54 protein-coding genes and 1 pseudogene (2 of these 55 only partly in view) are annotated in these 56,929 nt (G+C 72.7%); 22 read left to right on the forward strand and 33 right to left on the reverse strand.

Going from position 1 to position 56,929, the window contains the following annotated elements; genetic code table 11:
• The 3 genes from ABZS42_RS00505 to ABZS42_RS00515 form a co-directional block, all read right to left on the reverse strand.
• Positions 1-690: the 5' portion of a zinc-binding dehydrogenase gene (locus ABZS42_RS00505; protein ID WP_355141019.1), read on the reverse strand. The gene continues 273 nt to the left of window position 1, outside the view; the window shows 690 of its 963 coding nt (coding positions 1-690); its start codon is at positions 688-690; its stop codon lies off the left edge, out of view.
• Between the two features lie 97 nt (positions 691-787).
• Complete coding sequence (locus ABZS42_RS00510) at positions 788-1,966, reverse strand: NADP-dependent malic enzyme (RefSeq protein WP_355141021.1); 1,179 nt, start codon at positions 1,964-1,966, stop codon at positions 788-790.
• A gap of 143 nt (positions 1,967-2,109) precedes the next feature.
• A complete protein-coding gene (locus ABZS42_RS00515; protein WP_355141023.1) occupies positions 2,110-2,460 on the reverse strand; it encodes a S24/S26 family peptidase in 351 nt (116 codons plus the stop codon).
• 82 nt (positions 2,461-2,542) lie between these two features.
• Here ABZS42_RS00515 and sodN point away from each other — a divergent pair, with 82 nt between their 5' ends.
• From sodN to ABZS42_RS00530, 3 genes are all read left to right on the forward strand, one after another.
• Positions 2,543-2,947, forward strand: coding sequence for a superoxide dismutase, Ni (gene sodN, locus ABZS42_RS00520; protein ID WP_355141025.1), 405 nt, complete (start codon positions 2,543-2,545; stop codon positions 2,945-2,947).
• Positions 2,948-3,012: 65 nt separating this feature from the next.
• The gene (locus ABZS42_RS00525; protein ID WP_355141341.1) at positions 3,013-3,468 is read left to right on the forward strand and encodes a GNAT family N-acetyltransferase; all 456 of its coding nucleotides are present in this window, start codon (positions 3,013-3,015) and stop codon (positions 3,466-3,468) included.
• Positions 3,469-3,500: 32 nt separating this feature from the next.
• Positions 3,501-3,908 (forward strand): ATP-binding protein, encoded by a 408-nt coding sequence (locus ABZS42_RS00530; protein ID WP_350786371.1) that lies wholly within the window; start codon positions 3,501-3,503, stop codon positions 3,906-3,908.
• A 16-nt stretch (positions 3,909-3,924) separates the two neighbouring features.
• Here ABZS42_RS00530 and ABZS42_RS00535 read toward each other — a convergent pair whose 3' ends face one another.
• Entirely contained in the window at positions 3,925-4,317 is a 393-nt protein-coding gene (locus ABZS42_RS00535) for a hypothetical protein (protein ID WP_355141027.1), read from the reverse strand.
• A 43-nt stretch (positions 4,318-4,360) separates the two neighbouring features.
• Here ABZS42_RS00535 and ABZS42_RS00540 point away from each other — a divergent pair, with 43 nt between their 5' ends.
• Positions 4,361-5,311: a diacylglycerol kinase family protein gene (locus ABZS42_RS00540; RefSeq protein WP_355141029.1), complete on the forward strand. Its 951-nt coding sequence runs from the start codon at positions 4,361-4,363 to the stop codon at positions 5,309-5,311.
• A 444-nt stretch (positions 5,312-5,755) separates the two neighbouring features.
• Entirely contained in the window at positions 5,756-6,013 is a 258-nt protein-coding gene (locus ABZS42_RS00545) for a WhiB family transcriptional regulator (protein ID WP_076472094.1), read from the forward strand.
• Positions 6,014-6,147: 134 nt separating this feature from the next.
• Here the strand turns inward: ABZS42_RS00545 and ABZS42_RS00550 are convergent, their stop codons facing one another.
• From ABZS42_RS00550 to ABZS42_RS00565, 4 genes are read right to left on the reverse strand one after another with little or no spacing between them, the layout of a single operon-like run.
• On the reverse strand, positions 6,148-6,990 hold the full coding sequence (locus ABZS42_RS00550; RefSeq protein WP_355141032.1) for a CbiX/SirB N-terminal domain-containing protein: 843 nt from the start codon (positions 6,988-6,990) through the stop codon (positions 6,148-6,150).
• Complete coding sequence (locus ABZS42_RS00555; protein WP_355141343.1) at positions 6,972-7,715, reverse strand: phosphoadenylyl-sulfate reductase; 744 nt, start codon at positions 7,713-7,715, stop codon at positions 6,972-6,974. The genes ABZS42_RS00550 and ABZS42_RS00555 overlap by 19 nt, the downstream gene beginning before the upstream one ends.
• Positions 7,716-7,756: 41 nt before the next feature.
• Positions 7,757-7,918: a hypothetical protein gene (locus ABZS42_RS00560; protein ID WP_355141034.1), complete on the reverse strand. Its 162-nt coding sequence runs from the start codon at positions 7,916-7,918 to the stop codon at positions 7,757-7,759.
• On the reverse strand, positions 7,915-9,627 hold the full coding sequence (locus ABZS42_RS00565) for a nitrite/sulfite reductase (RefSeq protein ID WP_355141036.1): 1,713 nt from the start codon (positions 9,625-9,627) through the stop codon (positions 7,915-7,917). The genes ABZS42_RS00560 and ABZS42_RS00565 overlap by 4 nt, the downstream gene beginning before the upstream one ends.
• Before the next feature lie 389 nt (positions 9,628-10,016).
• On the opposite strand from ABZS42_RS00565, the gene ABZS42_RS00570 reads away from it, so the two are divergent.
• Positions 10,017-11,447: a glycosyltransferase family 39 protein gene (locus ABZS42_RS00570; protein WP_355141345.1), complete on the forward strand. Its 1,431-nt coding sequence runs from the start codon at positions 10,017-10,019 to the stop codon at positions 11,445-11,447.
• 111 nt (positions 11,448-11,558) lie between these two features.
• Here ABZS42_RS00570 and ABZS42_RS00575 read toward each other — a convergent pair whose 3' ends face one another.
• Together ABZS42_RS00575 and ABZS42_RS00580 are read right to left on the reverse strand one after the other, a co-directional pair.
• Complete coding sequence (locus tag ABZS42_RS00575) at positions 11,559-13,145, reverse strand: histidine kinase N-terminal domain-containing protein (RefSeq protein ID WP_355141038.1); 1,587 nt, start codon at positions 13,143-13,145, stop codon at positions 11,559-11,561.
• A 25-nt stretch (positions 13,146-13,170) separates the two neighbouring features.
• Positions 13,171-14,202 (reverse strand): SIS domain-containing protein, encoded by a 1,032-nt coding sequence (locus ABZS42_RS00580; protein ID WP_355141347.1) that lies wholly within the window; start codon positions 14,200-14,202, stop codon positions 13,171-13,173.
• Positions 14,203-14,391: 189 nt separating this feature from the next.
• On the opposite strand from ABZS42_RS00580, the gene ABZS42_RS00585 reads away from it, so the two are divergent.
• Positions 14,392-16,215 carry a tetratricopeptide repeat protein gene (locus ABZS42_RS00585; RefSeq protein ID WP_355141040.1) on the forward strand — a complete coding sequence of 608 codons (1,824 nt, stop codon included), beginning with the start codon at positions 14,392-14,394 and terminating at the stop codon, positions 16,213-16,215.
• Positions 16,216-16,305: 90 nt separating this feature from the next.
• Here the strand turns inward: ABZS42_RS00585 and ABZS42_RS00590 are convergent.
• The 8 genes and pseudogenes from ABZS42_RS00590 to ABZS42_RS00625 form a co-directional block, all read right to left on the reverse strand.
• Positions 16,306-16,665 (reverse strand): annotated as a pseudogene (locus ABZS42_RS00590) (MFS transporter); the annotation flags it as partial.
• Between the two features lie 28 nt (positions 16,666-16,693).
• A complete protein-coding gene (locus tag ABZS42_RS00595) occupies positions 16,694-17,200 on the reverse strand; it encodes a GNAT family N-acetyltransferase (protein WP_355141042.1) in 507 nt (168 codons plus the stop codon).
• The gene (locus ABZS42_RS00600) at positions 17,197-17,418 is read right to left on the reverse strand and encodes a biotin/lipoyl-binding carrier protein (RefSeq protein WP_355141349.1); all 222 of its coding nucleotides are present in this window, start codon (positions 17,416-17,418) and stop codon (positions 17,197-17,199) included. The genes ABZS42_RS00595 and ABZS42_RS00600 overlap by 4 nt, the downstream gene beginning before the upstream one ends.
• 432 nt (positions 17,419-17,850) lie before the next feature.
• Positions 17,851-18,138, reverse strand: coding sequence for a mycothiol system anti-sigma-R factor (gene rsrA, locus ABZS42_RS00605; RefSeq protein WP_355141044.1), 288 nt, complete (start codon positions 18,136-18,138; stop codon positions 17,851-17,853).
• Position 18,139: 1 nt separating this feature from the next.
• The gene (locus ABZS42_RS00610) at positions 18,140-18,952 is read right to left on the reverse strand and encodes a sigma-70 family RNA polymerase sigma factor (RefSeq protein ID WP_355141046.1); all 813 of its coding nucleotides are present in this window, start codon (positions 18,950-18,952) and stop codon (positions 18,140-18,142) included.
• A gap of 416 nt (positions 18,953-19,368) precedes the next feature.
• Positions 19,369-19,983 carry an alpha/beta family hydrolase gene (locus tag ABZS42_RS00615; RefSeq protein WP_355141048.1) on the reverse strand — a complete coding sequence of 205 codons (615 nt, stop codon included), beginning with the start codon at positions 19,981-19,983 and terminating at the stop codon, positions 19,369-19,371.
• A gap of 151 nt (positions 19,984-20,134) precedes the next feature.
• Positions 20,135-20,527: a WhiB family transcriptional regulator gene (locus ABZS42_RS00620; RefSeq protein ID WP_355141050.1), complete on the reverse strand. Its 393-nt coding sequence runs from the start codon at positions 20,525-20,527 to the stop codon at positions 20,135-20,137.
• A gap of 198 nt (positions 20,528-20,725) precedes the next feature.
• Positions 20,726-21,433 (reverse strand): SOS response-associated peptidase, encoded by a 708-nt coding sequence (locus ABZS42_RS00625; protein WP_355141052.1) that lies wholly within the window; start codon positions 21,431-21,433, stop codon positions 20,726-20,728.
• Between the two features lie 93 nt (positions 21,434-21,526).
• Here ABZS42_RS00625 and aroA point away from each other — a divergent pair, with 93 nt between their 5' ends.
• From aroA to ABZS42_RS00645, 4 genes are all read left to right on the forward strand, one after another.
• Positions 21,527-22,828 (forward strand): 3-phosphoshikimate 1-carboxyvinyltransferase, encoded by a 1,302-nt coding sequence (aroA, locus tag ABZS42_RS00630; RefSeq protein ID WP_355141054.1) that lies wholly within the window; start codon positions 21,527-21,529, stop codon positions 22,826-22,828.
• 120 nt (positions 22,829-22,948) lie between these two features.
• Positions 22,949-23,926, forward strand: coding sequence for a ribosome small subunit-dependent GTPase A (rsgA, locus tag ABZS42_RS00635; RefSeq protein ID WP_355141056.1), 978 nt, complete (start codon positions 22,949-22,951; stop codon positions 23,924-23,926).
• Positions 23,927-23,954: 28 nt separating this feature from the next.
• The gene (hisN, locus tag ABZS42_RS00640) at positions 23,955-24,773 is read left to right on the forward strand and encodes a histidinol-phosphatase (RefSeq protein ID WP_355141058.1); all 819 of its coding nucleotides are present in this window, start codon (positions 23,955-23,957) and stop codon (positions 24,771-24,773) included.
• 59 nt (positions 24,774-24,832) lie between these two features.
• Entirely contained in the window at positions 24,833-25,687 is an 855-nt protein-coding gene (locus ABZS42_RS00645) for a hypothetical protein (RefSeq protein WP_355141351.1), read from the forward strand.
• Positions 25,688-25,751: 64 nt separating this feature from the next.
• Here the strand turns inward: ABZS42_RS00645 and ABZS42_RS00650 are convergent, their stop codons facing one another.
• On the reverse strand, positions 25,752-26,951 hold the full coding sequence (locus ABZS42_RS00650; protein WP_355141060.1) for a glycosyltransferase: 1,200 nt from the start codon (positions 26,949-26,951) through the stop codon (positions 25,752-25,754).
• Between the two features lie 230 nt (positions 26,952-27,181).
• On the opposite strand from ABZS42_RS00650, the gene ABZS42_RS00655 reads away from it, so the two are divergent.
• The 4 genes from ABZS42_RS00655 (at position 27,182) to ABZS42_RS00670 (ending at position 30,333) form a co-directional block, all read left to right on the forward strand.
• Entirely contained in the window at positions 27,182-28,183 is a 1,002-nt protein-coding gene (locus ABZS42_RS00655; RefSeq protein ID WP_355141062.1) for an SDR family oxidoreductase, read from the forward strand.
• Positions 28,180-28,947 (forward strand): ATP-binding protein, encoded by a 768-nt coding sequence (locus tag ABZS42_RS00660; protein ID WP_355141064.1) that lies wholly within the window; start codon positions 28,180-28,182, stop codon positions 28,945-28,947. The genes ABZS42_RS00655 and ABZS42_RS00660 overlap by 4 nt, the downstream gene beginning before the upstream one ends.
• Before the next feature lie 103 nt (positions 28,948-29,050).
• The gene (locus ABZS42_RS00665; protein WP_355141066.1) at positions 29,051-29,623 is read left to right on the forward strand and encodes a DUF5709 domain-containing protein; all 573 of its coding nucleotides are present in this window, start codon (positions 29,051-29,053) and stop codon (positions 29,621-29,623) included.
• Positions 29,624-29,871: 248 nt separating this feature from the next.
• Complete coding sequence (locus tag ABZS42_RS00670) at positions 29,872-30,333, forward strand: ATP-binding protein (RefSeq protein ID WP_355141068.1); 462 nt, start codon at positions 29,872-29,874, stop codon at positions 30,331-30,333.
• Between the two features lie 14 nt (positions 30,334-30,347).
• On the opposite strand, the gene ABZS42_RS00675 is transcribed toward ABZS42_RS00670, so the two are convergent.
• Entirely contained in the window at positions 30,348-31,286 is a 939-nt protein-coding gene (locus ABZS42_RS00675) for a ribose-phosphate pyrophosphokinase (RefSeq protein WP_355141070.1), read from the reverse strand.
• Between the two features lie 124 nt (positions 31,287-31,410).
• Between ABZS42_RS00675 and glpK the strand changes: the two genes are divergently transcribed.
• The 4 genes from glpK to ABZS42_RS00695 all read left to right on the forward strand — a co-directional run bounded on the left by glpK (position 31,411) and on the right by ABZS42_RS00695 (position 37,024).
• Positions 31,411-32,895 (forward strand): glycerol kinase GlpK, encoded by a 1,485-nt coding sequence (gene glpK, locus ABZS42_RS00680; protein ID WP_355141072.1) that lies wholly within the window; start codon positions 31,411-31,413, stop codon positions 32,893-32,895.
• Between the two features lie 67 nt (positions 32,896-32,962).
• Positions 32,963-34,639, forward strand: coding sequence for a right-handed parallel beta-helix repeat-containing protein (locus tag ABZS42_RS00685; protein ID WP_355141353.1), 1,677 nt, complete (start codon positions 32,963-32,965; stop codon positions 34,637-34,639).
• 118 nt (positions 34,640-34,757) lie between these two features.
• The gene (locus ABZS42_RS00690; protein ID WP_355141074.1) at positions 34,758-35,993 is read left to right on the forward strand and encodes a type VII secretion protein EccE; all 1,236 of its coding nucleotides are present in this window, start codon (positions 34,758-34,760) and stop codon (positions 35,991-35,993) included.
• Complete coding sequence (locus ABZS42_RS00695) at positions 35,990-37,024, forward strand: hypothetical protein (RefSeq protein WP_355141076.1); 1,035 nt, start codon at positions 35,990-35,992, stop codon at positions 37,022-37,024. The genes ABZS42_RS00690 and ABZS42_RS00695 overlap by 4 nt, the downstream gene beginning before the upstream one ends.
• A 48-nt stretch (positions 37,025-37,072) precedes the next feature.
• Here ABZS42_RS00695 and eccCa read toward each other — a convergent pair whose 3' ends face one another.
• On the reverse strand, positions 37,073-41,023 hold the full coding sequence (eccCa, locus tag ABZS42_RS00700) for a type VII secretion protein EccCa (protein ID WP_355141078.1): 3,951 nt from the start codon (positions 41,021-41,023) through the stop codon (positions 37,073-37,075).
• 213 nt (positions 41,024-41,236) lie between these two features.
• On the opposite strand from eccCa, the gene eccD reads away from it, so the two are divergent.
• Together eccD and eccB are read left to right on the forward strand one after the other, a co-directional pair.
• Positions 41,237-42,613 carry a type VII secretion integral membrane protein EccD gene (gene eccD, locus ABZS42_RS00705; protein ID WP_355141080.1) on the forward strand — a complete coding sequence of 459 codons (1,377 nt, stop codon included), beginning with the start codon at positions 41,237-41,239 and terminating at the stop codon, positions 42,611-42,613.
• A gap of 7 nt (positions 42,614-42,620) precedes the next feature.
• The gene (gene eccB / locus ABZS42_RS00710) at positions 42,621-44,024 is read left to right on the forward strand and encodes a type VII secretion protein EccB (RefSeq protein ID WP_355141082.1); all 1,404 of its coding nucleotides are present in this window, start codon (positions 42,621-42,623) and stop codon (positions 44,022-44,024) included.
• 195 nt (positions 44,025-44,219) lie between these two features.
• Here the strand turns inward: eccB and ABZS42_RS00715 are convergent, their stop codons facing one another.
• From ABZS42_RS00715 to ABZS42_RS00725, 3 genes are read right to left on the reverse strand one after another with little or no spacing between them, the layout of a single operon-like run.
• A complete protein-coding gene (locus ABZS42_RS00715) occupies positions 44,220-45,494 on the reverse strand; it encodes a S8 family serine peptidase (RefSeq protein WP_355141084.1) in 1,275 nt (424 codons plus the stop codon).
• Positions 45,495-45,511: 17 nt separating this feature from the next.
• A complete protein-coding gene (locus ABZS42_RS00720) occupies positions 45,512-46,486 on the reverse strand; it encodes an SMI1/KNR4 family protein (protein ID WP_355141086.1) in 975 nt (324 codons plus the stop codon).
• The gene (locus ABZS42_RS00725) at positions 46,483-47,454 is read right to left on the reverse strand and encodes an SseB family protein (protein WP_355141088.1); all 972 of its coding nucleotides are present in this window, start codon (positions 47,452-47,454) and stop codon (positions 46,483-46,485) included. The genes ABZS42_RS00720 and ABZS42_RS00725 overlap by 4 nt, the downstream gene beginning before the upstream one ends.
• 148 nt (positions 47,455-47,602) lie before the next feature.
• Between ABZS42_RS00725 and ABZS42_RS00730 the strand changes: the two genes are divergently transcribed.
• The gene (locus ABZS42_RS00730; protein WP_355141090.1) at positions 47,603-48,046 is read left to right on the forward strand and encodes a hypothetical protein; all 444 of its coding nucleotides are present in this window, start codon (positions 47,603-47,605) and stop codon (positions 48,044-48,046) included.
• A 15-nt stretch (positions 48,047-48,061) separates the two neighbouring features.
• On the opposite strand, the gene ABZS42_RS00735 is transcribed toward ABZS42_RS00730, so the two are convergent.
• The 9 genes from ABZS42_RS00735 to ABZS42_RS00775 all read right to left on the reverse strand — a co-directional run.
• Positions 48,062-48,610, reverse strand: coding sequence for a hypothetical protein (locus tag ABZS42_RS00735; RefSeq protein ID WP_355141092.1), 549 nt, complete (start codon positions 48,608-48,610; stop codon positions 48,062-48,064).
• Positions 48,607-49,167 carry a hypothetical protein gene (locus ABZS42_RS00740; RefSeq protein WP_355141094.1) on the reverse strand — a complete coding sequence of 187 codons (561 nt, stop codon included), beginning with the start codon at positions 49,165-49,167 and terminating at the stop codon, positions 48,607-48,609. Before ABZS42_RS00740 ends, ABZS42_RS00735 begins: the two co-directional genes overlap by 4 nt.
• The gene (locus ABZS42_RS00745) at positions 49,167-49,388 is read right to left on the reverse strand and encodes a hypothetical protein (RefSeq protein ID WP_076472163.1); all 222 of its coding nucleotides are present in this window, start codon (positions 49,386-49,388) and stop codon (positions 49,167-49,169) included. The genes ABZS42_RS00740 and ABZS42_RS00745 overlap by 1 nt, the downstream gene beginning before the upstream one ends.
• Before the next feature lie 88 nt (positions 49,389-49,476).
• Entirely contained in the window at positions 49,477-50,139 is a 663-nt protein-coding gene (locus ABZS42_RS00750; protein ID WP_355141096.1) for a hypothetical protein, read from the reverse strand.
• A gap of 156 nt (positions 50,140-50,295) precedes the next feature.
• Positions 50,296-50,826 (reverse strand): hypothetical protein, encoded by a 531-nt coding sequence (locus tag ABZS42_RS00755; protein WP_355141098.1) that lies wholly within the window; start codon positions 50,824-50,826, stop codon positions 50,296-50,298.
• A 31-nt stretch (positions 50,827-50,857) separates the two neighbouring features.
• Positions 50,858-51,523 (reverse strand): hypothetical protein, encoded by a 666-nt coding sequence (locus ABZS42_RS00760; RefSeq protein WP_355141100.1) that lies wholly within the window; start codon positions 51,521-51,523, stop codon positions 50,858-50,860.
• A 300-nt stretch (positions 51,524-51,823) separates the two neighbouring features.
• A complete protein-coding gene (locus tag ABZS42_RS00765) occupies positions 51,824-52,486 on the reverse strand; it encodes a hypothetical protein (protein WP_355141101.1) in 663 nt (220 codons plus the stop codon).
• A gap of 104 nt (positions 52,487-52,590) precedes the next feature.
• A complete protein-coding gene (locus tag ABZS42_RS00770) occupies positions 52,591-53,697 on the reverse strand; it encodes a hypothetical protein (protein WP_355141102.1) in 1,107 nt (368 codons plus the stop codon).
• 2 nt (positions 53,698-53,699) lie between these two features.
• On the reverse strand, positions 53,700-56,929 hold the 3' portion of the coding sequence (locus ABZS42_RS00775; RefSeq protein WP_355141104.1) for a hypothetical protein. Its footprint extends 8,188 nt past the window's final position; 3,230 of the gene's 11,418 nt are visible here — the last part of the coding sequence; the start codon falls outside the window, past its right edge — the gene reads right to left on this strand; it ends in the stop codon at positions 53,700-53,702.

Consider the following 56,929-nt stretch of genomic DNA (forward strand, 5'->3'; position numbering starts at 1 on the left):
CGACTTCAGCGAGTGGTCGAAGGTGGCCGCGCCGACGGTCTCGATCACCACGTTCACCCGCTCCGGCAGCCTGGCTCCCGGCTCGATCCCGGTCGCGCCCAGCGCCGCGATCCGCTCGCGCTTGCCGGCGTCCCGGCTGGTCGCGTACACCCGCTTGCCCATCGCCACGGCGAGCACGACGGCCGCCGTCGACACCCCGCCGCCGGCGCCCTGCACGAGCACCGAGTCGGCCTCGTCCAACCGGCCCTTGGTGGTCAGCATCCGCCACGCGGTGAGCCAGGCCGTGGGCAGGCAGGCCGCATCGGCCAGCGACAGCCCGTCGGGCAGTGGCACCAGGTTCGCCCGCGGTACGGCCACCCGCTCGGCGAGGGTGCCCGGGAAGTACTCGGAGAGGATGGAGGATCCGCGCGGGTCGCCCGGGGTGGGCACGACCGGGTAGACGGCCACCTCCCTACCCTCCGGGTCCACGCCCGCCGCGTCGCAGCCGAGCACCATCGGCAGCTGCGACTCGGTGAGGCCGACACCGCGCAGCGACCAGAGGTCGTGGTGGTTGAGCGAGCTGGCCCGCACCTCGACGGTCACCCAGTCGTCGGCCGGGTGGGTCGGCTCCGGCCGCTCCCCGACGGCGAGCGCGGTGAGCGGGTCGGTGTCATCGAAACGGGTGGCGAAGGCGGCACGCATGGTCGGCACCGTAACAAGCTGAGCGGCCGTTAAGAAGGCCCCTTCCTGTGCCGAACGCGACAGATTGGGCCTCCGCCGCACCGCGCGACGGCGAGTTCAGGCGAGTTCAGGCACGGGCGACGCCGTCCCGGCGGGCCGCCTCGGCGACCGCTTCCGCCACCGCGGGCGCGACCCGCGGGTCCAGCGGTGACGGCACGATCGCGTCGGCGGTGAGCGTCTCGGCGACCACTCCGGCGATGGCGTCGGCGGCGGCCACCTTCATCCCGTCGGTGATCCGGGTCGCCCGGGCGTCGAGCGCCCCACGGAACACGCCGGGGAAGGCGAGCACGTTGTTGATCTGGTTCGGGTAGTCGCTGCGTCCGGTAGCGACCACGGCGACGTGCCGGGCAGCCACCTCCGGGTGCACCTCGGGGGTGGGGTTGGCCAGGGCGAAGACGATGCCGTCCGCCGCCATGCCGGCCACCGCCGCCTCCGGGATCTGCCCGCCCGAGACGCCGATCAGGACGTCCGCGTCACGCAGCGCCTCGGTGATGTCGCCGGTACGACCGTCGGCGTTGGTCGTCGCGGCCAACTCGGCCTTCGCACCGGTCAGCTCGGTGCGGTGCCGGCCGATGATCCCCTTGGAGTCGCAGACCACCACCTGGTCGGAGTTCACCCCGCCCGCGATCAGCATCCTCGTCACGGCGACACCGGCCGCGCCGGCGCCGCTGACGGCCACCCGTAGGTCGCCGAGCTTGCGGGTGAGCAGCGTCGCCGCGTTGCGCAGCGCGGCCAGCACCACGATGGCGGTGCCGTGCTGGTCGTCGTGGAAGACCGGGATGTCCAGCGCCTCGTCGAGCCGGCGCTCCACCTCGAAGCAACGCGGCGCGCTGATGTCCTCCAGGTTGATTCCGCCGAACGAGGGCGCGAGCGCCCGCACGGTCGCCACGATCTCATCCACGTCCTGGGTGTCCAGGCAGACGGGGACGGCGTCCACACCTGCGAACTGCTTGAACAGCACCGCCTTGCCCTCCATCACGGGCAGCGCCGCTCGTGGGCCGATGTTGCCGAGCCCGAGCACCGCCGAGCCGTCGGTGACCACCGCGACGGTGTGCGCGGTCCAGGTGTAGTCGGCGGCCAGGCCCGGGTCGGCGGCGATCGCCTCGCACACCCGGGCGACCCCCGGGGTGTACGCGCGGGAGAGGTCCTCCCGGCTGGTGAGCGGCACCGTCGAGGCGATGGCCATCTTGCCGCCGCGATGCAGCTGGAAGACGGGGTCAGCGGGGTCCACGGAGGACGAATGCATTGGTGACTCCAGAACTCTGTCGAGCAGACGGGGCGGCCCGCTCGGTGCGCGAGGTGGGCGGCGAGCGGCGGCGCGCGGTGCGGGGGGTCACCCGGGCACTTTCCGAGCATAGTGTCGGAGATGCCCTCCGGACGGGCGCAGGGTCATAACGGTCGCGCGCCGACCCGGCCGGGCCGGGGCCAGTAGCGAACCAGCACCCGGCCCCGCACGTCGGCCACGCCGTACGCGCGGGAGTCGTCGGTGACCAGGTCGTTGTCGCCCCGCAGCCACCAGCCGCCGTCCTGTGGCCGTACCGCGCGTTTGACCACCAGGAGGTCAGGGCGGCTGCGGAAGACCGCGACCACCACGTCGCCGGGGCGTACCGGTCGACCGCCCCGGCGCACCAGCAGCGCGTCGCCGTGGCGCAGGGTGGGCGCCATGGAGGGGCCGGTCACCAGGACCGCGGTGAGCGGCCAGCGGAGCCGGTGCGGCTCCGCTGGGTGACTGGGCGGCATGGTTTCACCTCCACCGGGTCGGGGAGCCGGTCCAGGAGTAATGTCGTCTTGGATCATCGCAAACTTCCCATGGAGGATCCCGATGCGACTTCCACGCATCCTTACGCCCCGCGTCGCCGCGAGCGCCCACTGCGACCTGCCCTGTGGCGTCTACGACCCGGCTCAGGCCCGCATCGAGGCCGAGTCGGTGAAAATGATCTGCGAGAAGTACCAGGCGAACACCGACCCGGAGTACCGGACTCGCGCGATCATCATCAAGGAGCAGCGCGCCGAGCTGGTCAAGCACCACCTCTGGGTGCTCTGGACGGACTACTTCAAGCCCGCCCACTTCGAGAAGTACCCGCAGCTGCACCAGCTCTTCAACGAGGCCACCAAGCTCGCCGGCTCCGGCGGCGTCAAGGGCAGCCTCGACCCGGCCACCGCCGACCAGCTGCTGCAGAAGATCGACGAGATCGCCAAGATCTTCTGGGAGACCAAGAAGGCGTGACCCTCGGGGCTCAGGCACCGACGATCCGGCCGGTACGTCCCGCGGACGTACCGGCCGTCGTCGCGATGGTGCACGAACTAGCGGCGTACGAACGCGCTCCCGACCAGTGCCACCTCACCGACGAGCAGCTGACCACCGCGCTGTTCGGTCCGGCGCCCGCGCTCTTCGGCCACGTCGCCGTGGACGCGCAGGACGAGCCGTTCGGGTTCGCGCTCTGGTTCCTCAACTTCTCCACCTGGGCCGGCGTGCACGGCATCTACCTGGAGGATCTCTACGTCCGTCCGGCGGCGCGGGGCAGCGGTGCGGGTCGGCTCCTGCTGGCCACCCTCGCATCGATCTGCGTCGAGCGGGGCTACCGCCGGCTCGAGTGGTGGATGATCAACTGGAACCCGGCGGCCGGCTTCTACGCGGCGATCGGCGCGGAGAAGATGGACGAGTGGGTTCCGTACCGGCTCAGCGGCGAGGCTCTGCACGGACTGGCCGCCCAGGCGGTGACGGCCCCCACGCGCACGACCGTCTGAGCGGGTAGAGTCCCCGACCGGGGGGATGAGTGGTGACTCAACTGACCGGCCAGGCGGCCACCGGCGACGATGTCGTGCACCTCACCGTGCCCGCTGACGGCGGTTACCTGGGTGTGCTCCGCACCGCCACCGCCGGCCTTGCGGCCCGGCTGCAGTTCGCCCTCGACGAGATCGAGGATCTGCGGATCGCCGTCGACGAGGCCTGCGCGATGCTGTTGGCCGTCGCCACGTCCGACGCCGAGTTGGAGTGCCGCTTCTCGGTGACCGAGGACGCCCTGACCGTCGAGGTGACCGTCCCGACCGTCCGCGGCGCGGCACTGCCCGCCGAGTCGTCCTTCGCCTGGAAGGTGCTCACCGCGCTGACCACGTCGGCCAGCGCCACCGCCGGCGACGGGCGGGCCACCATCTCGCTGCTCACCCGCCGGTCCACCGGTTACTGAGCCGCCGCGGGCCGGCTCAGGAGAAGCCCAGGGCCCGGTTGCTGGCGGGCGCGACCAGCAGCACGCTCACCCCGACCCCGAGCGCCATCAGCGGTACGCCCAGCCAGCCCATCCCGCCCTGGATCATGTACCAGCCGACCGGCAGGAGCAGCAGCTGGAGCACGATCGCCGGGGCGCGCGCGCCGGCGCGGCGGCGGTGCAGGGCCCCGCCGAGCGCCCAGAGGGCGACAGCTCCGGCGACCGCGAACGCCGTCACCAGCAGCGCCGAGGTCAGGCCGACGGTGGTGTCCGCGGTCAGGTCGGCCCACACCAGCCAGAGGGCGATCAGTCCCACGGCGACCGCCTCGCCGCGCAGTAGCCACACGGCCCAGCGGAGGGTGACGGGAATCGGGTCGGAGTCGGTGGTCACGGGCGCCACGATACCCGGGCTACCGGGAGGTACAGTGCCGCCCATGCGGGCCGTCCTGGTGGTCAATCCGAAGGCCACCACCACCAGCGAACGCAGCCGGGACGTCCTGGTCCGGGCACTGCGCAGCGAGGTCGACCTCACCGTGCGCTACACCCGCCGGCGGGGACACGCGACCACGTTGGCCCGGGAGGCGGCCGAGGAGGGCGTCGATGTCGTTGTCACGCTGGGTGGCGACGGCACGGTGAACGAGGTGGTCAACGGCCTCATGACGGCGCAGCCGCCGACCATGCCCGGCGCGGCCTCGTCGGCCGAGCGACTGCCCGCGTTGGCCACCGTGCCGGGCGGATCGACGAACGTCTTCGCGCGAGCACTGGGTCTGCCCCGGGAGTGGCCGGAGGGCGCCAGCATGATCCTCGAAGGGCTGCGCCTCGGTCGCTACCGGACCATCGGTCTGGGCCGGGCCGACGACCGCTACTTCACCTTCTGCGCTGGTTTCGGACTGGACGCCGCGGTCATCCACCGGGTGGAACAGGCGCGTCGCCGGGGACGGGTCTCGAGCCCGAGCCTCTACCTGCGCGCGATCCTGAGCCAGTACTTCTTCGCCTCGGACCGGCGTCGGCCGGCCATCCGGCTGGAGCGGCCGGGCGAGCTGGTGGAGGGTGGCCTGTCGACGGCGATCATCCAGAACACGGCTCCGTGGACGTACCTGGGCGACCGGGAGGTCAACCCCAATCCGAAGGCGTCCTTCGACCTCGACCTCGACGTGCTCGCGCTGCGCCAACTTCGGGTGCCGAGTACGACACGGACGGTCACCCAGTTCTTCTCCTCGCGGCCCGATCCGTCCGGACGGCAGGTGCTGCGCCTGCACGACGTGGCGGAGTTCACGCTGCTCTCCGGCCGCCCGCAGGCCTTCCAACTCGATGGCGACTATCTGGGCGAGCGGGAGAAAGTCAGATTCACATCCGTTCCTGCCGCACTGAGAGTAATCTGCTAGGTCTCGGGTACCACCGCAGGTTGACGCGGCGCTCGCACCGAGGTGAGCCGCCGCCACGCCGACGGAAAGGGTGCCGGAAATGTCAGCGTTGACACAAGATTCGTACTAAATTGATCCTCGACTGTGGCACTCCGGGTAACCAGAGGGCTTAAGAATCCGGACAAATGGGTTGTGGGCTTGCTCACCGCGCGGAGTTTTTCCGAGCGTCACCCTTGACATTGCGTGAGTTCGTGAAAGTATTCACAAGCGAACTTGAGTTACCGGGACATCGCCTGGACACGCTCACCGCATTGAGCCGTTCCAGCAGGTCCGCGGGGCCAGCAGCCTGCTCACGCAGTGCCGAATAGTCGAACGCGAACCGTTACGACCGGCAGTGCGGACGCATATAGGAAAAGCACCAAAAGCGTTATCTGCCACCCATCCAGAATGAGGAGTGTTGCCGCCATGGACTGGCGTCACCATGCTGTCTGCCGCGACGAGGACCCGGAGCTGTTCTTCCCGATCGGGACGTCTGGCCCGGCTCTCCTGCAGGTCGAGCAGGCCAAGGCCGTCTGCCGGCGCTGCTCCGTGACCGACCAGTGCCTGCAGTGGGCACTCGAGTCCGGTCAGGACGCCGGCGTCTGGGGCGGGATGAGCGAGGAGGAGCGGCGCGCTCTCAAGCGTCGCGGTGGCCTCCGGGTGCTGCGCGCCCACTCCGCCTGACCAACGACACAGCAGAACGCCCCGCGGGTCACCCTGCGGGGCGTTCTGCCGTCCCGGCCCGAGCGCCCGGGTGTCGTCACGCAACGGCGTCGTCCGGCCACACCGACCCTGTCGGAGAGTGACGGCGAGCGCCGTCACGCAGCGTCAACTCGCGGCCCCGGGCCGGCCGGCACGGCCGGCCCGCCGTTCAGGCGCCGGGTCGAACCGGCGCACGCGGCATCGACCCGGCGCAACACCAGACCCGCCAGCTCCGGCGCGTCGGTGAGCGGGGCCGAGACCGCCGCCGCCCCCGCGTCACGCGCGGCCGCCGTGACCGCGTCATGGAAGAGCCCCGGTGCCAGGAAGTACGCCGACACCGCGACCCGGCGAGCCCCCTCCGCGCGCAGCCGGGCCACCGCCACGCCGACCGACGGCGGGGCCGCCGAGGCGTACGACACTCGGACCGGCACACCCAGTTCACGGCCGAGCGCGGCCGCCACGCGACCCACCGAACCGCGGGCCCGGGCGTCACGGGTGCCCGCCGCCGCCAGCACCAGCGCGTCGAGCCGCCCCGGATCCGCCTCCGCCAGCCGGCGCAGCAGGGCGGCCAGCAGCGCCCCGTCCACCTCCGCACCGGTCGGCCCCAGCACGTCTGTCACCCGTACCGCGAGTTCCGACGCGGCGGCCCGGGCCGCGGCCACCGCCGCCGGGATATCGACCCGACGGTGGTACGCGGCGGTGAGCAGCAGCGGTACCAGCACCGCCCGGTGCTCCCCGGCGCCGGCCAGCGCCCGCAACGCCTCGGTCGGGCCCGGCTCCGTGTGGTCCAGCCAACTCGCCGAGACGGGAACGCCGGGCCGGGCGGCACGCACCGCCCGGGCCAGTGCCCGGGTCGCCGCACCGGCTCGCGGGTCACGGCTGCCGTGCGCGACCAGGACCACGGGGTCGGGCCGCGCCGCTACCGACCGGCCCGGCCGGGTCAGGTGTGCAGCCCGCATTCGGTCTTCTCGAACATCGCCCACCGGCCGGCGCGCGGGTCCTCCCCCGCCCTCGTCCGCCGGGTGCACGGCCAGCAGCCGATCGAGCCGTACCCCTGCTTGAACAGTTCGTTGACCGGCACGTTCCAGCGGGCGATGTAGTTGTCCACATCCGCCTGGGTCCAGGTGGCGATCGGGTTCACCTTCACCTTGCCGCGACGGGCGTCGTACGCGACCACCGGCGTGTTCGCCCGGGTCCGCGACTCGTCCCGGCGCAGCCCCGCGGCCCACGCGTCGTACCCGCCGAGCGCGCGTTCCAACGGCTCGACCTTGCGCAGCCCGCAGCAGTCGTCCGGGGACCGGTTGAACAGCCGCGGACCGTACTGGCCGTCCTGCTGGCCCACGGTCAGTCGAGGCCGGACGGAGCGGACGTTCACCGGCAGCGTCCGGGCCACCTCGTCGCGTACGCGCAACGTCTCCGGGAAGTGCAGGCCGGTGTCGAGGAAGAGCACGTCCACCCCCGGCGCTGCCCGGGACACCAGGTGGGCCAGCACCGCGTCGGCCATCGAGCTGGTGACACAGAACCGGTCGCCGAAGGTCTCCGACGCCCAGCGGGCGATCTCCAGCGCCGGGGCGCCCTCCAGTTCCCGGCCGGCCGCCTCGGCGAGCGCACGCAACTCCGCCGGGTCGCGCCGGGCGGGGTCCGCCGGCGCGGACGCGCCGACACCCACCAGGGCGAGGTTCACCGCGGACCGGAGTGACGTCGCGGCCGGCGCGACCTCGGCGCTCACCGGGTCACCGCCCGGCCGAGCAGGCCGGTGAACCTGACCGTGAAGACCCGCGCGCAGGCGTGGCACTCCCAGGCGCCGTGGCTCGCCTCGTTCGGCCGCAGGTCCTCCTCCCCGCAGTACGGGCAGTACAGGGGCGCCGCTCGGTTCGCGCTGCTCATCGCAGTTCCTCCTCGTCGACTCGGATCACCCACTGGGCGAACGCCTCGCCCTCGCGCCGGCCGGCCAGGTAGCGGCGCGCCAGCCGTTCCACGTACGCCGGAAGTTCCTCGGCGGTGGTCTTCAGGCCGCGTAGCTTGCGGCCGAAGCCGGCGGTCCGCCCCGCCGCCATGCCGAGGCCACCGCCGAGGTGGACCTGGAAACCCTCCACCTGGCGGCCGTCCGGGCCGACCACGAGCTGGCCCTTGAGTCCGATGTCGGCCACCTGGGTGCGGGCGCAGGCGTTCGGGCAGCCGTTGAGGTGGATGGAGATGTCCGCGTCGAAGTCGCGCAGCCGCTGTTCGAGCCGGGTCACCAGTTCCTCGCCGCGGGCCTTGGTCTCGACGATGGCGAGCTTGCAGTACTCGATGCCGGTACAGGCCATCGTGCCGCGCCGCCAGGCCGAGGGCCGGGCCTCCAGCCCGATCCAGCGCAAGGCGGCGACCAGGGACTCCACCCGTTCCGGCGCCACATCCAGCACCAGCAGCTTCTGGTACGGGGTGAGCCGTACCCGGTCGCTGCCGTGCGACTCGACCACGTCGGCGAGGCGGGCGAGTTGTCCGCCGGAGACCCGGCCGACGATCGGGGCGGCGCCCACGTAGCTGAGCCCGTCCCGCTGGCGGTGTACGCCGATGTGGTCGATCGGCTTCGCCGGCAGTTCCGGGGCGGGGCCGTCGAGCAGCGTCCGGCCCAGGTACTCCTTCTCCAGCACTTCCCGGAAGCGCGCCACGCCCCAGTCGGCGACGAGGAACTTCAGCCGGGCCCGGTTGCGCAGCCGGCGGTAGCCGTAGTCGCGGAAGATCCCGACCACGCCGGCCCAGACGTCGGGCACCTCGGCCAGCGGCACCCAGACGCCCAGCCGCTGCGCCAGCATCGGATTGGTGGAGAGGCCGCCACCGACCCAGACGTCGAAGCCGGGGCCGTGCTCGGGGTGCTCCACACCGAGGAACGCCACGTCGTTGGCCTCGTACGGGGTGTCCACCAGCCAGGAGATCGAGGTCTTGAACTTGCGCGGCAGGTTGGAGAACTCGGGGTTGCCCACGTATCGGCGGACGATCTCGTCGATCGCCGGGGTCGGGTCGACCGCCTCGGCCTCGGCCACCCCGGCGACCGGGCTGCCCAGCACGATCCGGGGGCAGTCTCCGCACGCCTCGGTGGTCTGCAGGCCGACCGACTCCAGTCGCCGCCAGATCTCCGGTACGTCCTCGATCCGGATCCAGTGGAACTGCACGTTCTGCCGGTCGGTGATGTCGGCGGTGTCCCGGGCGAACTCCTGGGAGATGGTGGCGATCGTCCGCAGCTGGGCCAGGGAGAGCTGGCCGCCGTCGATCCGCACCCGGAGCATGAAGTGCTCGTCCTCGAGCTCGTGCGGCTCCAGTACGGCGGTACGCCCGCCGTCGATGCCGGGCTTGCGCTGGGTGTAGAGGCCCCACCAGCGCAACCGCCCGCGCAGGTCGGCGGGGTCGATGGAGGCGAAGCCTTGGTGCGCGTAGATGTTCTCGATCCGCGCGCGGACGTTCAGCGGGTCGTCGTCCTTCTTGGTCCGTTCGTTGGCGTTGAGCGGCTCGCGGTGGCCGAGCGCCCACTGCCCCTCCCCGCGCGGGCGGCGCGGGGCTCGGGCGGGGCGGGTCGGCGGTTCCCCGGGCCGGGTGGAGATGCTGCTGACCGCCATCGCGGCCTCCTCCGTCGTCTGCTGGACCTCGGTGGGAGCGCGTACGCGACGGCGGCCCGTCAGGACGGGCTGAGGACAGCGATGTCAGGAGAGCCGGCGCGGAACGCGCCCGAGTTGTGTGAGTCGGGCGTCGTCAGTGGGCCGGACAGATCGCGCTGCGCACGCGGCCGTAGTCGACGTGGCGGCGGGCCACGAATCGACGCACGACGGCGGCAGTCATGCCCGTCATGCTGCCATACCCGAGCGGCCCCGGCCAGCGAGCGCGTGCGTGATCCCACATGACGGGCCGACCCCGTCGATAGGCTCGACCCGTGGGCGAAAAGTCCGATAAGCGGCATCGGGCGACTCCGGCGGCGAGCGACGCGGTGACGCCCGCGGCCCGGCGTGGCCTGCCCGGAACCGCGATCTGGCTGGCACCGGCGCTGCTGACCCTCGCAGTGACCCTCTCCGGGCTCACCAGCGCACAGCCGTGGCGCGACGAGCTGGCGACGTGGAGCGCCGCCACCCGCTCGGTACGGGACCTGGTGCGGCTGGCGGGCAACATCGATGCGGCGACCGGGCCGTACTACCTGCTCATGCACGGCTGGGTCGCGCTGGCCGGCGACTCGATCGTCGCGCTGCGACTTCCGTCGGTGCTGGCGATGACCGGGGCGGCGGCGCTGACCGCGCTGCTCGGCCGGCGCCTCGCCGGAGCCCGGGCCGGGCTGCTCGCCGGGCTGCTCTTCGCGCTCCTGCCCAGCACGTCCCGGTACGCCCAGGAGGCTCGCCCCTACGCGCTGGCCACCCTGCTCGCCGTACTCGCCTCGCTGCTCCTGGTCGACGCGCTGCGCCGGCCGGGCTGGGCACGTTGGGCCGGGTACGCGGCAGCCCTCGCCGCGCTCGGCCTGACCCACCTGATCGCGCTCACCCTGCTCGCCGCGCACGCGATCGCCGTGCTCGTCGCCCACCGCGTCGGGCTCACCGACGGCGGGGGCACCCGGGACCGGCGGCGCTGGTTCTGGCTGCCGGCCGTGCTGCCGGCGGTGCTGCTGGTGACCCCGCTCGCACTGGTCGCCCGCAACCAGCGCGGACGCCAGTTGCAGTGGGTGGACATCGTCCGGCCGGCCGACCTCACCACGTTGCCGGGTGGGGTCGCGCAGAGCAGCGCGGTCGGCGGGCTGTTGGTGGGGCTCGCCGCGCTCGGTGCCGCCCGGCTCGGCCGGCGTGCCCTGCTGCCCGGCGCCGCGGTGCTGCTGCCGGTGTCGCTGCTCTTCGTCGCCGGGTTGGCCGTACCGCTCTGGGTGCCCCGTTACCTGGTCTTCGTCGTACCGTTCGCGTGCCTGCTGGCCGGGGCGGCGCTGGCCGCGGTGGCACTGCCCGGCGGGCTCGCCGTGGTGGTGCTGGCCGGGCTGCTCGGCCTGCCGGACCAGACCGCGCTGCGGCACACGCACGAGTGGCCGCGCAGCGCGCCGATCGACTACCGGGCGACGGCCGAGGTGATCGGGGCCGGTCAGCGTCCCGGCGACGCGATCGTCTACTCACCCCGGCGTAGCTGGCTCTTCCTCAACTTCGGGATCGAGTACCAGCTCGGTGACCGGCGTCCCCGGGACGCACTGCTCGTCGAGAGCGCGGCCCGGCGCGGCGACCTCTGGGCCGCCGAGTGCGCCCGGCCCGCCGACTGCCTGGCCGGAGTTCCCCGGGTCTGGCTGGTGCTCTCCGGCCGGCACACCGATCCACTGACCGCGGTGTCCGGCGCGAAGGGGGCCGCCCTGCGGGACGGCTTCACCGTCACGCAGGTCTGGCATCGTCCGGGTCTCACGCTCGCCCTGCTCACCCGTTGACCCGGCGACGCGGTCGGCGCGGGTAGCGCAGCGCCGCAGTTGGCGCAGGTGACGCGGGCGGGGCGGCAGCGCAGGTGGCGCGGGCGGCGCAGGTGGCCGGGAGCCCGACGGTCAGGCGGAACGGCCGTCCGCGCCACCACGCGCCAACGGTACGACCAGCACGGCCTCGGTGCCCCCACCGGAGGCGTCGCGCAGCTCGATGCTGCCCCGCAGCTCGCCGGTGACCAGGGCCCGGACGATCTGCAGCCCGAGGTTGCCCCCGCTGTCGGCGTCGAACCCGGCGGGCAGCCCTCGCCCGTTGTCGGTCACCGTGACGTGCAACTGCTTCCGGAACCGGTGCGCCGACACCACCACCTCCGGCGGATCACCATCGCCGGCCGAGGCGCTCACCGACGCCGGCGCGGCGAGTCCGGCCCCGTCGGCGTCGTCGCCCGCGTCGACCGAGGCGAAGCCGTGCTCGACGGCGTTGAGGAGCAGTTCGTTGAGGACCATCACCAGGGAGGTGGCGATCTCGGCGGGCAGCACGCCGAAGCTTCCCGTGCGACGCATGCCGACCGGCACCTCGGTCGCCGCCACCTCGGTCGCCGCGCTGGCCACCCGATCGACGATCGTGTCGAACTCGACCGCCTCATCGCTGGACATGGAGAGCGTCTCGTGCACCAGTGCGATCGAGGCGACCCGGCGTACCGAGTCCTCCAGGGCGACCCGGGCCTCCGGCATGGCGACCCGGCGGGCCTGGAGGCGCAGCAGCGCGGCGACGGTCTGCAGGTTGTTCTTCACCCGGTGGTGGATCTCCCGGATGGTGGCGTCCTTCGTGATCAGGGCGCGGTCCCGGCGACGCACCTCGGTGATGTCGCGGACGAGCACCAGCGCGCCGATCGGCACGCCGGCGGGCATCAGCGGCAACGCCCGGGTCAGCACGGTGGCGCCGCGGGCGTCGATCTCCCGGCGCGGTGGCGCGTCGCCCCGCAGCGCGGCCAGCACCGCGTTGGCCGCGTCGGTCCCCTCCAGCGGGTCGTTGGCGAGCCGGCGGTGCAGCGCGGCCAGGTCCTCACCCACCAGGTGCGAGGCGTAACCCAGCCGCCGGTACGCGGACTGGGCGTTCGGGCTCGCATAGGTGACCTTGCCGTTCGCGTCCAACCGGACGAGGCCGTCGCCGACGCGCGGCGCGGAGGTCGTCTCGCCCGGGTGCCGGGGCGGCGGGAAGGTGCCGTCGGCGATCATCTGGGCCAGGTCGTCGGCGGTGGTCAGGTAGTTGAGCTCCAGCTGGCTGGGCGTACGCGCGGTGGAGAGGTTGGTGTCCCGGCCGACCACGGCCACGACCTCCCCCGCCTCGCCGTCGGCGGTACGCAACCGGACCGGAATCGCCTCGTGCCGGGCGGGCACGTCGCCGTACCAGACCGGGTCGCCCTCCCGCCAGATCCGGCCCTGCCGGTAGGCGACCTCCAGGTGCGCCACCTCCGGCCCGCCGACGATCCGGCCCACCTGATCGTCCTGGTACGCGGTGGGCGCGGTGGTCGGGCGTACCTGGGCGACGCAGAGGAACGTGCCCTCGGCGTCCACCGGCGCCCAGAGCAGCAGGTCGGCGAAGGACATGTCGGAGAGCAGCTGCCAGTCTCCGGCGATCCGGTGCAGGTGGTCGATGTCCGCCGGGCGGAGCTGGGTGTGCTCCTCGGCGAGGTCGCGCAGCGTGGACACGCTCACCAGCGTGCCACGCGCCTCCTCACCTCGTCGCGGTGACCTTCTTGAGCCCGCGCGGGGCGTCCGGATCCTCGCCCCTGGTCAGGGCCAGCGCCAGGGCGAGCCGCTGCAACGGCAGGATGTCCAGCAGCGGGGCGTACCGCTCGTCGACCTCGGGGACGGCGATCCGGGTGGCCCCCTCGACGTCGGCCGAGCCGACGACGACCACGTCCGCGCGGCGCTCACCGAGCCGGGGCAGCACCTCGCCCATCGAACGCCCGCCGGGGCCGGAACCGACCACGGCGAGCACCGGCACGTCCGGGTCGGTCATCGCGAGCGGACCGTGCAGCAGGTCGGCGCCGGAGAAGGCGAGCGCCGGAAGGTACGACGTCTCCATCAGCTTGAGCGCGGCCTCCCGAGCGGTCGGGTAGGCGTACCCGCGGCCGGTGGTGACGAGTTGGGCGGCGAACCGGTAGCGCGGGGCCAGCTGCGCCGGGGTGGGGTCGGCGAGGGTACGGGCGGCCAACTCCGGCAGCGCCGCGATGGCGGCCCGCTCCTCGGCCGGCAGCACTCCGTCGCCGGCCCGGATTCCCTCGACGAGCAGGAGGAGCGCGAGCAGTTCGGAGGTGTACGTCTTGGTGGCCGCCACCGCTCGCTCGTGACCCGCGGCGATGTCCACGCTGAGCTCCGCGACGTCGGCGAGCGGCGAGTCGGGCGCGTTGGTGACCGCGAGGGTGAGCGCGCCGGCGGACCGGGCCTCCCGCAGCACCTCGGTGAGGTCCGGCGAGCCGCCGCTCTGGCTCACCCCGACCACCAGCGCGTCGGATAGGTCCGGTCGGCCGCCGTAGAGCGTGACGACGCTGGGTGAGGCGAGCCCGGCCGGCAGGCCGAGCCGGATCTCGGTGAGATACGCCCCGTAGAGCGCCGCGTGGTCCGAGGTGCCCCGTGCGGTGAAGACGACGTGTCGTGGCCGGCGCTCGGCGATCACGGCCGCGACCCGGGCGATCGCCCCGGCGTGCTCGGCGGAGAGCAACCGCTCGTAGCCGGCCGGCTGCTCGTCGATGTCGGCGGCCATGCCGGCCCCTGCACGCGTCACGGAAACTCCTCCCACTGCGCGGTTGCCGCGCGTTTCCTGCTCAGTCTTGCATCTTTGATCTGGCATGAGCAATTGAACGAGCAGTACTGCGCAGATGATCACCATGTCGCTCCAACATCACCTAGGCTGTCCCGGCTCGATTCCGCCACCGGACGACGAGAGGACGACGTGCCCGAGGACGACGCCGCGCTCTCCGCCGCGGAGGAACTCGCCCTGGCCCGGCTGGCGTTGGAGGAGGGCGACCTGCAGCACGCGGCCGGGCACGTGGCCGGCGCGCTCGCGCAGGCGCCGACCCTGCCCGAGGCGCACGAGACACTGGCCCGGCTCGCCGCGGTGAGCGGCGGCGGGGTGGACCTCTTCCCCCTCGACCAGCACACCTACGTCGGCGCCGCGGTCGCCCGCGCCCACCTGCTAGCCGCCACCGGGCATCCGGGCGACGGGCTGGACCTGCTCGCCGCGGCGACCGGCTACGCACCGCAGACCGACTGGGCCGGGGTGCCCTGGGTGACCGCGCCCGAGCTGACCGAACGGATCACGCCGGAGCACGTCGCACGGATCCTCATGCAGGTCTGCGCGGCGATTCCCGACCCGGTGCCACGCGCCGGGCGGCCGGCGCTGGCCGCGTACCTCACGCTGGCCCGCAACGCGGTCACCGCTCACCCCGGGCACGCGCTGCTGCTCGGCGCGGCGTCCGCGCTGGCCCGGCGCCTCCGCGAGCCGGCGCTGGCGATCGACTGGGCCGGGCGAGGCGTACGCGCCGAACCGACGAAACTCGGTGAGGTCTGGCTCGGGTACGCGTATCGCAGCGCCGGCCGTACCCGGGAGGCGCTGGCGGCACTCGGCCGGGCGGTCGAGCACGATCCCGACGACCTCGCCGTCTACGCCGACATCGCCGGCACCCTGGCCGACACCGGCCGGCTCGACGAGGCGCTGGACTGGATCGATCGGGCCCTGGACCGGGACCCGACCTTCGACTGCGCGGTGCACACCGCGCATCGGCTGCGCTACCTGCGTGACGGCGACGTCGCGCACCTGGTCGCGCTCGCCGACTTCGCCCGGGACCACACCGACGACACGCACGAGCACGGCGACCTGGCCGAGTGCTGCCGCGGCCGGCCCTGGCTCGGGCAGTTGACCCCCGCCGGCGGTCCAGTGGCCGACGCGCTGCGCCAAGCGGTCGCGGCGGAGCATCCCGGTGTCGGCGCCACCGTACGGTCGCCGACGCCTCCCCCGCCCAGCGCGCTGCGGGCCGGCACGGCGGTGGGAATGCGGGTAGAGGTGACCGGAGCCGGCTCGCCGGACGCCCGCGAGCCCCGGCGGGCCGGCACCCGGCGGCTCTGGCGCTACGACGGCACGATTCCGACGCCCGCGGTGCCGGCCCCCTCGGCGGGGGCCGCCGACCGGCTGCGCCAGCTCGCGCACCCGGCCTGGCCGCACCCGCCGGCCGCGTACGACGCGGCGGTGGGCCTGGCCACCCTGGAGCTGGCGGACCTGGTCGGGCTGCTGGTGCACCCGCCGGAACCGCCGGCCACCGCGGTCGGTCGGGTGCTCGCCGGTCAGGACCCGACGATGTGGGTGCGCTGCGTGCAGGTCTGGGCCTGCCTGGGGTTGCTGCACCATCGCACCGACGAGCCGTGGGCCGCCTCCACCCGCCGCCAGGTGCTGCTCGACCTGGTCTGGGGAGTAGAGGACTGGATCACCGAGGCGGCCCTGTTCGCGATGGTCACCGCCGCCTGGGTCGACCCGGTCGTACGCCCCGACGTGGCCCGGGTGGTCGCCGAGCGGCTCGCCGACGCGGCGGCCGTGGCGCGGACGCGTCCGGTGCCCATCGCCACGTCACTGGCCCACCTGGCGCTGGCCGCCCCGGCGGTGGACGCGGAGACGCGCGAGCTGGCCGTCACCCTGCTCCGCGCCGCCGCTGCGGTCCCCCGCGCCCGCAACCCGCTGACCCGCCTCTGGCAGCGCCTCACAGCACCCCTCCGCCGCCACTGACCCACCCCACCAGGGGGGTGATCATGAAGCTGTTGCCGCTCGCCTCGGCGTGTCACGGCAACAACTTCATGTCACCGCGAGGGTGCGGGGTCAGGCGACGGAGGCCGGCTCGGTCTCCGCGGCGGTGGTCTGCGCCGGCTGCTCGTTGGCCGTCCGCAGCGGGATCTCCTTGATGAACCAGGCGAGCACCGGCACGGCGACGGTGAAGAGCACCGCCCACCAGAACACGTGCGAGATGGCGTCCGCGAGGCCGGCGAGCACCAACTCACGCGCCTGGGCGGGCAGTTCCTTCAACTGCTCGAGGTCCAGCTGTCCGCCGCCCTCGCCGCCGCCGCCGAACGCGCCTCCCGCGGCCGAGCCGGCGAGCCGGTTGGCGAAGATGGCGCCGAACAGTGAGATGCCGAACGATCCGCCGATCGACCGGAAGAACGTGGCGGCGCCGCTCGCCGCGGCCCGGGGCCGGCTGTCGGCGGGCGGGTCAGGCCCGGGCCAGCTCGAGGCGAAGGGCCAGCAGCTGGACCCCGGGCAACGGCGACCAGTCCTTCTCCGGCATACGGACGAAGCCGAGCAGGTCGTAGAGACGCCGCGCCTTCTCGGCCATCCCGTCGCGGACGCAGATCATCACGGCCGAGCAGCCGAGTTCACCGGCACGGTCGATGCACGCCCGGGCCAACGCGGCTCCCGCCCCGAGTCCCTGCGCCGCGGGGTCGACGGCGAGCATCCGGAACTCCGCCTCGCCGGGATCCGCGAGTTCGGCGTACCGGGTGCCGGGCAGCACGAAGGTGACCGAGCCGAGCACCCGGCCGGCCGCGTCCTCGGCGACCAGCACCGTGCCGTTCTCCGCCCGGGTCGGTACGTCCGCCAGCACCGCGCCGTAGCCGTTCTCCCCCTTGAGCTGCCCGTCCGCCTCGTACGCGGCCACCGTCAGCCGGGCGATCGCGGGGAAGTCGGCAGGCGTGGCGGCCCGGACGTTCAGCCCCGTCAAGCGATCACGGCGATCAGGTCGCCGTCCTGCACCACGTCACCCTCGTTGACGGCGAGCCGCTGCAGGATCCCGTCGGACTCGGCGACGACGGGGATCTCCATCTTCATCGACTCGAGGATCACCAGGGTGTCCCCCTCCGACACCGAGTCGCCCTGCGACGCGACGACCTTCCAGACGTTCGCCACCATCTCGGCGCGGATCTCCTCGGCCATCTCCAGGACCCTCCCTCTCATGGTTACCTGACGACGTATCCAATCATGCGGCCGCGCGGGCGTGAGCGCCGAGCGGCCGGGTAGGCACCCCTACGCGGACGGTCGCCACGGACTCGCCGGGTGGCCGCCGCCCCGGCGCGGCGTGGCCGACGCGGGCCGCACTAGCATCAGCGGGTCGGACCCGGTGCCGGGCGGCCGGTGACTGCACCGGCGCCGAGGTCGTCAAGCCGGATCCGACCATCACAAGGAGGTCACCATGGCGAAGAAGGCCCGTAAGAAGAAGGCCCGTAAGAAGAGCGGCGCCAACCACGGCAAGCGCCCCAACTCCTGACCTCGCGGCGGGTGACCCCGCCGACGACCAGTCAGCTGACCCGGCCCCGGCCGGGACGCCGGTGGCCCGGGTCGAACATCGACCCGGGCCACCGTGCGTATTGGTTCTCAGTCGGCCAGTTCGCGCGACTCGCTGCTCTCGAAGACGACCAACTCGGTGAGCTTGACACGGAGCCGCTCGCGCAACTCCTCCGGCGCTGTCTCGTTGCCGCAGCAACGCGCCACCAGCGCCTTGACCTCCTGCTCGATGCCGTACTCCCGCAGGCAGTGCCCGCATTCGTCGAGATGGTGCCGGATCAGCGTGCGCCGCTCATCGGCGCACTCGAGGTCCAGGTAGAGGTATACCTCCGCGAGGACCTCATGGCAGTCCGTTTCGTGCGGCTCTCCACGGCTCACGTCACACCTCCCGGCCGGCGGGAGCGGTCGAGCCCTTGGTCGCGGCGGAGAAGCCGCGCTCCTTGGCGTACTGCTCCAGCAGCTTGCGCAGATTACGCCGACCGCGGTGCAGACGCGACATCACCGTGCCGATCGGCGTACCCATGATGTCGGCGACCTCCTTGTAGGAGAAGCCCTCGACATCGGTCAGGTAGACCGCCATGCGGAACTCCTCCGGCAACTGCTGGAGGGCCTCCTTGACGTCGCTGTCCGGCAGCCGGTCCAGCGCCTCGGTCTCCGCCGAACGCAGCCCACTGGAGGTGTGCGACTCGGCCTCGGCAAGCTGCCAGTCGGTGATCTCATCGGTCGGCGCCTGCACCGGCTGGCGCTGCCGCCGCCGGTAGGAGTTGATGTAGGTGTTCGTCAGGATCCGATAGAGCCAGGCCTTGAGATTCGTACCCTGCTCGAACTGGTGGAAGGCGGCGTACGCCTTCAGGTAGGTCTCCTGGACCAGGTCCTCGGCATCCGCCGGGTTACGCGTCATGCGCAACCCAGCAGCGTAGAGCTGATCGACGAATGGCATCGCGTCCCGCTCAAAGCGTTCCCTGCGCTCGTCCGTCTTCTCGGTGGTCAACCGCACATCCCCTCGCGTCGGATGCTTTCCCGCCGAGGATACGCGTACGGACCTGCCCGCAGATTCACTTCGGGCCGGTGTGCTCGTGCTCACCACTGCCGTTGCGCCCGATGTGACGGACCACTCAGGTCCGGCGAGCAGCTGCCGTAGCTGCCGCACGTCCCGGTCGTCCCGCTCCCGGCTCCGTGTCTCGATCGGCACCCGGTCCCCCCTCCGCGAAGAAAAGTCGTCCCGGGGGTAGTAACGCGGGTGTGCGGTGGGGCATTCCGGGAGGCACCGCTGATCGAATCGGGTCCAGCGGAATACCGGCTGTCCCGACGGGGCCGGGCACCGCGTCCCGGCGAGGTCGAGTCGCTCGCCGCTCGCCGCCCCCCTTTCCTGGTCCCGGCGTCGGTGCGACCGGCGCTGGGACCAGGAAGGGCCTGGGAGGATGGTTCCGCCACCCGAACCGGACGTCGGCACCATCCGATGCAACGACCCTCCTCCGCCGCCGGAAACGGCTCCTTCCGGACGCGGCACCGTCCCCGGCGCCCACCGCGGGTGGCCGGACAGCCGGTACGGCCCCGCTGATCTGCGGCGCCGACAGGTGACCGACGTCCCGTCCCGGCCGCCGCCGGTCAGTTCTTCGCCCAGCCCTGCCCGCGCAGCCAGTCCCGCACCACCGCGGCCACGCCGGACGGGTCCTTCCGCAGGTCGTGCACCTCGCCGGGACGGGTCACCACGGTCACGCCCGGGCTCGCCTCGGGCACTCCGAACGGGTCCCGGTCGCCGTTGACCACCAGGGTCGGCAGACCGGTCAGCAACTCCGCCGCTCGGGACCGCTCCGGCCGACCCGGCGGGTGCAGTGGAAAGGCCAGAGCCACGACGCCGACCGCGCCGACCGCGCCGGCCGTCCGGCAGGCAACCCGGGCGCCGCTGGACCGCCCGCCCACGATCACGGGAACGCCCTGGTGCCGCTCCCGCAGCACGGCGAGCACCGCGGTCCACGCCTCGTCGAGGTGCCCAGCGGGCGCGGGCGCGCGCCGACCGGCCACCCGGTACGGCTGGGTCACCCGGACCACGGCGACGCCGGCGGCCACCGCCTCGTCCCGTACCGCGAGCAGGTCCGGGGCGTCGACGTCGCCACCCGCGCCGTGCCCGAGTACGAGCAGGGACGCGGCGGGGCCGGCGGGCAGGTCGGTGTCGACCCGGGCCGGGCCGCGGGGCGTGGTGATCTCGTCGTGCTGTGTCACCGGCCCATTCTCGTCCCCGGCGACCGGTGTGACGCCCGGACCCGGCCCGACGGAGCCGACGAGGTTCGACTTCGCCGGGCCGCGGGTCTGCGCGCGTCACCCCGACAGCGGGGTGTTCGATCCGTGCACGGCGAGCGGCCCGCCCGGCGGCTCAGCTGAGCGGGACGAGCGTGAGCAGGCGGTCGCGGACCGGTGGGCCGGCCTCCTCGACGGCCTCCGGATCCGGTTGGACCTCGCCACGCCAGGCGACCAGCATGGCTCGGCGTTCCCGGGGCGTCGTCCCGCCCCACACGCCGTGGCAGTCGCCCACGTCGAGCGCCCAGGCGAGGCACGAACCCTGCACCTCGCAGCTGCGGCAGAGCGCGACCGCCGCGTCGGCGGGCTCGTTCGGCGCGGGAAAGAACGTCTCCGGATCGACAGTCTGGCAGGTGCCTCTGGTCCGCCACGCCTCGTCCTCACGTCGTTCGCGCAGCGCGCGGAGCAGACGCGGATCTCGTCGTGCGGCAGCAACCTCGTGCGGGCGGGGCATACGCGCCCGGGTCATCCACCCACCTCCCCCGTGGGACCGGCAAGATCGATGGGTGTCGTCCGCCCCCTGCGGATCGACACTCACCACCGGCGCTGTGTTCTACCGCACTTGTGGAGGGCGTCACAAGGGGCTATCGGGAAGATGGCTGAACGGCCGGGAGACGTTTCGCCCCGAACACCGGCAAATCGGTACGCGACAATGCGCAAGCCACTATCAGAACAGGGTCGGCTCCACCACGTCGGCACCGCGAGCGAGCGGCACCCGCGCGGTCAGCCGCGGCCCGTCGTTGCGTACGTCGCCCACCGCGGGGCCGACCGGACGGATCTCCAGCCCGGCGAGCCACTCGGGCGGCGCCGGGGCGAGCAGCTCGGCCGGATCCGCCGCGGAAGCCAGCCACGAGGCCCAGCGCTCCCGCGGCAGCAACACCGGCATCCGGTCGTGCACCTCGGCCAGCTCGCCGAGCGCGGCGGTGGTGAGCACGCTGAACGTGAGCCGCTCCCCGGCACCGGAACCCCAGGTCGACCAGATGCCGGCGAAGGCCAGCACCGAGCCGTCCGCAGGGGTCATGTAGTACGCCTGCCGACCCTCGGGCGAGCGCACCCACTCGTACCACCCGTCGGCCGGCACCAGGCAGCGGCGCCGGGCGAAGGCACCGGCGTACGCCCGGCTGGTCGCCACCGTCTCCGCGCGGGCGTTGATCATCCGTGCGGCCCCGGCGGCGCTGCGGGCCCAGTGCGGCAGGAAGCCCCACCGGCCCACGCAGAGGGCACGATGCCCCTCCGGGCTCAACCGCACCAGCGGGACCGGGTCGGTGGGCGCCACGTTGTAGTCCGGGCCCAACTCGCCGGCGGTGTCGTCGGACGACTCGAAGATGGCGCTCAGCTCGCCGGAGCTCCGAGTCGTCGCGTACCTGCCGCACATGTCGCACACGCTAACCCGCCGGACACCCCTCCGGCTGTCCCGACTGCCGGGCGGCCGGCGTCGCCGGGCCGACGGACACGGCAGAATGTAACCGTGGGGAATCCGACCGCGACCCGGCCGCTGCAGCCGTGGACCGCACCGACCGCCTCCGACCCGGTCGCGGCCACGCTGCGCCTGCCCGGATCCAAGTCGATGACCGCCCGCGCGCTGGTCCTCAGCGCGCTGGCCGGCGGTCCGTCGACGCTGGCCGGGCCGCTGCGCGCGCGAGACACCGAACTGATGGCCGCCGGCCTGCGCGGCATGGGCGCGCACGTGTCGATCAGCGACGACGAGCGCTGGCTCGTCCGACCGCACCGGCTCGTCGGCCCCGCCCACGTCGACGTCGGCCTGGCCGGCACGGTGATGCGCTTCGCACCGCCGGTCGCCGGACTGGCCGACGGGCGGATCACCTTCGACGGCGACCCGCACGCCCGGACCCGCCCGCTCGGCCCGCTGATCGGGGCGTTGCGCTCGCTCGGCGTCCGGATCGACGTCGAAGGCCCCCAGAGCCTCCCGCTCACCGTGCTCGGGGCCGGTCGGGTCGCCGGCGGCGAGGTCGTCATCGACGCCTCCGCCTCCAGCCAGCTGGTCTCCGGCCTGCTGCTGGCCGCACCCCGCTTCGACCGCGGAGTGGTGGTCCGGCACGTCGGCCCGCCGGTACCGTCCGCGCCGCACCTACGGATGACCGTGCAGATGCTGCGCGCCGCCGGCGCCGCCGTCGACGACACCGTCGCCGACGTCTGGGCGGTCGAGCCGGGGCCGATCGCCGGTCGTGGCTGGCAGATCGAGCCCGACCTGTCCGGTGCCGTGCCGTTCTTCGCCGCCGCCCTGGTCACCGGCGGCGAGGTCACCCTCCAGGGATGGCCGCACAGCAGCGCCCAACCGGTCGAGCGACTGCGGAAGCTGCTGCAGCGGATGGGCGGCGAGGTGACCCTCTCCACCGACGGGCTGACCGTACGCGGCACCGGCTCGGTGCACGGTCTGGAGGCGGATCTCTCCGACGTCAGCGAGCTGACTCCGGCGCTGACCGCGCTGGCCATGCTGGCCGACTCGCCGTCCCGGTTCACCGGGGTGGCGCACATCCGCGGCCACGAGACCGACCGGATCGCCGCGCTGGCGCGGGAGTTCACCGCGCTCGGCGCCGACCTCACCGAGTCCCACGACGGGCTGCACATCCGGCCCCGCCCGCTGCGCGGCGGCACGTTCCGCACCTACGCCGACCACCGGATGGCGCACGCCGCCGCGGTGGCCGGGCTCGCCGTGCCCGGCATCGAGGTCGACGACGTCGCCTGTACCTCGAAGACCATGCCCGAATTCCCGGCACTATGGTCAGCGATGGTGACGGGCAAGAGCTGACGCGACGGAGGGGCGGTCCTGGCGACCAAACGGCGAGAATACGACGAGGACGACGTACGGGTCCGACCCGGCAGGTCCTCGCGGCCGCGTACCCGCACCCGCCCGCAGCACGCCGACGCCGTGGAGGGCTTCGTCGTCGCCGTGGACCGGGGGCGCTACACCTGCGTGCTCGACGGCACCGTGCGGGAAGCAGCCATGGTCACCGCGATGCGCGCCCGCGAGCTGGGTCGCAAGTCGGTAGTGGTCGGCGATCGGGTCGCCCTGGTCGGCGACACCTCCGGCGTACCCGGCGCACTGGCCCGGATCGTCCGGATCGCCGAGCGGTCGTCGGTGCTGCGGCGTACCGCCGACGACGACGAGACCACCGCCGAGGGACGGCTGGAACGGGTGGTGGTGGCCAACGCCGACCAGCTGGTGATCGTCAGCGCGCTGGCCGACCCGCCGCCACGCACCGGGTTCATCGACCGCTGCCTGGTGGCCGCGTACGACGCGGACATCGAGCCACTGCTCTGCCTCACCAAGGCCGACCTGGCCGGGCCGGAGGCAGTGCTCGACTACTACGCCGAGCTGGAGCTGCCGTACGTGCTGATCCGGCCCGATTCGGAGCTGGACGCGCTGCGGGCGCTGCTCGCCGGTAGGATCTCGGTGCTCGTCGGGCACTCCGGGGTGGGCAAGTCGACGCTGGTCAACCGGCTGGTCCCCGAGGCGGCCCGGGCGGTCGGCACGGTCAGCGCGATCGGCCGCGGCCGGCACACCTCGACCAGCGCCGTGGCGCTGCGCCTGCCGCCGACGCCCGGCGGGGACGGCGTCGGCTGGATCATCGACACACCGGGCGTACGCAGCTTCGGGCTGGCGCACGTCTCCGCCGACAGCCTGCTGCACGGCTTCCCCGATCTGGTCGAGGGGACGCTCAACTGCCCGGCCAACTGCCCGCACACGGCCGACGCGCCGGAGTGCGGGCTGGACGCGTGGGTGGCCGCCGGCAAGGCCGATCCGCGCCGGCTCGCGTCGTACCGCCGGCTGCTCGCCTCCCGGGCCGGCGACGGCGACGCGCGCGGTGAGCCGGAGCCCCGCGGCGAACCGCCCGCCCTCGGATGATCCGCGCCGGGTCGGCTAGGTTGCCCGCATGACCGGGTACGCCGACGATCTCGCCCTCGCCCACCGCCTCGCCGACGCCGCGGACGCCATCTCGACCGCCCGGTTCCGGGCGCTCGACCTGCGCGTCGAGTCGAAGCCCGACCTGACGCCGGTCTCCGACGCGGACACCGCCGTCGAACGGGCCATCCGCGCCCTGCTGGCCGAGCACCGCCCGGCGGACGGACTGATCGGCGAGGAGTACGGCGACACCCCGCCCGCCGGGCCGGATGGGCGGCGCTGGGTGATCGACCCGATCGACGGCACCAAGAACTTCGTCCGGGGCGTGCCGATCTGGGGCACCCTGATCGCCCTGCTCGAGCAGGACCGGCCGGTGCTCGGGCTGGTCTCCGCCCCGGCGCTGGGACGCCGCTGGTGGGCCGCGGCCGGCGCGGGCGCCTGGGCCGGACCGGACCGGGACAGCGGCGAGCCGATCCACGTCTCCGCGGTGCGGAAACTTTCCGACGCCAGCTTCTGCTACTCCTCGTTGACGGGGTGGGAGGCCGCCGGACGGCTGGACGCGATGCTCGACCTCATGCGTGACTGCTGGCGCAGCCGCGCGTACGGCGACTTCTACGGCTACGTGCTGCTGGCCGAGGGGGCGCTGGACGTGATGGTGGATCCGGAGCTGTCGCTCTGGGACGTCGCGGCGCTGGTGCCGATCGTGCTCGAGGCGGGCGGCGCCGTCACCGACCTGGCGGGCGCACCGGCCCCCGCGGGTGGTGCCGGCACCGAGCACAGCGTGGTGGCCAGCAACGGCGCCCTGCACCCCGACATCCTCGGCCGGCTCGGTCGGCCAGCCGAGCGCTGACCCTCGTCAACCTCTATCCTCGCCAGGTGGTCTCCTCCGGCTGGTGCTTCCTCGCCGCCATGATCGTCGCGTACGGCGTCGCCAACCTGCTCCAGTCGGTGGCCGCGGCACGCACGACGGTGCACCACACTTTCGATCCCGGGCTGCTGTTGCGACTGGCCGGGCACCGTACCTACCTGGTCGGTGTGGCCTGCCAGCTCGGCGGCTTCCTGCTGGCCTTCCTGGCCCGCCGCGACCTGCCGCTCTTCCTGGTGCAGTCGAGCGTGGCCGCCGGGCTCGGCGTGACCGCCATCCTCGGCGTGGTGGTGCTGAAATGGCGACTACCGGTCGCCGAGGTGGTGCTGCTGGTGTTGCTCTTCGCCGGGATCAGCGCGCTGGTGCTGGCCGCCCGACCGGCGCCGTCGCGGCAGCTCGGCCCCGGGGCCCTGCTCGGCCTGCTGCTGGTGCTCGGGCTCATCGCCGTCCTCGGTTTCTTCGCGGTCCGGCTGCACGGGTCGCCCGGGTCGGTGGCCCTCGGGTCGCTGGCCGGGCTGGCGTTCGCCGCCGCCGCGGTGGCCGCCCGACCGCTCGCCTCCACACCGTCGGCCGAGGCGTTCGCCCGTAACCCGCTGCTCTACCTCCTGGTCGCGCACTCGATCGTCGGGCAGCTGCTGCTCGGCCTGGCGATGCAGCGGGGCTCCACGACCGCGGCGGTGGCGGCGATGGACGCGGCCGGCGCGGTACCCGCAGCGGTCGTCGGGTTGCTGCTGCTCAACGACAAGATCTGGCCGGGCCGGGAGTGGCTGGCCGGCGCCGGTTTCCTGATCACCCTCGCCGCGGTGATCGGCCTGACCCGGTACGCCGAGCCGCAGCACCACCCCGCGTTGGCCCGGGCCGACGAGCCCGCCATGGCCGGCGTCGTAGCTCCGCACTGAGGCCACCGGGCCCCGAAGCCGCCCCCGGGCCGAGCGCAGGGCTGCGCGGTGACCTGACGGGATCTCAGGCCTCGACCGGCTTGCGCCGGCTCATCACCCGCTCGTAGAGGCGTTCCAGCGCCCCGGCGGTCCGCTCCCAGGTGTAGCTGCACCGCACCCGGTCCACGGCCGCGTGACCGTACGCGAACCGGCCCGCGTTGTCCGCGAGCAGCCGCCGGAGCGTCACCCCGAGCGTGCGTACGTCGCCCGGCGGCACGAGCCGCCCGGTCACCTCGTCGACCACCGCGTCGGCGATGCCGCCCATCGCGTAGCCGACCACCGGCACACCGCAGGCCATCGCCTCCAGCGAGACCCGCCCGGCGGAGGAGTAGTGCGGGGTGCAGGCCACCACGTCCGCCGACCGGTACCAGGTGGCCATCTGGTCGTGCGGCACCGCCCCCACCAGGCGTACCTGCTCGCCCACTCCGTTGCGCTCCGCGAGTTCGCGCAGCCGGCGCGCCTCGGCGTGGTTGTCCAGCTGTTCGAGCGGCGGTCCGCCGGCGATCACCAGCTCGGCGTCGCCGACCAACCGCATGGCCTGGATCAGATCGTCCTGGCCGTGTCCGGGGGCGAGCCCGCCGACGGAGAGGATCCGAGCCCGCTGGTCGCGGGGAGCCGCCTCGCCGTCGGGATGGAACTTTTCGACGTCCACCCCGGTGGGCACCATCGCGACCGCGGTGCGTTGCAGTCCCATCCGGGTCAGCTCGTCGACCTCGTCGTTGCACTGGGCGACCGCCACGTCCACCGCCCGGGTCAGTGCCCGCTCCAGCGGGATCCGTTCTCCCGGGCCGTCGTACGCCCGGCCGAGGTGGCGCAGCTGCTCGATGCCGAGCGAGTGGAAGGTCTGCACGACCGGGATGGCCGTCTCGCGCACCGCGTGCGCCGCGGCCAGCCCACCGACCCAGTAGTGACCGTGCACCACCTCCGGGGATCGTTCGCCGGTCCAACGGTCGGTCAACCACCCGCCGAACTCCGCCACGTAGGGGATCAGTTCGGCCGTGGGCAACGGTTCGGCGGGCCCGACGGGGACGCGCTCCACCTGGTAGCCGTCGAGGTCGAGGGTCGCCGGCAGCGCGGGGTCGTCCCGGCGTTCGTAGACCCGGACGTCATGGCCTCGTTTGGCGAGTTCGGCGGCGACCCGTGCGATGTGTTGATGGGTGCCGACGGTCGGGCCGTCGATCGTCCTGGACGGGCCGGCGTGCGCGCAGACGAGGCCGACGCGCATGGGTCACCTCCATGCGATGTATCCAACGGTGGTCCTCCCGGTCAGAGGGTCCCATTAACCACGGCCCGAGAAGCCGAAACCTGGCAGATCAGGAAGAGCCCGGCGAGTCACCCGGACACTTGCGCCACGAGGCCACCAAACGTCCCGGCCATCGTCCTGTTGATCACTTGCGTGGTGATCCGACGGCTTTCGTCGGCATGACCCACCCCGGGTGGGGGTACCGGCGGGAAATGCCACTCACGCGCAGCCTCGACGCCGCCACCGTCGTGATCACTGGCGCCTCCAGCGGCATCGGCACCGCCACCGCGTACGCGCTGGCGCGCCAGCGGGCCGCGGTGGTGCTGGCGGCACGGAGCGAGGCCGCCCTGGTCCGGGTCGCCGAGCGGTGCCGGGAACTCGGCGGCCGGGCGCTGGTCGTACCGACCGACGTCACCGACGCGGCCTCGGTCGAGCGGCTGGCCGACCGGGCGGCAGCGGAGTTCGGTCGGATCGACGCGTGGATCAACAACGCGGCGGTGAGTGCCGTCGGTCTCTTCGACGAGATCCCGGTGGAGGAGTTCCGCCGGGTGCTGGAGGTCAATCTGCTCGGTGCGGTGCACGGCATCCGGGCCGCGCTGCCGCATCTGGGCGCCGCCGGAGGCGGGGTGGTGGTCAACAACGCCTCGGTGCTGGCCGAGGTGGCGATGCCCTACCAGTCGGCGTACAACGCCACCAAGCACGGCCTGCGCGGCCTGGCCGACACGGTCCGCCAGGAGCTGCGGGTCACCGGACGGTCCGCCATCTCGATCTGCACGGTCCTGCCGGCCAGCATCGACACCCCGTTCTTCCGGCACGTCGCCAACCACAGCGGGCGGGAGGTGACACCGCCGCCGCCGGTCTACCCACCGGAGATGGTGGCGACGACGATCGTGCGCCTGCTGCGCCGGCCGCGCCGCGAGGTGTACGCCGGCAGCGCGGCACGGCTGATCGGCCTCCAGTGGCGGCTGGCGCCGGCGCTCGCCGAGCGCACGCTGGGCTGGTACGCGCACAAGACGCAGTTCGGGCCGGGTGTCCGGCCGGAGACCGTGGGGAACGTGTTCCGGGCCGACGCGGACGGCCGGCGCGACGGCGGCTGGCACGGCCGGCGCCGGCAACTGATCCGGATGACCGCCGCGTTCGGTCTCGCGGCGGCCGGTACGGCCGTCGGCACGATGGCCGCCCGCACCCGGCGAACGCGGACGGAGCGCTCATGACGCGGATCGAGCGGCCCGCGGCCGGGCACGAGACGACGATCGACTCGGCCGGAGCGCGCTGGCGCCTGACGGCCGACGAGTCCTCGGCGGTGGTCCGGCTCACCGGGCTGCTCGAACCGGCCGGCGTCCCCGCCGTACGCGACGCGCTGCTCATCCGGCTCTGCGACCGTCCCGGCCCGGTGGTGGCCGACCTGACCGACCTGCGGGTCACCGATCCGGCCGCCCGTTCCGTCTTCGCCGATGTGCAGCGCGAGGTCGCCGGCTGGCCCGCGGCGGGTCTGCTGGTCTGTGACCCCAGCGCCGACCGGCTGGATCCGGCCCTGGCCGGGGTGCCGGTCCTGCCCGACCTGGACGCGGCCATGGATGCGCTCGCCCGGTCACCGATGGCGGCGGTGCTCAGCGCCGACCTCGTCCCGGCGGTCGGCTCGGCGCGGCAGGCGCGGGAACTGGTGACCGACGGCTGCGTGCGGTGGGGCTTGCCGGCGCTCGCCGAGGCCGGTGGCATCGCGGTCACCGAACTGGTCAACAACGTGGTCGCGCACGCCGGCACGCCGATGACGGTACGGGTCGCCCCGGACGGCGAGGCGCTACACCTGGCCGTACGCGACCACTCGACGCACCAGCCCGCCTTCGCCGGGCCGGCCTCGCCGACCTCGATCGGCGGCCGGGGTCTACTGCTGGTGGACGCCCTCGCCGACCGTTGGGGAAGCACTCCCCTCCCCGACGGCAAGCTGGTCTGGTGTGTTCTCGCAGCCCCGGCCTGAGCCCGCCGCGCGGCGGTTGCCGCTGGGCGCTATAGCCGCTTACGCGGCCTTTGAGGGGCAGCCCAACTGCATGATCGACGGATCGAGTGGGTAGAGATCCGTCATGCGCGACGACGAGTACCCGACCCCCGTGTCCGACCCGGAGGCGAACGGCCTGCCGGGGACCGCCGACGACGACTCGACCGCGAACGACGACGTGCTGACCGGTCGCGAGGCGGACGGCCCGGACCCGGCCCAGTTGCCCGCCGACCGGACCCCCGTCGCCGTGGACGGCTACGGAACCACCGCCGACGAGCAGCTCGACGGCGAGTCGCTGGACTACAAGCTCCAACGTGAGCAGTTCGAACGACCCACCGACGACCCGCTGGCCGGTCCGGTCGACCCGGACATCGCGGCCGAGGCGGACAGCGAGGAGGCCGCGGCACAGGCCCAGCTCGACGCCGACGTGATGGATCCCGGACCGAGTTCGGACCCGAAGTCGGCGGTCTCGCTCTACGACCACGGCCAGCTCGGCACCGTCGCCGACGCCGAGGTGGGCCGGCTCGTCGAACCGGACGAGGGGTCGCACACCGACCAGGAGACCGACAACGTCGCGTACGACGCGGGCTCGGCCGGCGGCGGGGCCACCGCCGAGGAACTGGCCGTGCACGAGACGCGACCACCGCACTCGATCTGACCGGATCGACTCGACGCGGCACGCGCAGCCGGCCACGCAGGTCCGCGCCACCACCAATCGGCGCGGCCACCCGGGGGAACGCGACGGCGAGCCACGACGGCACCACGAACCTTCCCGGCGACGACAGGCCCGGCCGCCTGCGAAGCCGCGGCGGTCACACGCGCACGAGGTGCTGATGCACGTCAGCAAACCCTGACGTACGGTGGAAATGCCGCGAAAAACTCCGAGATCCGCTGCCGGGACGGGCCATGACGAACGTCGACCCTCGCGTACCGCGTACCGTTGGGCCCATCGAACCTGCCCTCCTCATCGCCGAAGCCTTCGACCGGGGCCGGGTGACCGAGTTGCGTCACTCGGTCACGTCCTGTGCCCACGAGGCGGGCCTGCGCGACCAGCGGCTCGACGACTTCATCCTCGCGGTCAACGAGCTGATCACGAACGCGGTGCGGCACGGCGGTGGCCACGGCTCACTCCGGCTGTGGCGGCGTGACGGAAGGCTGATCTGCGAAGTCGCCGACCAGGGGCTCGGCATCAGCACCCAGCGGCTGGACGACCGGAGCCGACCCGCGCCGGACACCGCCGGCGGCTGGGGCCTCTGGCTCGCCCGCAAACTCAGCGACAGCATGGAGGTGATCAGCGGCGAGACCGGCACGGTCGTCCGGATCACCACCGCCGTCCCCGCGCACACCCCGGCCAGCCGGCCCGACTGACCGTACGGCGCAGCTCAACCGAAGAGCGCGCTGACCGACTCGCCGTTGTGGATCCGCCGCATCGCCTCGGCCAACGCCGGCGCCACCGACAGCACCTTCAGCTTCGGCCCCCGCTTCCCGGCCGGGATCGGCACGGTGTTCGTGCAGACGATCTCCAACACCCCCGGTTGCTCGCCGAGCCGGGCCAGCGCGTCACCCGAGAAGAGCCCGTGCGTGCAGGCCAGCCTGATCGACCCGACCTCCAGCTCGCGCAGGTGGTCCATCAGCTCGATCATCGTGCTGCCCTTGGCGATCTCGTCATCCAGCACGATCACGTCCCGGCCCGCCACGTCACCGATCACCGCGCTGATGGTGACCTTGTCGTCGCTGAACCGCTGCTTCGCGCCCGCCGCGACCGGCGTACCGAGCATCCGGGCGAAGGCCGCCGCCTGCTTGGCGTTGCCCAGGTCGGGCGAGACCACCACGGTGTTGGTCAGGTCGTAACGCTTGAAGTGACCGGCCAGCTCACGCAACGCGTGCAGATGGTCGACGGGGACACTGAAGAAGCCGTGCACCTGCGGCGAGTGCAGCGTCATCGCCAGTACCCGGTGCGCCCCGGCGGAGGTGAGCAGGTCGGCGACGAGCCGACCACCTATCGAGATGCGCGGCGCGTCCTTCTTGTCCGACCGGGCGTACGCGTAGTGCGGCAGCACCACGGTGATCCGGCCGGCCGAGGCGCCCCGGGCGGCGTCGATCATCAGCAGCAGCTCGACCAGGTGCTCCTGCACCGGCGGCACCAGCGGCTGGATCAGGAAGACGTCCCGCTCCCGGCAGTTGGCCTGTAGCTGCACCTCGAGGCAGTCGTTGGCGAACCGGGACACCCGCGCCGGTCGCAGTGGCACGCCCAACTGGGCACAGATCTCGGCAGCGAGCTCCGGATGGGCGGATCCGCTGAACACGGCGATGTCACGCACGTCTGCACATCGTACGGCCGTGCCCGGCACACGGGGCGCGATGGGCCGCGACAGGTCGTCGCACCCGAGCCGCCGGGGCCGACGACGGTCGGCGCGACCGCGCCGCTGCGGGTACGGTGCTGCCGTGACCGGAGAGTACGTCGCCGCCATCGATCAGGGCACCACCTCCTCGAGGTGCATCGTCTTCGACCGGGCCGGGGAGATCGTCTCCGTGGCGCAGCGCGAGCACCGGCAGATCCTTCCGCGCCCCGGCTGGGTCGAACACGACGCCGAGGAGATCTGGGCGAACGTCGAGCACGTCGTCCGCGAGGCGTTGCGGGAAGCCGGCACCGACCCGGCCGGTCTCGCCGCCGTCGGCATCACCAACCAGCGGGAGACCACCCTCGTCTGGGACCGGGTCACCGGCCGCCCGGTGGCGAACGCGATCGTCTGGCAGGACACCAGGACCGCGCCGCTGCTGCGCGAACTCGACCAGTCGTACGGCGAGCAGCGGTTCCGGGAGCGCACCGGGCTGCCACTGGCGACCTACTTCGCCGGGCCGAAGCTGCGCTGGCTGCTGGAGAACGTCGACGGGCTGCGCACCCGCGCCGAGGCCGGCGAGGTGCTCTTCGGCACCTTGGACAGTTGGCTGATCTGGAAACTGACCGGCCGCCACGTCACCGACGTGACCAACGCGAGCCGCACGATGCTGATGAACCTCTCCACTCTCGACTGGGATCGCGAGCTGCTCGCCGCGATGGGCGTACCGGCGGCGATGCTGCCGGAGATCCGCAGCTCCGCCGAGGTCTACGGAACGGCCACCGGGGTGCTCGCCGGGGTGCCGGTGGCCAGTGCCCTCGGCGACCAGCAGGCCGCGCTGTTCGGACAGACCTGCTTCCAGCCGGGCGAGGCCAAGTGCACGTACGGCACCGGCAGCTTCCTACTGATGAACACCGGTGCGAGCGCGGTCGCCTCGGCGCACGGTCTGCTCACCACGGTCGCCTACCGGATCGACGGCCAGCCGGCCGCATACGCCCTGGAGGGGGCGATCGCGGTGACCGGGTCACTGGTCCAGTGGCTGCGGGACAACCTGGGCCTGATCTCCACCGCGGCGGAGGTGGAGGAGTTGGCCGGCACGGTCGAGGACAACGGTGGCTGCTACGTGGTGCCGGCCTTCTCCGGGCTCTTCGCCCCGCACTGGCGCAGCGACGCGCGGGGGGTGATCGCGGGACTGACCGGCTACATCACCAAGGGCCATCTGGCCCGGGCGGTGCTGGAGGCCACCGCCTGGCAGACCCGCGAGGTGGTCGACGCGATGAACGCCGACTCGGACGTGGCCCTGCGACGGCTGCGGGTGGACGGCGGCATGACCGCCAACAGCCTGCTCATGCAGTTCCTCGCCGACGTGCTCGACGTCCCGGTGGTCCGTTCCCGGATCACCGAGACCACCTGCCTCGGCGCCGCGTACGCGGCCGGCCTCGCGGTCGGGTTCTGGCCCGATCTGGCCGCGCTGCGCGCCCACTGGCGCTCCGACGCCGAGTGGGCGCCTCGGATGGACCCGGCGCTCCGCGACCGCGAGCTGCGCAACTGGCGCAAGGCCGTGCAGCGCACTCTCGACTGGGTCGACTGACCGGTAGTCTTCGAGCCGGACGCCCCAGGGGCGTTCCGGTCCGTCCCTTCCACGACCGAGCGGGGCCATCGTGCGCGTGCTGACTGTCTCCCCTGATCGACCCGGCGCCTGTCCGACCATCTCGGACGCACTTGAGATCGCGCCGGACGGTGCGGTCGTCTCGATCGAACCCGGCGTCTACCGCGAGGCGCTACGCCTCGACGGCCGCCGGATAACACTGTCCGCCGCCGGCGAGTCCGGGTCGGTGACGGTGGACGGCGAGGCCGCCGGTCGGCCGGCGATCGGCTTCGCGAGCGGCGAGGTGACCCTCCAGGGGCTCGTCGTCAAGGGCGGCGACCACCCGGCCGTCCAGGCGACGGGTGGCCGGCTCCGGATGGAGAAGTGCACGGTCGGCGCGGGCTACGCCGCAGCGGTGTCGGTGGGCGACGGCGCGCGGCTGGACGCCGTCGAGGTGACCGTCACCGGCGGGCAGCACGGCATGGTCATCTCCGACGCCGGCGGCACCATCGAACAGTGCGAGATCCGGGACGTGGCCGAGGACGGTCTCATCATCCGGCTCGGCGCCGACCCGACCGTCCGCGACTGCACCGTGGTCAACAGCGGCTTCCGCGGCATGTACGTCTACCAGGCCGCCCGCCCCACCATCGAGCGCTGTGACGTGTCCGCCACGGGTGACGCGGGCATAGTGGTGGCACTGCAGAGCGGACCCACCATCGTGGACTGCTGGGTGCACGACACCCCCGGCGTCGGCATCGACGTGGGGCGCGGCTGCGGCGGCGTGGTGGAGGGCTGCCGGACCGAGCACACCGCCGAGCCGGGCGTACGGATCGCCGAGGGCGCGAGCACCGTGCTCCGCGAGAGCGAGCCGGCCGCCGGGCGGCCGAAGGCCGGCGTCAGCTCGGGCGGCTCGGCCGGAAAGGACGAGCAGAAGGTCGACGAACTTCTCGCCGAGCTCGACTCGATGATCGGCCTGGAGGGGGTGAAGGCGGAGGTCCGCTCGCTGATCGACGAGATCCAGGTCAACGAGTGGCGGCGCAACGCCGGCCTGTCGGTCGGCGCGGTCAGTCACCACCTCATCTTCACCGGCGCTCCGGGTACCGGTAAGACCACTGTGGCCCGCCTCTACGGTCAGCTGCTCAAGGCCCTCGGCGTGCTGCCGAACGGCCTGTTCCGCGAGGTCGCCCGGCGCGACCTGGTCGGCCAGTACATCGGCCACACCGCGGAGAAGACCTCCTCGGTGTTCAACGAGGCACTGGGCGGGGTGCTCTTCATCGACGAGGCGTACACCCTGTCCCGAGCCGGGAGCACCGGCGGCGACTTCGGCCAGGAAGCCATCGACACGCTGGTCAAGCTGATGGAGGACCACCGGGACCAGGTCGCCGTCATCGTGGCCGGTTACACCACCGAGATGGCGGCCTTCCTGGACGCCAACTCCGGTCTGGCCTCCAGGTTCGCCAAGACCCTGGAGTTCGAGAACTACAGCCCGGAGCAGCTGGTCGAGATCGTCGGCCGGATCGCCCGCAACGACGACTACATGCTGCTCGACGGCCTGACCGACGGGCTGCTGGAGTGGTTCAGCCAGATCGACCGGGACCAGAACTTCGGTAACGCGCGTGAGGCCCGAAAGCTGCTGGAAGGGATGCGGAAGGCGCAGTCCGGACGGCTGCGCGCGCTGGGCCGGATGCCGAGCCGCGACGACCTGCGCACCCTGGTGCTGGACGACCTGCTCGTCGCCACCCGATGACGGGGGTCGGCCCGGTTCGGTGGCCCACGGCCCCCGGGCGGCGCACCGAAGTTCCTATGATGAGCACAGCCCGTGGGCGGACCACACAAGTCAATGCGTCTGGAGGTAGCAGCCGGAGATGACCGGAGCACCGCGACCAGTACGCCCCGACGCACGACCCGACGGCTCCGCCGAAGCTGCGCGACTTCGAGCCCGCCGCCGCCCGGGCCGGGTCGGCGAGGTGCACGTACTGCAACTGTTCGTTCTCGAGGCGGTCGTGCTGGGCGTCCTGGCCAGCGGGCTGATCGGGATGCCGGCGCTGATCGGCGCCGCCGTGCTCGGGATCCTCGTGCTGACCGTGACCTTCCTCCGGTCCCGGGGGCGCTGGTGGCTGGAGCGCCAGGCGATGGCCCGCCACCATCGACGCCGCCGGGCCGCCGGCCCGCCGGTCGTGTCCGATCCGCGCCTCGGCGTCCTGCACCGCCTCGCCCCCAGCCTGTCGGTGGAGAACGTGGCGATGTCCGACGGCAGCGTCGTCGGTGTGGCCCGCGACGACGCCGGGTGGTTCGCCGTGGCCGCCGTCGTCCCGCCGGAGTCCGGTGCCGGGCCGGCGCCCGGGTTGCCGCTGAACCTGCTGGCCACCGCGCTCACCGAAACCGGCCAGCAGGGCGCGGTGCTCCAGGTGGTGACCAGCACCGTGCCTCCGGACGGTGCGGAGGCCAGCCCCGTCACACCGGCCAAGGAGTCCTACCGCCGGCTGCTGGCCGGTCTGGACACCCCGGTCGTACCGGCGGAACGGACGACCTGGATCGCGGTCCGGCTGGACGCACGCTCCCTCGCCGAGGCGCTCTCGGACTACGCGGTCGACCTGAGCCTCGCTTCCTCCGTGGTGGCGGCGCTGGCCCGCCGGGTGAGCAAGTCACTGCGCCGAGTCGGAGTCGTCCACCGGCTACTGGACGCCGAGGCGCTGGTCGCGGCCCTCGCCGCGTCCTGCGGGTTCAACCCGGAAACCCGCGTCGGCGCCGAGCAGGTCCGCGAGGAGTGGTCCGCCTGGCAGTACGGCCATCTCGCGCATCGCTGCTTCTGGCTGCGCCAGTGGCCGGCGGTGGACCGGGCCGCCGCGCTGTTCGGCTGGCTGGACATCGTTCCCGCGTCGATGGTGACGGTGTCGCTGACCCTCACCGCGAAAGGCGCGGACGAGGACTTCGACCTACGCGGGCTGGTCCGGTTGACCGGCCCGGCGCAGGCGCTTCCCCAACTCTGCGGCGCGGTCGCCGACGGGGTGGGCAAGGCGGGCGGGGAACTCTTCCCGCTCGACGGCGAGCACGGCCCGGCGGTGTACGCGTCGGCGCCGACGGGAGGTGGCGCGGGATGAGCCGATCCGGAGACCAGGGACGCGCATCGGTACCGGCCACCCTCGGCGGAACGCCCGACCACCCGGCGTATCCGGGTGGCGCCGCGGCGGCGGCCCCGCCGGCCACGACCGCCCACCAGGTGCCCGCGCAGGCTGCGCCCGCCGAGAACGCGGCACTGGTCGCGGCGCCGTCGACCAGCGCCGAGACCGCGTCCACGGCCACCGCCACGGCCCTCGCGACGGCCCGTGGCGACCGGCTCGGCCGGAGCGTGGCCAGCCCGCTCGCCGCTGGGCACGGAGATCCGCGCCGACCGATCACCCCGCCGATCCATCCGTTCATGGCCGAGCCCGGCACCGCGCGGGGCCCCGCCGGACGGATGCCCCGGCTGCGGATCGGCAGCCACGCCGTCTCACCGTCCGCGCTGGCCCGGCTCAGCCCGGCCCGCTACGCCGCCGGCCTCGTCCTGGGCGCCGACCGTCGGCGCGTACCGGTGACCCTCCGGATGTTCCACCCCGAGCCCAGCCGGATCACCCTGGTCGGTGGAGTCTGGGCGGCACAGCTCGTCGCTTTCCGCGTACTGGCCCTGGGCGCACGGGTCACCGTGGTGACCGCCGAACCGGCGGTGTGGAACGCTCTCGGCCCGGCCGCGCTGGGACGGGCCGACGACCGGGTGGAGATCTGCACCGCCCCGGGCGAGGTCCGGCCGGCCAACGCCCAGCGACCGATGCTGCTGATCCACGACGTGCCACCGGCCGCCCTGGGCACCGCGCTGCCGGATCAGCCGTGGCAGACCCGTCTCACCGTCGTGCGGCGGCTCGAACCGGCCGCCGCGCGGGCACTCAAGGAAAGTGGGCTCTGTCTGCTGCAACGACTGACGGCGGCCGAGTCCGCGCTGGCCCAGCACGCTCTTCGGCTGCCCCGGGACAGCGCCCGGTTCCTCCAGGTGATGGCCGACGACATGATCACCCTGGTCGGTGCCGCCGGCGACCGCCACCTCTGGCTGCACCAGACCGATGTGGAGCACCAGGTGCTGGGACCGCCCCGCCGCTGACCGCTGGTGCGCCGGGCCGGCGTCACGCCGGCCCGGCCCCAGCCGAGTTCACTGCGTGGGCGGCAGCCAGGGCAGCTGGACCAACTGGGCGCCGCCCCGGCGGGTGAACAGCCACCCTCGACCGGCGGGAAGACGCTGCGGCTTCATGTTGCCGAACAACGCGCCCTCCTCGCGCGGGCCGGACATCATGATGGCCGGCGAGGCCAGCTCCCGGATCCGACCGATGACCGGATCGAACATGGCCCGGCCCGCGCCACCGATCCGGCGGGTCAGGATCAGGTGCAGGCCGATGTCCCGCGCCTGGGGCAGGAACTCCAGCAGGGGGGCCAGCGGGTTCACCGAGGCGCCGGCCACCAGGTCGTAGTCGTCGACCAGCACGTACAGCTCCGGCCCCTTCCACCAGGAGCGGTTGCGCAGCTGCTCCTGGGTCACCTCGCGGCCGGGAAGCCGTTCCTTCATCACCGCGACGACCTGCTTCACCAGGTCGGCGGTGACCTGCTGGGAGGTGCCGTAGCCGATCAGGTGCTCGCTCTCCACCGCGCCCAGCAGGCTGCGCCGGAAGTCCACCAGGATGAGCCGCGCCTTCGCCGGGTCGTTGCCCGACACGATGCTGCGGGCCATCGTCCGCAGGAAGGTGCTCTTGCCGCACTCGACGTCACCGAAGAGCAGCAGGTGCGGCTCAGCGGTGAAGTCCAGGCGGACCGGCTGAAGGTTGGTCTCGGCGATGCCGACCGGGATCACGCCGCCTTGCGCGGCGGGCAACGAGTCGTACGGCAGTTCGGCGGGGAGCAGCCGCACCGGCGGGGCGCCCGCCGTCGTCCAGTTCTGCTGGATCTGTTTCACCAGGTCGCCGAAGGCGTCCAGCAGGTCGTCGGTCTCCGGCCGGCCATCCATCCGGGGCAGGCCGGCGAGGAAGTGGAGCCCGTCCGGGGTGAGACCGTGGCCGTGCTGCTCGGGCACGTTGACGGCGGCCCGTCGGTTGATGACGGAGTCGGCCGGCTCGCCGAGCCGCAACTCCACCTTGGTGCCGAACATGTCGCGCACCGCGGGCCGGACGTCCATCCACCGGTTCGTCGCGGCGAGGATGTGGATGCCGTACCCGAGACCCCGGTTGGTCAGCTCGGTGACCATGGGCTCCAGGTCCTCGAAGTCGGCCCGCAGCGTCGACCAGCCGTCCACCACCAGGAAGACGTCTCCGAACGGATCCTGCCGGAACCGCCCCTCGCGGCGGGCCCGGCGGTAGCCCGCCGCGCCCTCGATGCCCTCGCTGGCGAACATGGCATCCCGGGCCTGCATCAGACCGTGCAGCTCGGCGATGGTCCGGCGGACCTTGTCCACCTCACGCTTGTTGGCCACGCCACCGACGTGCGGCAGCCCGCTCAGCGCGGCGAGCGTGCCGCCACCGAAGTCGAGGCAGTAGATCTGCGCCTCCCGGGGCGTGTGGGTGAGAGCGAGGCTGGTCACCAGCGTCCGCAGCAGGTTGCTCTTACCGGTCTGCTGCGCGCCCACCACCATCACGTTGCCGGCCGCGCCGGACAGGTCGATCCAGAACGGGTCGCGGCTCTGCTCGAGCGGCTTGTCCACGATCCCGGCGACGCCCTGCAGGGCGCCGTGCCGGGCCTCGGTCGCAACGGTGAGGCCCCGCTGCGGGAGCGGCGCGATCGAGCCGAGGAGCTGGTCGAGGGTGGGCGGTTCGTCCAGCGGGGGGAGCCACACCTGGTGTGCCGCCGGCCCGCGCCCCTCCATCCGCTCCACCAGGACGTCGAGCAGGCTCTCCCCGACGAACTCCTCGTTCGGCGCCTCGACGGCCTCGTCCGGCTCCTCGTCGGTGACCACCGGCACGTAGTCGGTGCTGTAGTCGCGTACCGGGTCGATCTGCCGACCGCCTACGGTCGGCACACCGCTCTGGTGCCGTACTGCGCCGGAGACGTACGCGGCCTTGAACCGGATCAGGCCCTCCGTACCCGCCTTCAGGTAACCGTGCCCGGGCGAGCGGGGCAGCTCGTACGCGTCCGCCACACCGAGCACCGCCCGGCTCTCCATCGAGGAGAAGGTCCGCAGACCGAGCCGGTACGACAGGTGCGTCTCCAGCCCGCGCAGCCGCCCCTCCTCCAGCCGCTGCGAGGCGAGCAGCAGGTGCATACCGAGAGACCGCCCGACCCGGCCGATCTGCACGAACATGTCGATGAAGTCGGGGCGGGCGCTGAGCAGCTCGCTGAACTCGTCGACCACCATGAGCAGGCTCGGCAACGGCGCGAGCGGCACCCCCGCGGCCCGGGCCCGCTCGTAGTCCCGCTGCGACGCGTAGTTCCCGGCCCGGCGCAGCAGCTCCTGCCGGCGGGTGATCTCACCCTGGATGGCGCCGAGCATCCGGTCCACCAGGAAGAGTTCCTCGGACAGGTTGGTGATGACGGCGCTGGTGTGCGGCAGACGGTCCAGCGCCGCGAACGTGGCACCACCCTTGAAGTCGACAAGCACCAGGTTGAGGATCTCCGGGCTGTGTGTCACCGCGAGCGCGAGCACGAGCGTACGGAGCAGCTCACTCTTGCCGGAGCCGGTGGCACCGACCAGCAGGCCGTGCGGGCCCATGCCCTCCTGGGCCGACTCCTTCAGGTCGAGTTCGATCGGGCGTCCGCTCTCGTTGACGCCGATCGGCACCCGGAGCCGGTTGCGGGTCGGGCGGTTCACCCAGGACTCGGTGAGGTCCAGCTCGTACGGGTCACCGAGGCCGAGCAGCTCGGCCAGGCCGAGGTCGACGTTGACCGCCTGCTGCTCCTGGTAGGACACCGCGGACAGGCGCAGCGGAGCCAGCTCACGGGAGAGCACCTCGATCGCGTCCCGGTCGAGGGCGTCGGCCTGGCCGACCCGGGTCGTGCCGTCGGCCGTGGTGCCGGAGACGCTGCCGTCGTCGGCGACGTCCAGCACCACCGACGTCTCGTCGAGCAGCCGGGGCGGACGCGTGGTGAGATCCAGGACCGTGACCCCGGCCAGCCCGCCCTCGGTCATTAGGTGGTCGGCGCCTCCGACGTGCCCGCCGTCGATCACCACCAGCACGTACGGCAGCGTCGACTGGGTCGCGGCGGGGTCGAAGCGGGGCCGGTTGCTCAGTACGTCGACGAGCATCGCCTCCAGCGCGACCACAGTCGGCGCGAACAACCGGATGGGCCCGACGGCGTCGAGCTTCTCCGGGTGTTGCGCGTGCGGCAGCCACTTCGCCCACTCCCATTCGGCCCGCCGGTCCTCGGCGACGCAGAGGGCGACGAGCAGGTCCTCGGGGGCGTGGAAGGACGTCATCTGGGCCAGAATCGCGCGGACCAGGCCCGACGCGGCGTCGCCTTCGCCCCGGAGGTAGACGTGCGAGAAGTCGCGCAGCGCGATCGCCACCGGCAGATCGGGCACCACCGAGTAGGTCGAGACGAAGCGGCGCAGTGCCAGCGCGCAGAGCGGCTCCAGCTCGTCCACCGGCCGGGCCTGCGGCGGCACCAGAGGCGTCGCCACCTCCTGCGGCCCGAGCGCGATACGCACCACGCCGAAGTCCGCGTCGCCTCGGCGGCGCTCCCACAACCGCCCGCTGCTCGCGGTGGACCAGAGGGCGTCGGGGTCCGGGTGCCGGTAGTGGAGGGCCTCCCGCTGCTGACGGATGGTGGCCCGCACCTGCGCCCGGAGCTGGGCGAGTCGGCGCATGTACTGGCGCCGGGACTCGATCATCTCCTTCTTGCCCGGGCCGGACTGGTTCACCACCATCACGGCGATCATGCCGAGGATGGAGACGCCGTACATGCCACCGACCACGTAGGTCATCACACCGCCGCGCTGCATGCCCATCATCAGGCCCATCGCGGCGGCGCCCGCCGCCATGGGCAGGATCATCAGCATGCGGGTCCAGCCACGGCCACCCGCCGGGGGCACCTCGGGCGGGGGATCGAGCAACACCTCACCGGTCGGCAGCATGGGCGCCGGCCGACGAGGCGGCCGTTTGACGACCACCAACGACGACATCTGCCAGTCCCTCCCACCACATTGGCCGACAGCGGCGCCAATCCTATAGACCGATGGTCCTGCGCACGGACCGCTGCCCACCGATGGACGGACGCCGGGCTCGATCCGGCCGTGTTACGTTGACCGACGCGGAGGCCGAGGAGCGACCGCGCGCAGACGCATGCACGGGAGGTGACCAGCGTGACGGCCCCCGGCGGTCTCAGTCTGGCCAGGGTGACTATCGCCGCTCCCAAGCGGCGGATGGACGTGGCGTTACCGAACGGCATGCTCGTTGCGGAATTGTTGCCACACCTGCTCCGGCACGCCGGTGAAGGGCTCGGCGACGTCGGTGAGCAGCAGGGCGGCTGGGTGCTCCGGCGAGCCACCGGCACACTGCTGGAGGCCAACCGGAACCTGTCCACGCAGGGCGTACGCGACGGCGAGCTGCTGCACCTGAGGCCCGGCCGGGACGAGTGGCCGGAGCTGGCGTACGACGACGTGGTCGAGGTGATCGCGAGCAGTGCGCGGCGAGCCGGTCGAGCCTGGAGCGACGACGCCACTCGACGATGTGCGCTGGCGGTCACCGCGGCGCTGCTCGGGGTCGGCCTGATCGCGTTGCTGGCGGTCGGTTCGCCGTGGCTCGTACCGGCGCTGGTGGCGCTCGGCGTCGCGCTGCTGCTGGCGGTCGCCGGGCCGGTGCTCTCTCGGGCCATGGGCGACGCCACCACCGGCGCGGTGGTGGCCGCCGCGGGTCTGCCCTACGGCTTCTTCGGCGGGGCCCTGCTGGCGACCCCGGACGGCACACCGGTCACCGGTATCGGCGCCCCGGGGCTGCTGCTCGGCTCGGCCACGCTGCTGGTCTTCAGCCTGATCGGGTACGCGGCGGTCGCCGGCGTGCAGCGACTCTTCATGGCCGGGCTCGCGGCCAGCGTCACGGGCCTGCTCGCCGCCCTGCTCAGCTACGGTGGGGTCTCCACGGCCGGCTCGGCCGCCGTCACGCTGACCGCCGTCATCGGTCTGCTGCCCGGCTACCCGCTGATCGCGAGTTGGCTGGGCAAGCTGCCCGTGCCGGAGCTGCCCGACCGGCCGGAGGAGATCCTCAAGGACCGGCCGGTGCCCGAGCGCGCGAAGGTCTTCGTGACCGTCGCCCGGGCCACCGAGCTGCTCTCCGGAATGCTGCTGTCCGTCGCGATCTGCGGCGCGCTGGCCATCGCTTTCCTCCTCAACCACGACCACACACCGGCGGGCGCGCTGCTCGCACTCTGTGGGTCCGGCGCGATGCTGCTGCGCGCCCGGCTGTTCCCCAGCGCCGAGCAGCGGGTGCCGCTGCTGGCGGGCGGCCTGCTCGGGCTGGTCGCCCTCGCGATGGGCGAGATGTCCGACACCGAGGCCGGCGCCGGACGGCTGCTGGTTCTGGTCGTTGTGCTCGCCGCGCCCGCGCTGGTGCTGGCGGCCGGGCTGCGGTTCAGCCGCCGGCGACCGACGCCGCATCTCGGCCGGGCCGCCGACATCGCGGACGTGGTCGCCATCATGGCGCTCATTCCGCTGGCCTGCGCGGTGATCGGCCTGTTCGGGGCGATCCAGGGAATGTTCGCCTCGATCGGCGGGTGAGGCACGGATGGCGACGCGGCGGGATCAGCTCCAGTCGTACCAGTTCATGACCCAGCGGGTCATCTCCGCCTTCGTGATGCGGGAGACCGATCCGCAACAGTCGCCGCTGCGGCGCGGCATCGGCGCGCTCTTCGGCGGGCTGATGGTGGCCGTGCTCGTCGCCGCCGGCGTCGGCATCTACGGCCTGCTGACCAAGGTGGGCGGCGAGAGTTGGCGCAAGCCCGGCTCGGTGGTGGTCGAGAAGGAGAACGGCGCCACCTACGTCTACCTGGACGGCAGGTTGCACCCGACGCTCAACTACACCTCGGCGCTGCTGGCCGTGGGCCGGCCCGGCGCTCCGGTGGCGCGCGTCTCCAGCGCGACCCTCACCGGTGTGCCGCGGGGTGTCCCGATGGGCATCCCGAACGCGCCCGACTCGCTGCCCGGAGTGAAGGAGCTGACGGGCCTGCCCTGGTCGGTCTGCTCCACGTCGAACCCGGACGGCAGCGGCCAGGTGGCGACCAGGGTGACCCTCGCGCTCTCCGTCACGCCGTCCGCGGCGACCGGGGTCGGCGACGGTGGGCTGCTCGTCAAGGATGCCGCGCTCGGCATGGAATACCTCGTGTGGCACGGCCGCCGGCATCTGGTGCAGGAACCACGGGTCCTGGTGCCCGCGCTCTTCGGCGCCGTCAGCCCCGCCCCGGTCGGCACCTCCTGGCTCAACGCGCTGCCGGCCGGCACGGATCTCGCCGCTCTGCCGATCGCGAACCGGGAGAAGCGGTCGGACGCGGTACCCGGGCGGCGCAACGGCGACCTGCTGGTCGCGCAGACCGGCTCCGGGCCCCAGCACTACCTGGTGCTCGCCGACGGCGTCGCACCGATCACCCCGGTGCAGCAGGTGATCCTCAGTGGACGGTACGGTCGCCAGCCGGTCGAGGTGCCGGTCTCCGAGGTGACCTCGCTACCGGCGAGCGATCAGTTGCCCAAGGCCGCGGCGAACGGTCAGCTGCCGGCGACGCCACCGCATCTCGTCCCGATCGACCGAGGTCAGCAGATCTGTGCCGTGAACCGGGAATCCGGGAGCCCGCCGGAGCTGACGGTGGGCGGCGTCGTACCCGGCGCGGAACGGGCCACGCCGACCGGCTCCGTCTCACCCGACGGCATCCCGCTCGCGGACCAGGTCCTCGCCCCGGCGGGCCGCGTCACCGTGCTGAAGGCGCTGGGTAGCCCCGGCTCGTACAGCATCGTCACCGACCTGGGCATCCGGTACCCGGTCCCGTCGGCGGCGGCGCTCGCGCTGCTCGGCTACCCGGCCGAAATGGCGCTGGACGTACCGCCCAGCCTGATCCTGCTCATCCCGACCGGACCGTCGCTGGACCCCCGCGCCGCCACGATGCCCGCCACCGCCGCCGCGGTGGGCGCGGGGAGCTGAGGAGCACCGGGCCCCAGCACCCGCCGCCGCCGACGGGCGGGACCGAGCCTCGGCGCGGCGGACGTACCGGATCCTCGCGCGCCCACGCTCGGCCGGACGCGGCGAGGTCCGGGTGCTCGCAGCACGCGCCGAGCAAGCCCGAACCCCTGACTCGACGAGCCGCAGCGACCGGCGCGGCGCGTCGAGCGCCCGGTTTCAGCGGACCGGGCCGGCGGGGACCTCGTCGAAGAGTTGAATGGGCGGCCCCGGCTCGTCGGGCTCCGGCGGCGTCACCGGTCGGGACGCCACCGCCGCCCGCCAACGCCGACGCCGGGCCCGCGGCAACATGATCGCGACGATGGACACCACCAGGACCACGATCAGCGCGGCCAGCGCGCCGATGAGAGCGGTACGGCGACTCGCCGCCTCGTCCGGGTCGGAACGGTCCAGGCCGGCGGTGAATCCGGGCATCGGCACCGGCCGCTCGTCCGGCAGCAGGTGGCCGTTGATCGCGCCGTACGGGTTCACCACGCCGTGCCCGTACTGGTAGGGATCGGCTCCGGACACCGCGGTCGCGGTGAGCAGCTGAATCAGCTCGCTACGCGGGACCCCGTCCCGCTTGGCCAGGGTGAGCGCCACCGAGGCCGCGACGAAACCACAGGCCAGCGCCGTGCCATCGGCCGCCTCGGTCAACCCGCCACCACGTTGGGTGGTGGTGATGCCGACCCCCGGGGCGACGAGGTCGAGGTAGGGGCCGAACTGCGACCGGCCCCAACGCTGGCCCTCCTGGTCGATCGCCCCGACCGCGAGCACCTCCGGGTATCCCGCCGGGTACGACTGCGGATTATCGTCGTCGCCGTGGTCGCCGCTGGCGGCCACCACGACGCTCCCCCGGTCGACCGCCCTGCGTACCGCCGTCCGCAGCGCCGGATGGTCCTTGTCCGAGTCGACGGCGACCGCGATCACCTGGGCGCCCTGGTCGACCGCCCAGGAGATGCCGTTGGCCAGCACCTGCGGATCGGTCGGCGCGTCGTCGGGGCTGGCATCGTCGCGCACCCGGACGGGCAGGACGCGGGCCGCCGGGGCGAGGCCGGTGAACCGGGCCCCGTCGGCCCGACGGGCGACGATCAGTCCCGCTACCCGGGTACCTGCCCCGTTGCAGTCGCTGTCCGCGCCACCGAACCCACGGACCGCGTCGTACCCGCCGAGTACCCGGCCGCGTAGCTGCGGGTGTGACGCGTCCACACCGGAACTGAGGACCGCGACGGTCACACCCGCGCCCTGGCTGAACGGCCACACCTCATCGGGGTTGAGCACCTGCTGTGCCCAGGGCATCGCGGCGACCGGAGCGCCCGGCCGCGCACACTCCGGTGCCGCCTGAGCCGCCGCCGCCGGCCCGACCAGACCGGCAGCCATGGTGACGGCGACGGCCGCCCCGGCCGTCCAGCGTCGTACCGTCCGTGCCGTCCGTGCCGTACGACGGTTCGCCATCCCGACCTGTACCTCCGTCATCTCGCGCCGGCCCGCCGTGCGGCCGGCAGAGCCGTACCGATCCGGTCGTCGTCGACCCGCACCGCCCGGCCCTCGGCGACGGCCGTGGCGGCGGCCTCCCACAGCGTGGTGGGAACCGCGCGCAGGGCGTGCCAGAACGAGCCGAAGCCGTCCGCGCACCGGTGCAGCAACCGGTCGCCGACCTCCGCGGGGCTGTCGCCGTCGCGGGCTCGCGGGTCGTCATCGTCCCAATACCAGATCGACCCCGAGTCGTCGCCCCGGATCTTCACCAGGAGCAGCCCACCCTGCACATGGCCGATGGCCAGCCAGTCCGAGGGGAAGCGATCCGCCCACCAGGTGTTGGCGTAGTTCAGGTCCTGGAGTCCGTCGGCGCGGGCGAGACCGAGGAACGGCTGGTCGACCACGAAGCCGAACCGCGGGTGCACGCCCGGCCAGCCGGGCCGACCACCGTTGGTCCGGGTGAGGAAGTCCCGGTAGCCGGCGGGCAGTGTGCCACCGAGCCGCTCCTCGACCAGGGCCACCACCTCCGGCGACAGTCGCTCGGCGACCTCGATCGGCGGGGGGTCGACGCTGTCCACCGGCAACCCCCGCCGCCCGTGGTCGGCGTCGCCGGTGCTGATCCCACCCAGGTGCCGGAAAGCGGCGTGCAGTTCGGCGGGGACCAGCGCCACCCGGCGGGCCCCGGCCAGGTGCGCCCAGGTCCAGCCCACGGTGGTACGGGCGTCGGGGTCGGTCGGGTCGGCCAGCACCAGGTTGGCGGTGACCACGGCCAGCACCCGAGCGACGTCCACCCCGGTGCCGGGCGGCAGCGGCGGCAGCTCGACCACCTCCCGGGCGTACGGGATCCAGTCGGGCAAACCGTGTGGGTCGACGGCCACGCCCTGGCGGTACCGGATCCGCAGCATCGGGGAGGCCGGGTGGAACACGCCGAAGGCGTACCGTGCGCCGGGGACCCGCACCTCCGAGCTCACCTCGGCCACCCGCCGGAGGTGTCCTCGCCGGAGGCTGCGGCGTCCTCGTCGGCGGCTGCGGCGTCCTCGTCGGCGGCGGGCCAGAGCAGCAGGAACTGCACCTGCTCGGCGGGCAGGGTGATGCCCGCGGGGGAGTCCGGGTCGACGGCGAGGGCGTGCCCCTGCGGCCAGACCGTGAGCAGCGAGACGAGGGTGGCGCGCAGGCTCGGCGTACCGTCCGGGTAGGCCCGCTGGAAACGCTCCGGCGTGGTGAAAACCTCGATCATCGGCTCCTCCGGCGGCCCGACGGGACGCCACGGGAAGTCGAGGTCGACCACCTGGGCCGGATCGTCCACGGGGCGGGCCGTCGGGAGCACCACCATCGCGTCCAGCAGGGCGTCCAGGTAGCCGGCCACGTCCCCGCTCTCCCCGGCGGCGAGCAGCAGCTCGGCGGTGTCCGGTTCCGGGCCGGGCATCGCCCGCGCCATCGCGGCCTCGAACTCCGCCATCAGGTCGCCGTCGTCGCCGTCGGTGACCGCGGCGGTGATCTCCTCACCGGCGGTCGTCTCGGCCACCTCGGCGAGGACCTCCAACCCGGCGGGTACGGCCAGCTCGCCGTCCGCCGCCGCCCGCAACGCCTCCACCGGCAGGTACACGTCCAGCGGGGTACCCGGGTTGACCGCCAGCTTCCAGTCGGCCACCGGCCACCGCTCACGCAGCTCGTCGTACCCGGTCACGGTGTAGGCGTCGGCCACCCCGGCGACCCGGGGCGCCATCGTCCGCACCGAGGTGAACACGGGCAGGAACGGCTGCCCGAAGAGGTCCATGGTGATGAACCGCTGGCCGCTGGTGTCGGTGTCGCCGCTGCGCTGCGGCAGGTAGAGCTCGACCCGGGTCAGGATCCGGAAGAACTCCACCCGGTCGTCGGCCTGCGCCGCGCGCAGCAACGCCCGTTCGGTGTCGTTGGCCGGCTGCCAAGACTCGTCCACGACGGGTCTCCTCCCCCACGCGCCGTCGAGCTTCCCGCGCTGTCGGGTCCGAGCCTAGCGATCCGGCGTCGATGGGCGGGACCCCGCCGACGATGCACGCTAGGCTACGGGCCGGTCGCCGTCGATCGCCGTCCCCTGAGGAGGATCCATGCGACGCCTCGCCACGGTCGCTGCGTTGACCGCGCTGCTGGCCGGCTGCTCGCCGGACACGTCGGCCCTGGACGCACAGAAGCCGGTGCAGCAGAAGGTCACCCTCGAGATGGCGCTGATCGGTCCGATCGAGTTCTTCGACATGGTGGTGCAGTGGGGCCACAACAACGTGGCGACCCAGGAGGAACGCACGCCGGCGCCGAACTGGGTCAAGGATCTGACCCTGACCTGGCCCGACGACAAGTACGTCTACGTCACCGGGTCCGCTCGGAAGAAGCCCAACGTGGACGATCGACTCGCCTTCGTCAACGGGCAGCCGTCGGTCGAGTGCCGGCTGCGCATCAACGGCCAGGTGGTCGAGACAGACACCAGCGCCGCCCCGCAGTGCGACTTCAACCTCTCCGCCACCCCGCCGCCGGCCCCGAGCGCCAGTGCCGGCTGACGTCTGCTCGGGGCATCAGCCCAGACGGCGCAACACGGTGCCGTAAGCCGAACGGACGGCGGTGAGGCGGCTGGTCCGGAACCGGCCCGGCTCCCGCTGGTAGACGGAGCGGCCCAACGGGCTCCAGACGGCGGTGAACGGCACCCGGCTGCCGCCCGGCGGCACGAACTTCAGCGCCTCGTCCACCGCCGCGACCGCCGCCGTCAGCCGCGTACGGCACCGCCGCCGATCCGCCTCCGGCAGCCGCTCCGCACCGGCCGGTACGCCCCGGGCGTGCCCCTCGGCCACCCACAGCCACTCCCCCGCGTCGATCAACGCGGACGGCTCGGCGGAACCGTAGTGGAAGCTCCCCCCGCCGTTCTCCGGCTCGGCCGGCAGCCGGAAGAGGAACTCCCGGGTAGTGCCGCAGCGTTCGCAGGGACCCGCGTACCGGCGCGCCAGGGCGCCGTCCGGCAGCGTGAGGATCGCGGAGGCACGAGGGAACCGGCCCTCCCCGCAGCCACACGGGCGCAGGTCCATGTAGAGGTGCGCCTCGTTGGAAGTACGGGCCGCGAGCGCAGTCACGACGGGCTCCAGGGCATGTTGTTCAGGTAGAAGTCGCGGATCACCTCGAGCCGTCGCCGCCGGAAGCGGCCCGGGTCACGCTGGTAGACCGTACGCCCCCGGGTCGACCAGAACGCCGACTCGGGAATCACGTCGCCCTCGGCCGGGACGAACTTGCGGACCTCCTCCATGGCCGCCACCGCGGTCCAGCGCAGATCCGCCGCCTCGGCGTCGTCGCCCTGCCGTTCGGCCACCTCCGACGCCTCCCCGCACCAGTCGGCGACCAGCAGCCACTCGCCCGGGTCGAGCAGCGCCGAGGGCTGCGGCCCGCCGAAGCGGGTGGTGGGATGCGGGCCGGGAGAGGCGGGGGCGGGCTGCCCATCCGGCAGCGCGAAGACGAACTCGCGCTGCTCACCGCAGTCCGCGCAGTGACCGCTGTACCGGTACGCGGGCCGGGTCCCCTGCGCGGTGGGCGTTTCTTCCCAGGTGGCCTCCATCGACCCGCACCGCGGGCACGGATGCAACTCCAGGTAGAGGTCCGCCTCGTCGCGACTGCGTACGGCGGGCAGCAGCGTCATCACACCTCCCGGTAGTGCCCGGTGTCCGGGTCGAGTCCCATGATCTCCCGTGCCCGGCGCATGTACTCACGTTCGGCCTCCGGCGATGGTGGTCGACGGTTCGCCGAGTCGGCACCCTCGGGGGTGAAGTCCGCATCGTCCACCCGGTGCTCCGCCTGCCACCGGTTGTGCAGCTCGGCGAGCTCCCGTAGTCGCCGCTGCCGCTCCGGATCGGTCTTCATCGTCGCACCGTCTTCCTTTCCCACCGTGGTCGTCGCACAGAGCGCGGTCCCGGCTGCCGGTCAACCGCCTTCGGTTCCCGCCGGCCGGTCACACCGGCAGCAGCAGCCGTTCCGCGAGGGGCTTCCGCTCCCAGGCGGCCGGCCGGTCCGGGCCGCCGGTCACCGTCCACGCGTAGACATCCACCGCCGTGGCGATCTCCGAGACGAAGTAGTAGTTGTGCGAGAAGAACGTCAGCGTCCACTGCCCGCCAACACCCTGCTCGAATGCGGGCGGAGCCACCGCAGGAGCGTCGGGCGCGACCATCACCCGCGCGAAGTGATCGACCTCGCGTACCAACCAACCCGCTGGAGTGCCCTCCGTCGCGGCGAACGGATGCACGACCGGGCGATCGATCCGCCGCGTCGAATACAACTCGCCGAGAAGCTCCGCATAAGCCAGCGGGCGCAACCCGGCACCCACCCGGCGACCGAGCTCCGCCATCACCTCCGGTTCGTTCAGGTGCAGCGGCTCACCCCGCACCGGAGTCAGCAGGCCGTGGGTGACGAATACCGGTTGCCCCGAGGCCACGACCCGGACCGCGTCGGATACCCAGTCCTGCCCGGCCACAGCCCAGTCGGCGAGGGTCGCCCGATAGCCGTAACGGCGCGTTCGGAGTGAAACCCAATTCGGCGCTGTCCAGGTTTTCTCAACTGTTTCCCCGGGGCTCAGCACGTAACGCTGAATCGCCTCGACGGTCCGCTCCGTATCCACCCGGGCACCCTCCCCGTCCCAACCGGCGGCGACCCAATCCTGCCACAGTGGCCCACCAGGCCGCGTCCTGTCGATCATGTGGAGCCGGGGCGGAATCCAGGTGCCGGCCGCCGAGCGTCCGACCGGGCCCGGGGGCCCCGGGGGCGAAAGTCGCTGTCACCCGCGCCCGGGCTCCGTCCGGCCGGGCCAGGTCCGCCGGGCCTCCGCCAGCTTCTGATGAACTTCCGGGACGAACCCGAGACGCCGCAACGGCCCGCGCCGGATCTGGAAGGAGTCCCGGAACTCGAGCGAGGCGTCCCGGTGGGCCGCGTACAGGAAGACGGTTCGCTCCGCCGGGCCGAGCAGCGCGCCCAGCAGCGGGCCGGACAACGGTTTGTTCATGCGGTTGTTGGCGATCATCGCGGCGCACCGTGCCCCGGCCTCCGTCATCCGTGACCGCACCGCCGACATCACCCAGCGCGAGAACTCGTCGGGATACCCGTTGCGGCGATACAGCTCGGTGAGATCGACCGGTTCCGTCCGCACGGCGCTTCCGGTCGTTCCGAGCGTCAGCCACAGCGAGTTCACGAACAACCTCGACGACGATCGCGCGGGCAGCTCGGCCAGCACCCACTCCACTATTCGCAGGTAGTCGTCGCGTACGTGGTCCGGCAGCCGATCCAGGTGCGCGAGGCTCGCGTCGTACATGGGCCAACGTTCGCCCGTCGGCCCATCGTCGTCAAGCCGGGAGTGGGCGCAGCACCCGCTCGGCAATGGTCTTCCGCACCCAGGTAGCCGCCCGGTCCGGACCACCGGAAACCGTCCAGGCATAGACATCTACCGCTGTCTGGATCTCCAGCGAGTAGGAGTTGTGCGAGAAGAAGGTCAACGTCCACTGCCCGTCCGTCCCCTGCTCGAATGTCGGCGGAGCCACCGCGGGAGCGCCGGGCACGGCCACGACCCGAGCGAAGTGGTCAGCCTCGCGCACCAACCATCCCGGTCGAGCAGTTCGGTTCACACCGAACGGATGCACCACCGGCCCGTCGATCTCCCAAGCCGAGTACAACTCGCCGAACAGCTCCGCATACGACAACGGACTCAACCCGGCGCCCACCCGGCGACCGAGGTCTGCCATCACCTCCGGGCGGTTCAAGTGCAGCGGCTCGCCCCCTGTCGGAAAGAGCAGGCCGTGGGTGGTGAATATCGGCTGGCGCGAGGCCACCACCCGGATCGCCGCATCCACCCAGTCCTCACCGGCAACGGCCCAGTCCGCGGGCTTGGTCGAATACATGGCTACCGACGTACTCACGAAGACCGCGTCCGGGAGGATCGACAGATTGTCGATGGTCTCGCCGGGCGTCAGCACCTGTCGCTGAATCGCCTCGGCAATCCGCTCCGTGTTCACTCCGGCACCTATCCGTCGTAGCGAGCGGCAGCCCTCATCCTGCCACAGCAGCCCACTCCGCCGGTTCCGCCGAACACACACCCGGACGCCCTCTTCGCCGCGTGGACAGCTGGCGTCAACCGCGGCCGGAACCCGTCCGGTCGGGCCAGGTCCGCCCGGCGTCCGCCAGCTTCTGATGAACCTCTGAGACGAACCCGAGACGCCGCAACGGCCCGCACCGCATCCGGAGGGCGTGAGCGCACCGCCGCGCCGCTGCGGCGGGCACGAACGATGAGCGGTGGTCGGTCGGCCCCTGCTCCGCTAGGGAAGCGGAAGCAGTACCCGCTTGGCGAGGGTCTTCCGTTCCCAGGTAGCCGGCCGGTCCGGACCACCGGTCACCGTCCAGGCATAGACGTCCACCGCCGTGTCGATCTCCAGCAGGTAGTAGTTGTGCGTGAAGAATGTCAAGGTCCACTCCCCGCCCGCGCTCTGCTCGAACACCGGAGGTGTCACCGGCGGCGCGTCAGGCGCGACCATCACGCGGGCGAAATGGTCGGCCTCGCGCACCAGCCAACCCGCCCGAACGGTCTGCGTGGCAGAGAACGGGCGCACCACCGGACCGTCGATCTTCCAGCCCGAGTAGAGCTCGCCGAACAGCTCCGCGTACGCCAGCGGGCTCAACCCGTCCCCCACCCGGCGACCGAGCGCCGCCATCACCTCCGGGCGATTCAGGTGCAAGGGTTCACCCTCGAGAGGAAGAAGCAGTCCGTGGGTGACGAATATCGGTTGGCGAGCGGCCACGACCCGGACCGCGTCGGCCACCCATTTCTCCCCGGCCACAATCCAGTCGGCAGTACGCGCCCAGTACATCGCGGTCGAGGTGTCCAGGGTGACTGATTCGGAGTCGGTCCATATCTTGTCGACGGTGCTCGTACGCTCCAGCACGTAGCGTTGGATCGCCTCGGCGGTCCGCTCCGTATTCACTCGGACACCTCTCCGTCATGGCTCAGCGGCGGCATATCATCCTGCCACAGTGGTCCGACCTGCCGGATAGGTCGAGCAGCCGACAGGAACTGGACCAGGCGCGGTCAGCGGCCAGAGAGCGCGAGTCCGGCGCGGAAGACCGCCACCTGCCCCGCCGGCGTCGGCGGGCCACCTGCGGCCAGAGCCTCCGCGAGCTCGCGAGGAGGTGCCACGCCGTACTCGGTCAGGTAGTAGCCGAGTGCCTCCGGCCACACCCACCGGCCGTCGGTGCGGTACCCGCCCGGCACGACGTCGCCGCGCCCCGGCTCGACCAGGTCAGGCAGACGTTCGACCCGACCGGGCACAGCCGCGCCCGCCGCCAACCGCTCCGCCAGCGCCCGGCGTTCCGCCACCGGTACGCGCAGAGCTCCGGACCGCACGAAGTCCGTCAACCGCTCCTCGCTCAGCGCCACCCGGACCCGGCCGGCGTCCGGCGCCCACAGCAGCGCCGCCCCGGCCAGCGCCGCCCGGTGGTACGACGGGATCTCGTCGCCGGTCCACCACACCTCGACCTGCGGCGCCGGGTCGCCGTCCTCGGCGATCGAGCGTTGCGTCTCGTACACGAGATCCCAGGCCGGTACGCCCGGCGCCGCCTCGGCGAGATACACCGGACGTGCCGCGGCTCCGGGCTCCGTTCCCACCCGCCAGGCCCGCCAGACACCGACCACGCCCGGCTCGACGGTGAGCATCACCATCGCCGTGTCGTCGGACGGCTCGGTGAGGCGGTTGGCGAGATCGGCGAGGGAACCAAGCTCCGGCGACAGATCGGTCAGGTCGTCGGGATCGCCGCCGGTGAGATCCAGTCGAGGTGGGATGCGGGGGCCCGCCTCCGCCAGCACGGTCGGCGGCACCGGCAGGAACCGGAACGGTCCGACGGCCGGCGGATCAGCGGCCACTGGCACCTGGTCGAACAACTGGGGCTTTCCACCCGGCACGTCCAGAACGTCCAGGACGCGGGCCAGCAGGTCGCGGTCGGCCGGGGCCAGCGGGACGTCCAGCTCCACCGCCGCCACCGACACGGCGTCCGGCAGATAGCGCAGGTCGCCGCTACCGAAGAGTTCACGGAGCCGGGTGAGCATCTCGTCCGGCACCCGGCCGGCGAGCCGCAACAGCATCCGGTGCACGTCGGCGAAGAACTGGCCTGTGTCGTCCCAGCCCGTTCCGTCCGTCACGGTCAGCCCTCTTCCATCACGATGATCTCGCAGTTGTCCCGGAACTCCTCGGGCAGGCCGGCCCGCACCTGCTCGACCAACTCAGGATGATCGGATGTCCGTCGCATCTTCGATCGGGGTGGGAAGACGGCCTCGTCGTCCTCGGCAAACGACGAAAAGACGGAGATGTCGCGCGCTTGCTCGCCGGTCAACAGGTAGACGACCAGCACCTTACCGCCCGAGGCCGGATTCTCCGACATGAACCGCACCGCGACGTCGAGCCGACGGCTGACACTGAGGAATTCCCGCGCTGTGCCGACCGGCAGCGTGGAGCTGCCATAGATCGGCGAGTGGACCGGGGTGATCCAGTCGCCCCGGTAGGCGACCTTCGGGCGTTCCGGGCTACCGAGGGCGGGTAGTTGCATCATCGCGTCGTGGACCATGTCCGCGTGCCAACGCATCTCGTCGAGAAGTTGTGGCGAGACATCGTCCAACTCGCGCCGGATCTGCCTCCAGGCCGCCGCGGCGTCCCGCTTGGCCCGCAGCTTGTCGAGCCGGGCCCGCGCCTCCTCGCGCCGGTTCCCCAGTTGTTTCTCTTCGGCCGTTCGGCTGTTCGCGTCGACGATCCGGCGGTGGGCGTCGACGTACCGTTGCGCCGGCTCCGCCAGTTCGGATCGAGAGTTGAGGTGACCCTCCCCGACATGGACCACGGGACGCAGCTTCAGGGGTAGCGGCAACGCCTTCGAGTTCGCCGCCAGGTTGTCGAGGTAGTTGGTCACCAGCTCACGGACCTTGCGATCGAAGAGCACCTCCATCGGCACGTCTCCGGCCAGCCGGGTCCACAGGTGGCTCCGGATGACGTTGTTGATCAGATAGTGACTGTGCCGGGTGTAGACGGTCAGCGCCATCACGTGCGGCTTCGACAGCCGCTGGCCCAGCTCCCGCACGGCGGCCGAGTCGGTCGGGTCGATGCCGTTGCGCCGCAGCCAGTCGGCCAGGTCCGTGTCCCGGACCTGACCGCGCTCCAGCTGCGGCCACAGCCGGTCGGCGATCTGTGGCACCTTGTGCTGCGTCTCGGAGAAGCCGCGCGGATCGACGGCGTGTTCCAGGTAGCGGGCCTCGTGCGGGAGGAGCCCGTCGACGCCGACCTCCCGTCGCAGCGTCGGCAGATCGATGTCCGGAAGGGCCCGGTAGAGATCCACCGCGGTGAACCGGGTGCCGGGCGGACGCACGTCGACCCGCGCGACGCCGGCGATCTCCGACCCGCGCAGGATCTCGAAGAGGCTGTGGTCGCGGGCGGGAAGCATCCACCCCATCAGCCCGCTGAGGAACCGCTCCAGCTGCGGACCGTCGAGACCGATGAACCGGGCGGCGGTCAGCATCCGGGCCGTGGTGCCGGAGACACCGTCGATGACGGGGAATCCGTCCCGGCCGACCCACCAGGCCCACGGTCCGTGGTCGGTGTCGTGCGCGACGACGCCCTCCCGCCACGGCAGCTTGTCGTGTTCGCTCAGCGGCTCCCCGATCTTCTGCCGCTGCACCTGGTCCACGTAGGCCCGCTCCAAATGTCCGAGCGGGGTGCCCAGGCGGGCGTAGTGGTCCGGGGTCGTGGCGAGTTCCTGCTGCACACGGATGGGCCGATCGTCACGAGGGCGTTGGCTCACGGTCATCTCGACCAGGTCACGGATGCCGTGTTCGGAGTTGCGTGCCACGTTGCCGGTCGCGAAGAAGTCACGGCCGAACCTGAGCTTCTCCTGCAAGCCCTCCGGCATCACCCGGTTCAGGTTGCCGTCGAGCAGCTCGCCCATCCGGCGCACGGCCGGCACGTCGACGCCCGCCGCCCGGGCCTGCTCCCACCGGTCCCCGTCCAGCACCGCCCGCAGGGCGTGGGAGAGCGTGTGCGGGTTCTTCCAGTTGGTGTATGCCGCGTTGTAGAAGGCGGTCATCGTCTCGCGCAGGTTGCCTTCGGCGATCAGCCGGTCGAAGCCGACCCCGCTGCCGACCTGACCGGCACTGTCCGCGGCGTCGTCCCGGAAGAAGGCGCCCTCGACCCGGGCCTTCACCTGGGCGGGGGTTTCTCCCGGCCGCGGCTCGGTGAGGTCCACCAGGATCTCCCGCATCCGGGTCAGCGCCGAACGTACGGTGTCCAGCACCTCGGGGTCGCGGAAGTAGTACGCCCCGAGGCGCTGCTCGAACTGCGTCGCCTCGTCGGCCCAGCGCGGATCGTTCAGGAACCGCTCGAAGTCGAACGGCACCCGGGTGGTTCGTGCCGGGTAGGTCGCGGCGGCCGCCTCGGCCCGCTCCGGCACCACCGGCTCGGCGGAGTCGGACCGATCCGGCATCCCCAGCTCAGCGGAGTCGGACCGGTCCGGCATTGGATCGGCCTCGACGCGATCCGATACCGGACCCTCGCCGTCGCGACCCGGTACCGGGACCGCCTCACCGTCGGTCGCGCGCGCCGGGCCAACGTCCACGGGCGGACGGGTGGACTCGGCAGGGGGCCTGTCCCGGCCGAGCAGAGCGTCCCGGCCGGCGTCGCTGATCCGCCCGTCGAGCATCCGCAGCCGGGCTGCGGCACCGGGATCGTCCGGGTGCAGACCGAGGTGGTCGCGGAGGGCCCGCAGCTCGGACCGGGCGTGTGCGGCCTGCGCCGGATCGCGCAGGAGGTCCGCGAGCACCTCGGCCTCGGCCAGCCGCCCGTGGTCGTGGGGGCTGAGCATGGCCTCGTCGGCCATCGCGCCGGGCACGAGGGCGTCCGGCGTGAAGGGATCCAGCCCGCCGTCCGCCCGTTCACGGATCGCGGTCAGCTCGGCGGCCTCGTGCGCGACGGCGCGGGCGACGTTGACGTCGCTGGCGCGGTCCGACAACTCGACGCGCCAACCACCGTCCTGGGGCGGGACGGTGCCGTGCGGCAGGTCTCGCCCCTGCCCGTCGATGGGCACGGACCGGGCCACCGCGCCGTCCGGCAGGGCATCCGCCGGGACCGTGGTCAACTCCAGCCGTACGCCCTTGAGCGGGCTGCCCTCCGGCAACGTCTCCACGACCTGGCGCAGGGCGACGTCGCCGAGCTGCCGCACCACGTCCGGCTCGGGGACGTCCCGGCCGTACCCGTGGAACTCGCCCTCGGGCACCCGGGCGGCGGTGACCGGCGGATGCTCGTCTCCGCTGAGCAGGCTGTGGATCGACGACGGGTCGGGCACCCGGGGCATGCCCTGGGCGTGGGCCGAGCGGGGATACAGCGGACCCGTGTCGC

The sequence above is a fragment of the Micromonospora sp. NPDC005367 genome, from assembly GCF_040606825.1.
GTDB lineage: Bacteria > Actinomycetota > Actinomycetes > Mycobacteriales > Micromonosporaceae > Micromonospora.

Excerpts from the sequence above, each read along its gene's own strand:
- ABZS42_RS00510 (WP_355141021.1), bottom strand. The coding sequence starts at position 1,966 with ATGCATTCGTCCTCCGTGGACCCCGCTGACCCCGTCTTCCAGCTGCAT.
- ABZS42_RS00515 (WP_355141023.1), bottom strand. The coding sequence starts at position 2,460 with ATGCCGCCCAGTCACCCAGCGGAGCCGCACCGGCTCCGCTGGCCGCTC.
- sodN (WP_355141025.1), top strand. The coding sequence starts at position 2,543 with ATGCGACTTCCACGCATCCTTACGCCCCGCGTCGCCGCGAGCGCCCAC.
- ABZS42_RS00525 (WP_355141341.1), top strand. The coding sequence starts at position 3,013 with ATGGTGCACGAACTAGCGGCGTACGAACGCGCTCCCGACCAGTGCCAC.
- ABZS42_RS00540 (WP_355141029.1), top strand. The coding sequence starts at position 4,361 with ATGCGGGCCGTCCTGGTGGTCAATCCGAAGGCCACCACCACCAGCGAA.
- ABZS42_RS00545 (WP_076472094.1), top strand. The coding sequence starts at position 5,756 with ATGGACTGGCGTCACCATGCTGTCTGCCGCGACGAGGACCCGGAGCTG.
- ABZS42_RS00550 (WP_355141032.1), bottom strand. The coding sequence starts at position 6,990 with ATGCGGGCTGCACACCTGACCCGGCCGGGCCGGTCGGTAGCGGCGCGG.
- ABZS42_RS00560 (WP_355141034.1), bottom strand. The coding sequence starts at position 7,918 with ATGAGCAGCGCGAACCGAGCGGCGCCCCTGTACTGCCCGTACTGCGGG.
- ABZS42_RS00565 (WP_355141036.1), bottom strand. The coding sequence starts at position 9,627 with ATGGCGGTCAGCAGCATCTCCACCCGGCCCGGGGAACCGCCGACCCGC.
- ABZS42_RS00580 (WP_355141347.1), bottom strand. The coding sequence starts at position 14,202 with ATGGCCGCCGACATCGACGAGCAGCCGGCCGGCTACGAGCGGTTGCTC.
- ABZS42_RS00620 (WP_355141050.1), bottom strand. The coding sequence starts at position 20,527 with ATGACCCGGGCGCGTATGCCCCGCCCGCACGAGGTTGCTGCCGCACGA.
- ABZS42_RS00625 (WP_355141052.1), bottom strand. The coding sequence starts at position 21,433 with ATGTGCGGCAGGTACGCGACGACTCGGAGCTCCGGCGAGCTGAGCGCC.
- hisN (WP_355141058.1), top strand. The coding sequence starts at position 23,955 with ATGACCGGGTACGCCGACGATCTCGCCCTCGCCCACCGCCTCGCCGAC.
- ABZS42_RS00645 (WP_355141351.1), top strand. The coding sequence starts at position 24,833 with ATGATCGTCGCGTACGGCGTCGCCAACCTGCTCCAGTCGGTGGCCGCG.
- ABZS42_RS00650 (WP_355141060.1), bottom strand. The coding sequence starts at position 26,951 with ATGCGCGTCGGCCTCGTCTGCGCGCACGCCGGCCCGTCCAGGACGATC.
- ABZS42_RS00655 (WP_355141062.1), top strand. The coding sequence starts at position 27,182 with ATGCCACTCACGCGCAGCCTCGACGCCGCCACCGTCGTGATCACTGGC.
- ABZS42_RS00660 (WP_355141064.1), top strand. The coding sequence starts at position 28,180 with ATGACGCGGATCGAGCGGCCCGCGGCCGGGCACGAGACGACGATCGAC.
- ABZS42_RS00665 (WP_355141066.1), top strand. The coding sequence starts at position 29,051 with ATGCGCGACGACGAGTACCCGACCCCCGTGTCCGACCCGGAGGCGAAC.
- ABZS42_RS00670 (WP_355141068.1), top strand. The coding sequence starts at position 29,872 with ATGACGAACGTCGACCCTCGCGTACCGCGTACCGTTGGGCCCATCGAA.
- ABZS42_RS00690 (WP_355141074.1), top strand. The coding sequence starts at position 34,758 with ATGACCGGAGCACCGCGACCAGTACGCCCCGACGCACGACCCGACGGC.
- ABZS42_RS00695 (WP_355141076.1), top strand. The coding sequence starts at position 35,990 with ATGAGCCGATCCGGAGACCAGGGACGCGCATCGGTACCGGCCACCCTC.
- eccCa (WP_355141078.1), bottom strand. The coding sequence starts at position 41,023 with ATGTCGTCGTTGGTGGTCGTCAAACGGCCGCCTCGTCGGCCGGCGCCC.
- eccB (WP_355141082.1), top strand. The coding sequence starts at position 42,621 with ATGGCGACGCGGCGGGATCAGCTCCAGTCGTACCAGTTCATGACCCAG.
- ABZS42_RS00715 (WP_355141084.1), bottom strand. The coding sequence starts at position 45,494 with ATGGCGAACCGTCGTACGGCACGGACGGCACGGACGGTACGACGCTGG.
- ABZS42_RS00730 (WP_355141090.1), top strand. The coding sequence starts at position 47,603 with ATGCGACGCCTCGCCACGGTCGCTGCGTTGACCGCGCTGCTGGCCGGC.
- ABZS42_RS00740 (WP_355141094.1), bottom strand. The coding sequence starts at position 49,167 with ATGACGCTGCTGCCCGCCGTACGCAGTCGCGACGAGGCGGACCTCTAC.
- ABZS42_RS00745 (WP_076472163.1), bottom strand. The coding sequence starts at position 49,388 with ATGAAGACCGATCCGGAGCGGCAGCGGCGACTACGGGAGCTCGCCGAG.
- ABZS42_RS00755 (WP_355141098.1), bottom strand. The coding sequence starts at position 50,826 with ATGTACGACGCGAGCCTCGCGCACCTGGATCGGCTGCCGGACCACGTA.